Consider the following 57671-nt stretch of genomic DNA (forward strand, 5'->3'; position numbering starts at 1 on the left):
TCTTCTTGCTCGCCCCGCGCAGCTCGCCCAGATAGGTACGGCCCTCCAGCACCCGCTCGTAGCCGATGTACACCGGCACGAACACCACCGGCAGGCGGTGGCTCTGCAGGTAGCTGCGCAGGGTGATGGCGAGCATGCCGGTCTTCGGCCTGAGCATGCGCCCGGTGCGCGAGCGGCCGCCTTCGACGAAGTACTCCACCGGGTAGCCCTTGCGGATCAGGGTGTGCAGGTATTCGTTGAACACCGCGGTGTACAGCGGGTTGCCCTTGAAGCTGCGGCGCATGAAGAAGGCGCCGCCGCGGCGCAGCAGGCCGCCGATGATCGGCATGTTGAGGTTGATGCCGGCGGCGATGTGCGGCGGCGTCAGGCCGTTGCGGAACAGCAGGTAGGAGAGCAGCAGGTAGTCGATGTGGCTGCGGTGGCAGGGCACGTAGATCACCTCGTGGCCCTGGGCGATGTCCTGCACGCCTTCGATATGGTTGACCTTGATGCCGTCGTAGATCTTGTTCCAGAACCACGACAGGATCAGCTCGAGAAAGCGGATCGCCGTGTAGGTGTAGTCCGAGGCGATCTCGTTGCCGTAGCGCAGGGCCAGGGCCTCGGCCTTCTCGACGGCGATGTTGTCGCGGGCGGCTTCCTCGGCAATCGCCTGGCGCACCTGGGGGCCGTGCACCAGGCCCTTGACCAGGTTGCGACGGTGCGACACGTCCGGGCCGATGACCGCCGCCTTCTGGTTGCGAAAGTGCACCCGCAGGATGCGGTGCACCATGCGCAGGGTGCGTTCCTGGCCCTTGTTCTGCTCGATCAACTCGCGCAGCTGGATCGGCGTGGAGAACTGCACGCGGGTGGTGCGGCCCAGGATCAGGATGCTCACCAGTCGGCGCAGGCGGCCGGTGACCGCCCAGCTGTCGGCGAACAACAGCTTCCAGGGGCTGGTTTCCCGATTGGGCGACTGCCCCCAGAACACGCTGACCGGAATGATCTGCGCCTGCTCGGCGGCCTGTTCGCTGAGGGCGGCGACCATGCGCTGCAGGGTCGGCGAGATGCCGCGCTTGTCCTGGCGGCCGAGCCAGTCGGGCTCCGGCGTCAGGTAGAAGAACGCCGCCGGCTCGATCAGCTCGCCCACTGCCACGGGCAGCACCGGGCGCGGCAGGTTGGCCTTGGTGCATTCGTGGTCGAGCACCGCCAGGTCGCTCACCGACGGCTGCTGCAGCACGTAGAACACCGGCTTGCTGCGGTCGAGCTTGAGGGTGAAGGCCGACTGGTTGATGGTTTCCGAGCGCACCCACAGGTACAGCAGGCGGCGCAGGGTACCGAAGGCAAGGCGGCGAAGCGGGGAGCGGGTCATACGAAATCTGGCTGCGGCGACGAGCCGGAGCTCGGGGCCGCTAGTGTGCCGGATCGCCGCCCTGTCGGCAAAATCTTGTAAAAGTTGCCGTTTCGTTGCGAAAAGCGCGGTTGCGGGCGCATCCCGCCTTGCCGATGCGAGGCAAGTTTTCATCCTGTGCCTGTGTACCCATGCTTTACCGCATCGGTTGTGGCGAGCTTTCACGCAGAGGCGAACGCGACGGTAGAGCCCCGGCGTGTTCCAGCGCAGCGCCTCGGTTTGCTATCGGATCGAGCGTGCGGACAGCCTTTGGCAGCATCTCCATTGCTGCGCTGGTTCTGTTGCGATCATGGAAACCGCTCGCGTTTCCAAAACTGTGATTCGGTTCCGCTGCATAGGCTTTGATAGCCAAGTGCCATATGTTTTAATCACGGCTCAAATGACATTATTTCTCAGGGACGACCTATGTTCTTCCGCAATGGATCTGCGGTGGTATGCCTCTGCTTGTCCACCTGGTCGCTGGCCGTGTTGGCCCAGACGCCACCGCCCAACCTGCCCACCAATCTGCCTTCGCCCCTGACTCAAGACCTGATCCGCGACCGTCAGGAGCGCCTGCTCGATGAGCAGCAGCAGCGCCTGCAGGAACTGCAGCAGCTGCCGGGCAAGCGCGCCGAGCCGACGGCACCACCGGCTGCCGAGGACGAGCGCTGCTTCGCCATCGAACAGATCGAGATCAGCGGCGCCAGCCTGCTGTCCGCGGCCGATCGCAGTACCATTCTCGCGCCCTTCGCCGACAGCTGCCTGGGCGTCAGCCAGCTCAACGAGCTGCTCAAGGCGATCACCAACCACTACGTCGACCGTGGTTACGTGACCACCCGCGCCTACCTGCCGCAGCAGGATCTGTCGGCCCGTACCCTGAAGATCACCGTGGTCGAAGGGCGCCTGGAAGGCCTCGACAGCTCTGCCCTGGCCAGTGATCGAGAACTGGCCATGAGCTTTCCCGGCGAGAGCGGCGAGATCCTCAACCTGCGGGAACTGGAGCAACTGGTCGACAACCTCAACCGCCTGCCGTCGCGCCCGGCACAGCTGGAGCTGGTGCCGGGTCAGCAGGTGGGCGGCAGCCGCGTGGGCCTCAAGGGCGAGCGCAGCAAGCCCTGGCACGCCAATATCAACCGCCACAATGATGGCCAGCGCAGCACCGGCGAGCAGCAGTGGGGCCTGGGCCTGACCTGGGACAGCCCGCTGGGCCTGGCCGACCAGCTGAGCCTGCGCGCCAGCCGTGATGCGGTCAGCGACAGCTATCGCCACTCCCATGCCCAGAGCCTGTCCTACAGCATCCCCTATGGCTGGTGGCGCGTGGACTACAGCTACAGCCAGAGCTACTACCGCACCCTGGGCCAGAGCAACGGCTTTCCCTTCGAGACCGATGGCGACAGCCAGCAGCACGCCCTGCGCGCCGAGCGCGTGCTGCACCGCGACAGCGTCAGCAAGACCGCCTTCAACACCGGCGTCAGCCATGTGCGCACCAACAACTTCATATTCGGCAACCGCATCGATCCCTCCAGCAACCGCCTAAGCGAATGGCAACTGGGTTTCAACCATGGCCGGCGCATCGGCAGCGCCTTCGTCAACGCCGATATCGGCTGGCAGCGCGGCATCGGCGCCTTCGACGCCCAGGGCAATGGCAATCCTCGTGGTGACCAGCCGGTGGCGCGCTACAACAAATACAGCCTGACCCTGAGCTACCTGCAGCCGTTCAGCCTGTGGGGCGAGCGCTTCAGTTTCGACAGCCTGGCCACCGGCCAGAAGAGCGAAGACCCGTTGTTCAGCTCCCAGCGCATCAGCATCGGTGGGCTCAACTCGGTACGCGCCTTCAAGGACCAGAACCTGTCCGGTGACAGCGGCGGCTACTGGCGCAACCAGCTGCGCTGGACGCGGCCGGTCACCTGGGCACCGCTGCAACCCTTCGTGCAGCAATACGGCGCGGCCCTGGCCTATGACGTGGGTGTGATCAGCCACGACCAGCACAACCCTGGTGCCAGCGGCCGCCTGAGCGGCCATGCCCTGGAGCTCAGCGCCCGGGGCGAACACCTGGCCGCCAGCGTGACCTTCGCCCATTCCCTGGAACGCCCTGACCTGATCACCGAGCGCGAGCGCCCGGTGTATTTCCGTCTCGACCTGTTCTTCTGATTGCCGATTCGCTTACACCCTGGAGCACCCTGACATGGACGTTCGCAGCCCGTTTTTCCAGAACATCGCCCTGATCGTTGCCGGCGTCATGTTCCTCAACCCCATCGTCGCCACTGCGGCGCAACTGACGGTTGACGCCCAGGCCGGCGGCAATACCAGCCTCGACCAGGCCGGCAACGGCGTGCCCATCGTCAATATCGCCACGCCCAATGGCAGCGGCCTGTCGCACAACAAGTTCACCGACTACAACGTCGGCCAGCAGGGGCTGATCCTCAACAATGCCACCGAGCGGCTGCAGAGCACCCAGCAGGGCGGCATCATCATTGGCAACCCCAACCTGCAGGGGCGAGCCGCCGGCGTCATCCTCAACGAAGTGACCGGCAGCAACCGCAGCCAGCTCAAGGGCTACACGGAAGTGGCCGGGCAGGCAGCGCATGTCATCGTCGCCAACCCCCACGGCATCACCTGCGACGGCTGCGGCTTTATCAACACCCCGCGGGCGACGCTGAGCACCGGCGCGCCGGTGGTCAACAATGGCCGCCTGCAGGGCTTCGACGTCAACGGCGGCGACATCGCCATCGAAGGCGCTGGCCTCAATGCCAGCAACGTCGACCAGTTCGACCTGATCACCCGCAGCGCGCAGATCAACGCCGAGATTCATGCCAAGCGCCTGAACGTCATCGCCGGCCGTAACGAGGTCGATGTGGCCACCCTGCAGGCCACCGCCAAGGCCGACGACGGCTCCCAGCAACCGCAACTGGCCATCGACAGCTCGGCCCTGGGTGGCATGTATGCCGGCGCGATCCGTCTGGTCGGCACAGAGTCGGGCGTGGGCGTGAAACTGGCCGGTGATATGGCGGCCAGTGCCGGGGATATCCAGATCGATGCCAGCGGGCAACTGACGCTCAATGACGCGGCGGCCGTCGGGCAGATTGCGGCACGCGCCCAGGGTGTTGAAACCCAGGGCCAGGTATATGCCGGCAGCCGGCTCGATGTTCAAGCCACAGAGGGTCTGGTGAACAGTGGCAGCCTGGCTGCTCGTGACCGGATAGAGCTGACTGGCGGCGCTAGCTTGATCAACGAGGGCCATATCGAAGCCGGAGTGAATGCCGACAACAGCCGCAATAATGCGGGCAGCGTTGTGCTCGCGGGCAAGCAGATAGGTAACACGGGTAGCGTGGTTGCCAGGGGTGATCTGCAGGTAGATGCCAAAGGTTTGCTGGATAACCGTGACGGTCAGTTGCTGGCCGAGGGTAATGCCCGAGTCGACAGCACCCAGCTCGACAACCACAAGGGACGCATCGTCGCCGATGGCAACCTCGCGCTGCGTAGTGGTCAAGTCGACAATGTTCAGGGACGTATCAGTGCTGGTCAGGCGCTTGAGGTCAACGCGACCGGTTTGGCCCAGCAGGGCGGTGTGCTCAGCAGTGGGGGGGACCTGAGTATCCATCTTGCCGGTGGCAATCTGGATAACCGTGCTGGGCTGATCAACGCCGGGCAGGCGCTGCGTGTAGATAGCGCCGCCAAGGTCGACAATGCAGCGGGCGAAATCTCCAGTCGCCAAGGTGTGCAGGTGGCGGCGGCCTCTCTGGATAATCAGGGCGGTAAGCTGCTTGCCGAAACCACGCTCGAGTTGACAGGGGAGCGTCTGCAAAACCGTGCTGGCCGTATCGCAGCCAATGGTGATCTGCAACTGCTGCTCGACGATATCGATAACCGTGGTGGGACGGTTTCCGGCCGAGCCAGGGTAACGATAGACACGCAACGTCTGGACAACAGTGACCAGGGCAAGGTGATCGGTGCGCACCTGATGCTCACCACCCAGCGCCTGCTCAATCGCAATCAGGGCCTGATCCACGGGCAGGGCAATACGCAGGTGGCCGGCGCCTGGCTGGACAACAGCGGCGGCTCGCTCTCCGCGGGTGAAGACTTGCTTGTCCAGCTCGCGTCGCGAGGCGAGCTCGATGGCGGGTTGATCAATGCCGATGGTTTGCTGGGCAGCGAAGGTGCGCTAAGCATCAGCGCCGCGCGCCTGGACAATCGCCAGGGCGATGTTTCCAGCGTTCGGGACTTGAACCTGACCCTGTTGGGAGAGCTGAGCAATCAGGGTGGCCGGGTGCTCGGTGACGCGGCTTTACAACTGCGCAGCGCTGACATGAGCAACGATCAGGGACTGATCTCGGCTGGCTCCACGCTCGCTCTGCACGCTGCGCAAATCGCCAACCGCAAGGGCCGTATCGCTGCTAGCGGGCCGCTGATACTGACGGCCAACGGCCTGCAACAACAGGGTGGCGAGCTATTCAGCAAGACCAGCCTGGCCCTTGACCTGCAGGGTGGCGTTCTCGATAACGCGGCTGGTTTCATCAACGCACCTGGTGCGTTGCGGCTCGACGGCCTTGGTGCGGTGAACAACCGAGGGGGTGAAATCTCCAGTCGTCAGGCCTTCGACCTGATGGCCAGCAGCCTGGACAACGGCAGCGGCAAGCTCGTCAGCGAGCAGGACCTGCGTGTTAGCGTTTCTGGCAACCTCGACAATAGAGGGGGCAGCCTGGCCGGTCGCCAGGTCGAGGTGAGTGCCGGCTCGCTGGATAATGGTGCTGACGGCCTGGTACGTAGTCAAGGTCGACTCGATGTCGAAGTGAGCGGCAGGTTGGCCAACCGAGGTGGCGAACTGCTCAGCGGTACGGCACTGGCGCTGCACGCCGCCGAGCTGGACAACGGTGGCGGCCATATCGCCAGCCAGGGGAATCTGACCGCCGAGGTTGGGCAACTGACCCAGGTGGCGGGTGAGCTGCTGGCCGAGGGTGATCTGAATCTGGTGGCGCAACGGCTGGACAACCAGAAAAGCCGGGTCGCGGCCAATGGTTCCCTGAGCGTGACGGTTGGCGACATCGACAATCGCGGCGGCGAGATATCCAGCCGTGGCAGCGCAGGTGTCAACGCTTTGATGCTCGACAACGGTGACGGTGGTTGCCTGCTGGCGGCACATCTCAGCCTGGTGGCTGCGCGTCTGCTCAATCGCGACAAGGGGCTGATCTTCGGGCGTGATCAGCTTCACCTCAGCGGTGCTCACCTGAACAATGCCGGCGGTACCCTTGCCAGCGATAAGCGCGTGCTGATCGAACTCGCTGCCGGTACGGGTGACCCGACCCTCGATGGCCAACTGATTAACCGCGCAGGAAAAATCAGCAGCGAAGGCGCGCTTAGCGTCACTGCAGCCAAGCTCGACAACAGCGCAGGGAGCCTTTCCAGCGCTGGAACGTTGCAGGTCACCAGCCAGGGCGCAATGCTCAATCAGCAGGGGCGTCTGCTCACCGATGCCGGGTTGTTGCTGCGCAGCGCCGGTCTAGACAACCGCCATGGCCAGATATCCGCGGTGGAGCAACTGAGCGTCACCACAGAGCGTTTCGACAACCACAGTGGTCGCCTGACAGGTAACGCCAGTCTGAACCTGCAGACCGATCAGATCGGCAACGCCCAAGGGCGTATTGCCGCCAGGGGCCCGCTGTTCGTGCAGGCCAGCGGCCTGGCGCAGCAGGACGGTGAACTGTTCAGCCAGACCAGCCTCACCCTCGACCTCAAGGGCGGTGATCTGAACAATGACGCCGGCTTGCTGCATGCTCCCGGCCAACTGTTGCTCAACAACCTGGGGCAGTGAGTAACCGGGGCGGCGAAATCTCCAGCAGTCAGGGCTTCAGCCTGGTGGCGAATCGCCTGGACAACGCCAGTGGCCGACTGCTCTCCGAGCAGAGTCTGACGCTGCGGATTCAGGGCGTGCTGGCCAACTTGGCAGGGTTGATCAGTGCCCGGGGCATCGACCTGCGCGCCAAGGATCTGAGCAATGACGCGGGCACACTGTTTGCCCGTGGCGACCTCGGCATCGATCTTACGGGCGGCCTGAGCAACGCCGGCAAGGGTCTTATTCGAAGCGCAGGCGATCTGCGCCTGAACAGCGGCACGCTCATCAATACCGACGGCACCCTGCTGGCCGGCAAGAGCCTGGAACTGCGCAGCGTCGGAGCGGTGGACAACCGCGACGGCGGTCTGATCAACAGCCAGGGCGGCCTCATGCTCGATGCCGCTTCGCTGGACTCCAGCCAGGGTGGTGAACTCTCGGCCAAGGGCGACCTGCAACTGACGCTCGACCGTCTGACCCAGCAGCAGGGCGCCTTGATCGGCGAAAGCGCGCTGAGCCTCGACCTGCGCCAGGGTGACCTGGACAACCGCCAGGGCCTGATCAGCAGCAACGGGCCGCTAACGCTCAGCAACCTGCGGGCCCTCGATAACCTTGCCGGGGAAATCTCCAGCCTCGGCGTGCTGAGCCTGGCTGCCGCCAGTCTTGATAATCGCAATGGTCGCCTGATCAGCCGCGAGTGGCTGCGCCTGAGCCTGGGCCAGGTGGACAATCGGGGAGGGCTGCTCTCTGGCTGGCAGGGCCTGCAACTGACTGGGCGTTCGCTCGACAACCGTCAGCGCGGCACCTTGTCGAGCCGCGATGGGGGCCTCGACGTGCAGCTCGCCGGTGCGCTGCTCAACAGTGACGAAGGCGCTCTGGTGGCCGCAACCCGTCTCGATATTCAGGCCGACAGCCTGGACAATAGCGATCAGGGCATCCTTTCCAGTGGTGCTGGCCAGCGCCTGCAGATCACTCAGCAGCTGGACAATCGTGCCGGGCAGATCGATGCAGCGGAGAGCTTGGCCGTCGAAGCCAAGAGCGTTACCAACGCGGGTGGTTTGCTGCAGGCGCAGCAAGATCTGACCCTGGCCGGTGAAACCCTGGACAACAGCCGTGGCCGCATCGCCGCCAGCGGTGAAGCCACGCTCAGCGTCGACGGCACCCTGAGCAATGCTGCCGGGCAACTGGCCAGCGCCGGCCCCCTGAGCATCACTGCCGATATCCTGAACAACCAAGGCGGCACGCTGGCCAGCCGGAGCACCGCCAAGCTTGTCGTCGGCGCGCTGGATAACAGCGGCAGCGCTACCCTGGCTGCCAACGGTGCCCTGCAGGTCGACGCCACCCGGGCGCTGACCAACAGCGTCGATGGGCTGATCTACAGCCGCGACGCCCACGTGAATCTGAACGCCGCCAGCCTCGATAACACCAGCGGAGCCATTCAGGCACAAGGTGATCTGCTGTTGAATGTCGGCGGTGCCCTGAACAACCAGAGTGGCACCCTGCAGAGCCGTAGCGGTTCCGTCGATCTCATCGCCGCCAGCCTCGACAACCGCCAGGGCACCCTGGCCAGCCTCGAGGGCTGGGTACGCACACGCATTTCCGCGTGGCTGCGCAACGGGGCCAGCGGACAGGGTGGTCTGATTCAGGGTCAGCACATCGACCTGCAGGTCGCTGGCAACCTCGACAATACCGCTGGACGCGTTCATGCCCTGGGCGGTGCGGCTACCTTGCAGGCCTCTTCCTTCGACAACCAGAGCGGCACCCTGCATGCCAAGGGAGAACTGCTGCTGCGTGGTGGCAACCTGAACAACCAGGGTGGCACCCTCGGGGCGGCCACCATCACCCTGGAACAGGCTACCGACGCCTTACTCAATAATCAGCAGGGCATCATCGAAAGCCGCGGCACTCTGCACGTGCAGGGCGGCAGCTTGAACAACCAGGGCGGCCAGCTGCGCGCCCTGGGCACCACCGGCACCACCTTCTTCACCTTGGGCACGTTGCTGGACAACCGCGGCGGCACCCTGGAAACCGCCAACCGCGACCTGACCCTCAACCTCGGCAGCCTGCTCAACCAGAATGGCAAGCTGCTGCACGCTGGCAGTGGTGAGTTCGGTGTAGCCCTGGCGCAGGTCGCCGCCGCGGGCGGCAGCTTCGTCACGCACGGCGGTTTGACCCTCAAGGCCGACAGCTGGAGCAACGACAGCATCCTCCAGGCCAGGCATCTGACGCTGGACATCGGCACCTTCGAGCAGACGGTCAATGGACAACTGCTGGCCACCGGCTCGCTGACAGGCAAAGGCGGCAACTGGATCAACCACGGCCTGATCGCCAGCGATGGTCCCCTCAACCTGACCCTCAGCGGTGGCTACAGCGGCAACGGCCGGGTCACCAGTCAGGGAGCCCTGGAGCTTGCAGCCGCCAGTCTGAGCCTCAGCGAAACCGCCAGCATTACTGCCGCTGGTACCGCCAGCTTCGTGCTCGGTGGTGCACTGCTCAACAGGGGGCGCCTAACCGCCACCGACAACCTCAGCGTCAGCGCCGCCAGTATGAACAATGCCGGCACCCTGGGCAGCGCCCAGCGCCTGACCCTGAGTACACCGAGCCTTACCAACGAGAAGGGGCTGCTGTTCAGCGGCGACGACATGGCGCTGTATGTCGATACCTTCACAAACCGCTATGCGGATGTTTATAGCCTCGGAAATATCTTCCTCGCCGGGAATGCCTCAGGGGCCATGGCCAGTCGCCTGGACAATCTGTCCGCGACATTGGAGGCCGTCGGCGACACGACGTTGAGAGTCGGCATACTCGACAATACGCGTGAACGTCTACTTATCGAATCAGGTATTTACAGCGCTCGTATCGACGAACGCTTCTGTGTCCAGCCAGGCATCGACTGTAGTGGGAAACGAAGTTCCTGGTTCGAAATCACCCAGCGTGATCGGTTGCAGGTCACCGAGGCAAGTGCCATGTCGCAGATCGTGGCCGGCGGTGATCTGCGTATTTATGGTGATGTACTGAACAACAACAGCAGTCTGATCAGTGCAGGCGGCGATTTTTCGGCCGACCTCCGCCGTTTGGACAACAGTGGCGTAGAGGAAGGGGAAATCCAGACCAAGCGTATGTTCCGGCTGGCACGCATGGACGGCAAGTACATCGTTCGCCACCAGAACAATGCGCGGACTTTCACCCAGCAGTATTGGCATGAGAGCGCCGGATACGATCAGCAGCGCACGGGCGAAATCGCTGGCGCCATCAACCGCATCATCAGCGATGGTGATTTTGAACAGGAGCTTCATAGCTACGGTAGCCGCACCATCCTGAGTAGCGGTGATCAGCGTTATGCCGGGATCGTCCAGGCGGCTGGCAACCTTGCCATCAATGCGCAGCAAAACGTCGGCAACGGTGTGACGCGTCCCGGTTCGACACACGTAATCAGTGGGAACCGTAGTGGCTCGACCAGCGCAGGAGCGGCAGACTCGTTCATTCCGATCACCTTGAACGCCCAACTTCCCCCCGACCTCGCCCAGCAACAGGTCAATCCGCTGACCTTGCCAGGGTTCAGCCTGCCCAGCGGTGGTAACGGCCTTTTCCGCCTCAGCGGCCAGGCCGGTAGCGACAGTCAGGCGCGCGAGTCGGTCGGCGGCCAGCAATGGGTGCTGGCTGGCACGGCTCTCGAGCCAATCCAGCGTGACGGCGCCGATAGCGTGCAGATAACCGGTGTGCGTGTCGACCAACCGGGTCAGCCACAGATCACCGTCACGCAGCATCAGACGGTCGATAGAACCTCTGTCGATGTGCCGTCCGGCGGCCAGGTGACGGTCACGTCGGCCCCTGAGCGGGGCGATGCAGGCAGCCCTCAGGCTCAGATCATCGTCTTGACCCCGGTCGCCCAGCCCCACAGATACCTGATCGAAACCAACCCGGCGCTCACCGAGCTCAAGCAATTCGTCAACTCCGACTATCTGCTGGGCAAGCTGGGCTATAACCCTGATCAAGCGCAGAAGCGCCTGGGCGATGGCCTCTATGAACAACGCCTGGTGCGTGAAGCCATCGTGGCGCGCACGGGCCAGCGTTATCTCGCCGGCCTGACCAGCGACGAAGCGATGTACCGCTATCTGATGGACAACGCCGTCGCCAGCAAGGAACGACTGAACCTGAGCCTGGGTGTGACCTTGAGCGCCGAGCAGGTCGCGGCGCTGACTCACGATATCGTCTGGCTCGAAGAGCACGAGGTCGCGGGCGAAAAAGTCCTGGTGCCCGTGCTCTACCTGGCCCAGGCCAAAGGACGCCTGGCCCCCAACGGCGCGTTGATCCAAGGCCGCGACGTGGCGCTGATCAGCGGTGGCGACCTGAGCAACCAGGGCACCCTGCGTGCCAGCGGCGCACTCGACGTGCAGGCGGTTAATATCGCCAACAGTGGCCTGTTGCAGGCCAACGAGCGCCTGCAACTGCTGGCCGAAGACAGCATCCGCAACGCCCAGGGCGGCGTCATCGCCGGGCGCGATGTCAGCCTAGTAGCGGGCAACGACATCGTTAACGAGCGCACCACCAACCTGCAGCAGAGCAGCCTGGGCGACCGCGCCTGGGCCACCAGCTTCGTCGACAGCGCTGCCCGCATCGAAGCGAGCGACAGCCTGAGCCTGGCGGCCGGGCGCAATGTGAGCAATCTCGGCAGCGTGCTCGACAGCCGTGGCGACCTGAGCATCCAGGCCGGTCGCGACGTGACCATCGCCTCGGTACAGGACGTGCAGCATCAGTCCCGGGGCGACTGGTTCCTCAACGAACGGGTAAACCAACTGGGCGCCGATGTGAGTGCGGGGCGCGACCTGCAGGTCAGTGCCGGCCGCGATCTGGGGGTGGTCGCCAGCCAGGTCACGGCAGGCCGTGACCTCGAGCTGGGGGCCGGGCGCGACCTGGTGCTGTCCAGTGCAGCGGACGAGAGCCACAGCTACTTCAAGAGCAAGAAGGTCACCGCCAGCAACGACCGCATCACCCAGCAGTCCAGCGAGATCCAGGCCGGTCGTGACATCAGTCTTGGGGCGGGCAATGACCTCAGCGTGATCGCCAGCCGCGTGCAGGCTGGCAACGATGTCGACATCGACGCCAGCCAGGACATCAACATCCTGTCGGCCAAGGACGAAAGTGCCTCTTACTACTTCAAGAAGAAGAAAGGCTCCTTCGGGCGTAGCAGCAGCAAACAGCAGGAAAGCTACGACAGCACCAACATCGCCTCGGTTATCGAGGCGGGCAACGATCTCACCGTCAACACCAGCAAGGCTGCCAATGGCGCCCTGAATCTCGATGGTGGTCGCGACGTGACCGTCATCGGCAGCCAGCTCACAGCAGGTAACGACCTGCTGGTTGGTGGCGCAGGTGATGTGGCCGTGCTGTCCGGTGTCGAGGAGCATGGCTCCTACTCCAAGAAAACCAAATCCGGTTTCCTCGGCCTCTCGAAGAGCGGCAAGAGCCAGCTCAAGACCAGCGCCACCCAGGTCGCCAGCGAACTGGAAGCAGGCAACGACGTGGTTATCGCGGCAGGCAACGACATTCGTCTACGCGCCAGTACCACCGATGCCGGTAACGATGTCGAGCTGCGCGCCGGGTTGGTAAAGGACACTGCGGATATCAACCTGGTATCGGCAAATGACGAGGCATATAGCCGTAGCGAGTCGTACAAGAAGAAGTTCGGTCTGTCAGGCAGCGACGCAGTCGGCTTGGCCGTGGGTACGCCAAGCTGGGGTGGTGATATCTCCATCTCCAGTGCCAAGAAGAGCGGCCAGGAAATCATCCGCTCTACCAATGCAGGCAGCCAGGTCAATGCCGAACGTGATGCTTCGCTGATCGCCGAGCGCGATATCAATGTAGTAGGCAGCGGTGTGAGCGCTGGCCGCAATGTGCTGCTCGATGCCGGGCGTGATGTAAACGTCGTTGCAGGAAGCAGCAGCGAACAAGTCACCTCGTGGAAGAACACCAAGACCGTGGGCCTGCAGCAGAGCGCAGATGGCAACGGCTTTAGCACCTTCGTGGGCGCAGAGTCGCTCAAGGACAAGACTCGTACCAGCGAACAGACCGCGGCGGCCAGCCAGATCAATGCTGGACTTGATCTGGACGTACGTGCGGGTCGAGACATCCGGCAGCAAGGTTCTGACATGCAGGCCGGTTACGACCTGAACATGAAAGCCGGACGCGACATCCTCGTGGATGCCGCTCGTGAACAGTCGAGCATCGAGAGGGAGCAGAGCCAGAAGCGCACCGGCACCACCACTACGGTCAACCACAACTTCGAGCGCACCAAGGATGCGGTAAGCGGTGCCGGCAAAGGTGAGAACTCTGTCAGCCAGGCATCCAGCACGCTAAAGGCGGTGGACTCCATTAGCCAATTCATGGCCGGGCCAACGTTCGATGCGCACTTGGGCAGCACTAGCCAACGCCAGAGCGTCAGTCAGACTGTGGTTGGGACTCGCGCTTCGACGTTGGAAGCAGGTAATGACATCAACCTGGAAGCAGGCAACGACGTTCAGGTTCGCGGAGCCCAGTTTCAGTCAGGGCGTGACATCAATGTCAGCGGCCGAGACATCGTTCTCGATGTCGCCCGTGGCGAGCAAAGCTACGACAGCCAGCAGAGCCAGGGTAAAGGTGGGATTGTTGCCGGCACCAGTGGTGGTTTCAAGGTTGGTATCGGCGGCAGCCGTGGCATCGCTGGCGAAGAGGGCCGCCAGGAAACGGCCAGTGGCGCCGTGCTCGATGCCGGACGTGATGTCAATCTCAATGCCCGCAATGACCTCAACCTGATCGGTACGCAAGTTGAGGCGGGGCGCGATATCGATCTCAACGCCGGTAACGACCTCAAGATCAGTGCTGCCCAAAATGCCAGCGATAGCGAAAGCACTCGCCGCAGCGGCGGCGGCGAAGTTGGCTTTACCTTCGGCTCCGAGGGCGTTGGTGTGTATGTCAGCGTCAACGTCGGCAAGGGCGACCTTGAGCGCGAAGGTCAGCGCCAGCAGGAGGCCTATCTGTATGCCGGCGATCGCCTGAACTTCACCAGTGGCCGAGATACCGCCATCAGTGGTGCGCAACTGAGTGGCGACGAAGTCACCGGCCGTGTAGGGCGTGATCTGACTGTGACCTCGCTCCCTGATACGGGAGAAGTCAAAGGTCGAGAGTTCGATGTCAGCGCTACCGCGACGTTCGGCCCAGGAGCTGGCTTCAGTGCATCGGTCGGCTACGGGCAGACCACCGGCTCTACCGAGTGGGTGGAAAATCAAACCCGTATCGTCGCGCGTGATCGTTTGGACATCCGCACCGGAGAACACACGCAACTCGATGGTGCACTGATTGCCTCCAACACCGGCAACCTCAAACTGGATACCGGCACCCTGGGCTTCAGCGATATCGCCGGTCACGACAAGGAGCACAGTTATTACCTGAATGTCGGCGGTTCGTACGGCAAGAACGATGCAAAAGATACCCAGCAGGACAAAAGCCAGGAAGGCAAGGGCGAAAAGGGCAAGACGGGCTGGAGCGTCGAGGGTTACGAGTACGAGAAGGATCGCCAGCAGATTGTGAGGGCCACCGTCGGCGAGGGCGAGATTGTCGTACGTGACGATGCACAGACTGGGCAGGACTCCGCAGAGGGCCTCAACCGTGATGTGAGCAAGGCGTACGAGATCACTCGAGACGATGAGGAACGTACGGATCTGTATGTGACCAAGTCTTCTGTGGAGGCGGTGGCAAGTCCTATGCAAACGTTTGAGCGTTGGGCCAAAGCTGCTGAGAATTATGCTGATAGTAGTGAGGACGCCAAGACTTTTGCTATCCAGTTGGCGGCAGCTGCGTTAGCCGTTGCAGATGGCAAGAATGTTGATGATATTCAGCAGCAACAAGTGTTTATTCACCTGGTGCGCCAATATTTAATTGCTCATAAAAAGTTAGAGAAGGGTACTGAGGGGCAGCGTCGAGACTCTGCAAAGCAAATATTCCATTGGGTAAGTCAGGGTTCGAATACTGTGGAGGCCCACGCGCTGGGTGAAAAGATCGAGCGCCTTGCAGTAGAAAACCCACAGGCGGCGATTAGAGTTTTTGAACTGCTGGGGAAGCTAAGTGAAGCTAAGCCTAATGATGGTAGCCAGTCACTTCTCCCACTTTTTGGTTTCTTGGGGCTAAGTGGTGCTGAGGTTCTGGGTGGGGCACTAGTGGGGACGGCTGTTGTTACCGCCGTTCATCCCTCCACTCAAGAGAGTGTGAGAGAAATTTTCAACTCAATGTCGGATAAGGATAGTGCCTACGCACAGATGCAGCTTCGGTTATATGCCGAACTGTGGCCTTTGGTATTAGGAACTTCTTTCCCAATACACACACTTGGTCCGGGTTATGGGGTGCTAATTAATCCAGGTGCTAGTCCGGTTAACACTGAGAACGCGTCAAGTGGGGGTTACAATGCTGGAGGATCGATAGTAACTGTACCGCATACAGGTGGGCAGCAGCTAGATACACCGCAAGGTGGCACCAGCTATAAGAACCCTGAGCACCAGTTGAGCCCGGGTGCGATGTACAGTGAGAAGATAGGTCTTAAGGGTTTGGCGCAAAATAGGCCCTTGCAAGATCTTACTCATCAGGAAATATTAGGTGTGTTTCAAGGTACGGGGTTTGTCCTATCTAATCATGCTGTGGGGCGTCTAAAGGACTCCCGTACAAAAAATATCGGCTTTTTTACCCCTAACGATATTGCTAAGATATTTAATGATGGAACTCGCTTTGATGCGGGTAATGGAGAGATTGGTTTCGGATACAAAGGTTTGGAGGCTATAGTAGACCCGAAGACAAATAGAGTAATCACGTTTAGGCCTGAGAAAAATAGGGGGAATTGATGCTTGAACTTTCGAGTGGGGAGAGAAGAATCTCCATTAGTGTACTTGGGTATGAGTTTCCAGGGGCGAAAGAGCCAGATGATGCCAGTTGGGTAAAGATTAAAGTAGATGCTGTTGACGGAGATTTGTGTTGGAGCGCAAAGGGGCCTTTTTTGCGCACTCATGAGATATTGGCTCTTTATGAATGGTTGAGTGCTATTGAGAGCGGCGCTACCTTAGATTCTGAACTCTCTTTCACCGAAGGGGAGTTGGCATTTAGATTTGCTCGGGATAATTGCATGGTCGTCTATCTGAATTATGCACTTCACCCGAAAGGATCAGCGTATAGCTATAGTGATGATGCTGCCTTCCAGGTACATTTTCAGCTGTCTGGCACGGATATTTCTTCACTAATCGAATCCGTAGCAATATGCGTAGGAGATTTTCCTGTTCGATGAATTACAAGTGTGGAAAAGAGGCGAAAAGGGGACAGATTCTGAGGAATCCCACAAAATATCCATGCAGATCAACCGGATAGCTTGAAGATGCCTGCATGAGTCGCGGAGGAAAGGGGACCAAGGAAAGCAAGGAAAGGGGACAGATTTATTTTCTACCTGATCGGCTAAGCTGAAGGTCTCAACGGACGGAGGTCATTTGGTGCAGCGAGGCCATAACCGGCAGGTGGTGTTTGCCGCTGAGCAGGACTATCAGCGCTACATAGCTGACCTACGCGAGTTGAAAGATGTTTCGGGATCAAGGTTTACGCTTATTGCCTGATGACCAATCATGTTCACCTGCTATTGGCGCCTGGTGAAGCCATTGCCGGTTTGGGGCAGTTGATGAAAGCGCTGGCGGCACGCGCCACCCGCTATCGGAACCGCTTAGAAAGGCGAACCGGTACTCCCTGGGAAAGTCGCTACAAGTCCAGCGTGGTTGAGTCAGACGCCTACTTGCTTGCCTGCTGCCGCTATATCGAACTGAATCCGGTTCGAGCCCGTATCGTTGCTGAGGCGGGTGATTATCCCTGGTCTAGCTATCGGATGCGGGTAACGGATCAGGCTGACAGTGATTGGCTGGACATGGATCCTTGCTTCGTCGCACTTGGCGATACGCCTGAAAAGCGTCGCATCCGTTACTCAGGGTTCATTCGCCAAGCCGTTCCATCAAGCGAAATTGATTTGATTCGTGCAGCACTGCAGAGGGGACAGCTAACCGGCAGTGCTCGTTTCGTGGATGAAATAGAAAAAATCCAAGGGCTGCGGGTTGAACTACGAGGTCGGGGCAGACCGAGGCGTAATCCCGGAAAATAAATCTGTCCCCTTTTCTGGTCCCCTTTTCTGCACGGTCCCAAGGTCCAAAAGCGGTGATTCGGCTTGCGGCTGAACAAGCATTAGGGGCAACAGATCTCGGGCAGCAGTTGAATGCGTATGTGGCAGAGTTGCAATATGTATTTGGTAAAAAAGTTGCAGAGAAAATTGAGAGTAGAGATCTCTTTGAAGAAGTGCCCAAAGATAGTCTTCTGATTGGTGGCGGTAACCTGATGGTTAGTATAATCACAGGTGCCCTGCCAACTGGTGGGAGGCGAGGCGGGACGGAAATATACGTTGCTCCGAAGCGAGGAGGCGGACTAGATGAAATTGCTCCGCCACCTGGAAAGCCCAGCTCAGGTTTCAATAATGAGACAGCTCCAGCTGCTGGGAAAACTGAAAGTCCTTCAGTGAACACCGATGGCCTAGCCATTGAGCGCGTTCAGGCTGGTAGTAAAGGGAATTGGGATCGTGCGGTGAATGGCGAGTTGAAACCTCGTACTGCTTATGAGCTAAGCAATGGTCATGTCTACGTCACTGATTCAGCAGGCAGGGTTTCGTCTGTTAGTGGAAAGCTTGACCTAAATAAAATGGATAGAAATAAATATCAACAGTGCCAAGTAGGACGCTGTGGAAACCCTGGTGATGATGGTGGCCATTTAATTGCTTCCAGCTTGGGGGGCAGGAGATAAGATTAATATTGTTCCTCAGGCGTCAACGTTGAACCGCGGTGATTGGAAAGCTATGGAGAACTCTCTACGCAAAGAGCTTGAGGCCGGAAAGAGTGTTAGTCTGAAAGTTGATGTAGACTATCCGGGTGGTAGTGTTAGGCCGAGTAGTTTTAAAGTCTATGCGATGATAGATAAAGAACTGAAGGTCTTTGACTTTGTTCAGTGAGGTTTTGATGTGAATACTGTTGAGGATGCATACGAAGAGTTGGCTCGAGGTATTGTCGACTTTGCCGCTGGCCGTTCATGGGAGCGGGCGTGCTGCAAGTGTGAGATATATGACAGGATGGCGAGCGCTACGTACTGGCTTGAAGGCTTTGGTAATATTGATAGGGACGCGTTTGGTTGGCCTGATTCCTCGATTAATATTGGTAAGGCTGCACTTTTTATTAGGGATGATATTCTTGCTGCAGGGGGGCAACGTATCTGGGGGCTAACCTTCTCACTGTTTCCAGATGGTAAATTTGACATTGAATATGATTATTCTAGGCCGAAAGAATAGATATGGTGTTACCGAAATGACTATTGTGTATGATCTCTATGGTGCGGAAAAATCATGCCTTATGTTGGCGAGAGACGATGTGGAAAGAGCGCTGGGAGAGACCTTTGAGGAAAGGGATAGCTCTTATCAAGGTGGTACTTACTATATGTGGGGCAGGAATGATTCAGAGAATTTTGTTTTAAAATTGAATATTGATCCTTTTGACGGCGATCCAGTGGAACAGAGCTATGCGAGCTATAAAGTTTTGCTCTATATAAACGCTACAAATCGTTCGGCTGATATAGAGAAACTGATTGGCCAAGGTGGTGGCTTTAAGTTGCTAAGGCATGAGGTTTTTTAAAGAGAACCAAGGCTAGTTGCTCCAAAAGATAGGCAATAGCGAGGAAAGGGGACAAATTTATTTTCTACCTGATTGGCTAAGCTGAAGGTCTCAACGGACGGAGGTCGTTATGCCGAGGATGGGGCGGATTGTGTTGCCGAACTACCCACATCATGTGGTGCAGCGAGGGCATAACCGGCAGGTGGTGTTTGCCGCTGAGCAGGACTATCAGCGCTACATAGCTGACCTACGCGAGTTGAAAGATGCGTTCGGGGTCAAGGTCTACGCTTATTGCCTGATGACCAATCATGTTCACCTGCTATTGGCGCCTGGTGAAGCCATTGCCGGTTTGGGGCAGTTGATGAAAGCGCTGGCGGCGCGCGCCACCCGCTATGGAAAAGGGGACTATGGAAAAGGGGACAGATTTATTTTTAGTCTATGGCGACGGCTGAATAAATAAATCTGTCCCCTTTTTCGAACCCGGTTCGAGCCCGCATGGTTGCTGAGGCGGGTGATTATCCCTGGTCGAGCCATCGGATGCGGGTAACGGATCAGGCTGACAGTGATTGGCTGGACATGGATCCTTGCTTCGTCGCACTTGGCGATACGCCTGAAAAGTGTCGCATCCGTTACTCAGAGTTCATTCGCCAAGCCGTTCCATCAAGCGAAATTGATTTGATTCGTGCAGCACTGCAGAGGGGACAGCTAACCGGCAGTGCTCGTTTCGTGGATGAAATAGAAAGAATCCAAGGACTGCGGGTTGAACTACGAGGTCGGGGCAGACCGAGGCGTAATCCCGGAAAATAAATCTGTCCCCTTTTTCGGTCCCCTTTTTCTGACACGCAGCTAAATCAGTGAACCTGACCCATTAATCCGTCAGCGGCGACGCAGCAAACTGACCAGACCGATTAGCGCTAACAGCAATATCAACGCGGCCACCGCGCCCACCCCATACAAGCCGGCAGTACTCAGCAGCGGCTGCTCGACGCGCAGATAGCTCGGCTGCTTGAGCAACAGATTCAGCGCCGCATCGAGCTGGGCGGTGTGGATCTTGCGCAGCTCGGATGCCGGGTCGGCGAAGCGGCCCTCTTCGTAGCTGCCCAGGGAGCTCCAGTAGGTGTCGGCCAGGGCGCTGTTGCCCTGGGCGGTCCAGTTCTGGCGGGCGAGGGCGACGCTGCGCAGGCGCTCGACGGTGGCGTCGTCCAGGCCGTCCCTGGCCAGGCGCTGGAGCAGGTCGTGCAGGCGTTGCCCGGTCTGCTCCACATCATCGCGCGCCACTTCGGCGCTGATGCTGAAGAAGCTGCTGCTGCCGTAGGCACTGCGCAGTACGGTGGGGCTGTAGGCCAGGCCGTGTTCCAGGCGCAGATCGCGGTACACCGCCCATTGCAGGTAGTCGCGCAGCATCTGCCAGGTGCCCTGGTCGAGTTCGCCGACCCAGGGCTCGGTGAAGATCAGGTTGACCTGGGCGGTGTCGCCGACCAGACCGGTGGTCAGTGTGCGCTCGGGCTCGGCGTGGCCGGTGCTTTCCGGCAGTTCGCGCAGTTCGGGCATCGGGCCGGGCGGCAGTTCGCCGAAGCGCCGTTCCAGGTAGGCGGGCAGGCGGCGATCCAGGTCGCCGACCATGATCAGAGTCATGTTGTTGGCCACGTACCACTGTTCGTGCAGGCGCTCCAGGGCCGCGACGTCCAGCCGGGCGAGGGAATCCTGCTCGGCGCAGGCCTGGCCCAGCTCGGCGGCCACCTGTTCGGTGGCGTCGTTACGTTTGCTCGAAGCGCCCAGCAGGCGCTGCCAGGCAGCGGGGTGTTCGCCATTCTCGTGAGCGATCACCCGCTTGGCTGCGTCGATGCGTTCGGCGGTAAATTCGGTGTTGAACAGCGCGGCGAGCAGCAGATCGAGCGCCGCGCGCTGGTTGGCGGCCGGCACTTCGATGACGAAGGTGGTATCGCTGTCGCGGGTAAAGGCATTCCAGTCGCCGCCCAGAGCCTGCATGCGTTCTTCCAGGCCGGCTTCACCACTGTCGTCGATGCCGCTGAACAGCAGGTGTTCGAGCAGGTGCGGCAGCTCCTTGTGGTCGCAGTCGAACTGGTCAAAGCCGACCCCGACCACCAGGCGGATCGACACGTGGCCGCGCTCGGCGGTGGGCTTGAGGATCAGCTGCAGACCGTTGTCCAGCGGGTAGCCTTCGACCTTCAGGCGGTCGGCTGCCCACAATTGGCTGCACAGCAACAGACCCAGCAGCAGCGCCAGTGAGCGGGCCAAGGCCGGCACTACTCGCCACCTTCTTCGGCGAGCAGGGCACCGGTTTCGTGGCTGCCGAGTACGGCGTAGGCGCTTGCGCAGAACAGCGAGTTGAGGCGTTTCATGTCGTCGATCAGTTCCAGGTGCAGAGAGCTGGTTTCCAGACTCTTGACCACCTGCCTATGCAGACGTTCGACATGTAAATGCGTGAGCCGGCGCTCCTGGATGCGGAAGCGGCGCTTCTCGCGCAGCAGTTGGCGGGCGGCATCAGCGTCGGCGGAGAAGAACACCGACAGGCCCAGGCGCAGGTTGCCGAGCAGGCGTTCGTGCAGCGCGGTGAGTTCTTCCAGGCCGCTTTCGGAGAAGGCATGGCGCTGGGCGGTCTTCTCGTCCTGGATCTTGCCGAGCATGCGTTCGATCAGGTCGCCGGCCCGTTCCAGGTTGGAGGAAAACTCGATGATCTCGGCCCAGCGGCGGCTGTCCGTTTCGCTCAGGTCTTCCTGGGGGACCTGGGCCAGATAGAGCTTCACGGCGGTGTACAGGGCGTCGATATCGTCGTCGATACGGCGCAGGTCCTTGGCGAGAATCGGCTGGCTGCCGCGCAGGGCATCCTGCAGATGGCCGAGCATGGTGTCGACCAGATCACCGATGCGCAGGGTTTCGCGCACCGCATTGGACAGTGCCAGGCTTGGCGTGGACAGCGCCGTGGGATCGAGGTGGCGGGCCTTGGCGACGGCGTTCAGGTCCGGGCGATCAGGCAGCAGCCAGTTGCAGAAGCGCGCCATCAGGCCCAGGGTCGGCAGCATCAGCAGGCAACGCAGGGTGTTGTAGAGCACGTGGAAGCCGATCACCAGTTCGGCCGGGTGCCAGTTCAGGCCGTCCAGCCAGTGCGCTAGCGGGTCGAGCACCGGAATCACCAGCAGCAGGCCGATCAGCTTGTAGAGCAGGCTGCCCAGGGCCACGCGGCGGCCGGCCTGGCTCTGCATGCTGGCGTTGAGAAAGGCCAGCACGCCGCTGCCGATGTTGGCGCCGATCACCAGACCGATGGCCACCGGCAGGCCGATCACCCCGGAGCCGGTCAGCGTGGCGGTGAGCAGCACGGCAGCCAGGCTCGAATAGGACACCAGGGCGAACAGCGCGCCGACCACCGCGTCGAGCAGCAGGTCGCCGGTCAGCGAGGCGAACAGCACGTGGATGCCCTTGGCCTCGGTGATCGGTGTGGCGGCGGCAACGATCAGCTGCAGGGCGAGGATCATCAGCCCCAGGCCGATGGCCACGCGGCCAAGCTGGCCGGCGCGGGTCTGCTTGCGCGAGAGGAAGAACACCACACCGAGGAAGATCAGCAGCGGCGACAGCCAGCTGAGATCGAAGGTCAGCACCCTGGCCATCAGCGCAGTGCCCACATCGGCACCGAGCATGATCGCCAGCGCCGGGGTCAGCGCCATCAGGCCCTGGCCGACGAACGAGGTGACCAGCAGCGCCGTGGCGTTGCTGCTCTGCACCAGGGCGGTGACGGCGATACCGGCCACGAAAGCCATCGGCCGCTTGCCGACGTTGTGGCTGAGCACCCGGCGCAGTTGCGAGCCATATACCCGCAGGATGCCGGTGCGCACGATATGGGTGCCCCAGATGAGCAGGGCAATGGCGGACAGCAGATTGAGCAGCGTCAACATCACGCATCTCCCTGATACGCAGAATCGATCCCGGAGCCGGGATATGCCGATGACGGCGTTCGCTGAGGTGTGGTCACCAACACCGCCGCCTCTTAGAGCTTGTTCATAATCTTTCAGCACAGGTTCGCCTTGAGGGGCGGGAGCGGCCGTTTGTTCCTACAAGATGGATTGGTAATTATCTGTGGGAGCGGGCCATGCCCGCGATTTTTCGCGCGCATGGCGCGCTCCCACAGTGGATTGGCGAATGGCTGCTATTGCCTTGTAGATGCCGCTACATACAGATCGCGAACAGGTTCTTACAAGCTGTAGTTGGATAAGCGCAGGTTGCCAAGCCAGGAATGGACCGCCGCCTGGCCGGCAGGCTGTGCGGTACGCCACGTAATCACCTCACCGTGTTGCAAGCCGCCGCCAATGCGCCTAGCATTCGCGCCTTCTCTCAACCGACAGCAAAGGAGGCACATCATGCAGCAGCTGATCACCCTTTGCAGGTCGCGCCTGGCTTGATCGCATTCGCCGCTTCTCGTTAGCGGCGCCGCAACGCCCGGCCTCTGGCCTGCCAATCCGAACATCTTTGTGTTTCAACCCATCAGGATTGGACTATGGGCACTTGCATTCGCAATTTGTCCGACGGCGCCGTATTGGTCGCCGCGGACGACACCTGGATCGAAGGAAAAGCGATCCAGCAACTCGAAACCACCGCTCGCTTACCGGGCATGCATCGGGTGGCCGGCATGCCGGATCTGCACCCGGGGCGTGGCTACCCGGTCGGCGCGGCATTCTTTTCCGTGGGGCGCTTCTACCCGGCGCTGGTCGGTAACGATATCGGCTGCGGCATGGCGCTATGGCGCACGGATATACCAAGCGCCAGGCTGCATCTGGACAAGCTGGAGAAGCGCCTCGGCAACCTCGACCTGCCGCTCGACGAGAGCTGGCAGGAGGCAGTCGCCGGCTTCGAACTGCCGACCACGGGCCACGAGCGTTCCCTTGGCACCATCGGCGGCGGTAACCATTTCGCCGAGCTGCAGCAGCTCAACGAAAGCTACGACGACGAAGCCCTGGCGGTACTGGGCATCGAGCGCAAACACCTGCTGTTGCTGGTGCACAGCGGCTCGCGCGGCCTGGGCGAGGCGATCCTGCGCGAGCAGGTCGACCTGTTCGGTCACCAAGGATTAGAGGCGGGCAGCGAGGCCAGCAGCCATTACCTGAGCCGGCACGATGGGGCCCTGCAGTTCGCCGAAGCCAACCGCCAGCTGATCGCCCGGCGCATGCTCGAACGCTTGCGTGCCGATGGCGGAGTGCTGCTCGATATCAACCACAATCTGGTTTCGCCAGCACGTGTCGACGGCCTCGATGGCTGGCTGCACCGCAAGGGCGCCACGCCGTCGGACCAGGGCGTAGTAGTGATTCCCGGTTCGCGTGGCGATTACAGCTACCTGGTGCAGCCGATCGCCGATGAGCGCAGCCTGCTGTCCCTGGCCCATGGCGCCGGGCGCAAATGGATGCGCAGCGAGTGCAAGGATCGCCTCGCCGCACGCTACAGCGTCGAGCAACTGAGCCGCACCGCGCTCGGCAGCCGGGTGATCTGCGCCGACCGCGCGCTGATCTACGAGGAGGCGCCGGAGGCCTACAAGGCCATTGATTCGGTGGTAGGCGCCTTGCGCGAGGCTGGTCTGGTGCGTGTACTGGCGCGGCTGAAACCGGTGCTGACCTACAAGACGCGCGGAGGGTGCTGCTGATGATTCTTCTGCAACTCTCCGCGGCCCAGGGGCCGGAGGAATGTGCGCTGGCAGTGGCCAAAGGGCTGCTCAGGCTGCAGGCCGAAGCGGACGGCCTTGGCGTGACGGTGCGGGTACTCGAAGAGGAACCGGGGCCGCGGCGCGGCACCTTGCGTTCGGTATTGCTGGCGCTGGATGGCGAGCAGGCCGAGCGGCTGGCGGGTGACTGGACGGGCTCGCTGCAATGGACCTGCCCCAGCCCGTACCGGCCGGGCCATGCCCGCAAGAACTGGTTCTTCGGTGGTGCGCGGTTCGCCGCGCCGGCACCGGAGCTGGCCGGTGAAATCCGCTTCGAAACCCTGCGCTCGTCCGGGCCGGGTGGCCAGCACGTCAACACCACCGATTCGGCGGTGCGTGCCACCCATGTGGCCAGCGGCATCAGCGTCAAGGTGCAGAGCGAGCGCAGCCAGCACGCCAACAAGCGCATGGCGCTGCTGCTGATCGCCCAGCGCCTCGCCGTGCATGCCCAGGCGCAGGCCGATGCGGCGCGGGCGCAACGTCGCGATGCGCACTTGCAGGTGGAGCGGGGTAACCCGCGGCGGGTGTTTCGTGGTGAGCGCTTCGAGCCCATTGCCGATCGAACGTAGGCGCATAAAAAAACGGGGCCCTCAGGGCCCCGTTTGTTTTCACGCATCAAGTCGATCCGATCACTGCCCCGGAACGTCCTTGCGCAGTTTGACCGGCTCCGGGTCGGCCTTGCCTTCGGCGCGGCGGCGGGCGGTGCGCATGCGGATGTTCAGCGCTTCCACGGCCAGGGAGAAGGCCATGGCGAAGTAGACGTAGCCCTTCGGCACGTGGACTTCGAAGCTCTCGGCGATCAGTACGGTACCGACCACGATGAGGAACGACAGGGCCAGGATCTTCAGGCTAGGGTGCTTCTCGATGAAGTCGCTGATGGTGCCGGCGCAGATCATCATGACGATGACCGCAACGATGATGGCCGCGACCATGACCGGTACGTGGGAGACCATGCCCACTGCGGTGATCACCGAATCCAGCGAGAATACGATGTCGATGATGGCGATCTGGATGATGGTGCCGAGGAACTGCTTGCCGGCGCCCGAGGGCTGCTCGGGGCTTTCTTCCTCGCCTTCCATGCCGTGGTAGATCTCGGTGCTGCTCTTCCACAGCAGGAACAGGCCACCGAAGAACAGGATCAGGTCACGGCCGGAAATGCCCTGGCCGAACAGGTGGAACAGGTCGGTGGTCAGGCGCATGATCCAGGTGATGGAGAGCAGCAGCAGGATGCGCGTGACCATGGCCAGGGCCAGGCCGAAGAAGCGGGTGCGCGCCTGCAGGTGCGGCGGCATGCGCGACACCAGAATGGCGATCATGATGATGTTGTCGATGCCCAGAACGATTTCCAGGGCAGTCAAAGTCAGGAAAGCAACCCAGATCTCCGGGTTGGTGAGCCATTCCATTAGAGGTTCCTTGTGGGTGAATAGAACACTGGCGCGAGGCATCGGCCGGGATGCCGAAGTCTAGCGCCAGTGATGTGAAAATTTCGTCAAAATGTTTGCAGGTCAGCTACCGAACAGCGGAAACACGCCCAGCACCAGGGCGGCAGCCAGGATCGCCATGCACACCAGCACCGCCCACTTGAGGGTGAAGCGCTGCAGGTCGCCGAATTCGATCTTGGCCAGGCCGATCAGCAGGTAGGTCGAGGGCACCAGTGGGCTGAGCAGGTGCACCGGCTGGCCGACGATCGAGGCACGGGCCATTTCCACGGCGCTGATGCCGTAGCCGGAAGCGGCCTGGTTCAGCACCGGCAGGATGCCGTAGTAGAACGCATCGTTGGACATGAAGAAGGTGAACGGCAGGCTCACCAATGCGGTGATCACCGCCAGGTGCGGGCCGAGGGCGTCCGGGATCACTGCCAGCAGGCTCTTGGACATGGCGTCGACCATGCCGGTGCCGCTGAGGATGCCGGTGAAGATACCGGCCGCGAAGATCAGGCCGACCACCGCCAGCACGTTACCGGCATGGGCGGCGATGCGATCCTTCTGCTGCTGCAGGCAGGGGTAGTTGATGATCATGGCGATGCTGAAGGCGATCATGAACAGTACCGGCATCGGCAGCAGGCCGGCGATCAGGGTGGTCATCAGCACGATGGTCAGCAGGGCGTTGATCAGGATCAGCTTCGGGCGACGGGCCTCGGGGAACTGGGACACGCTGATCTCGTCCTGGGTGATCTTGCCTTCCGGCAGTTGCAGCACGCCCAGGCGCTTGCGCTCACGCAGGCCATAGAGGTACGCCACGCCGAACAGCACGATGGCGCCGACGATCATGCCCGGAATCATCGGCACGAAGACGTCCGACGGGTCCACGTGCAGGGCGCTGGCCGCACGAGCGGTGGGGCCGCCCCAGGGGGTCATGTTCATGATGCCGCCGGCCATGATGATCAGGCCGGCCATGATGGTCGGGCTCATCTTCAGGCGGCTGTACAGCGGCAGCATGGCGCCGACGCAGATCATGTAGGTGGTCGAGCCGTCGCCATCGAGGGACACGATCAGCGCCAGGGCCACGGTACCGACGGCGACCTTCAGCGGGTCGCCCTTGACCATCCTGAGGATCAGGCGCACGGGTGGGTCGAACAGGCCCGAGTCGATCATGATGGCGAAGTAGAGGATGGCGAACATCAGCATCACGCCGGTGGGCGCGAGCTTGCTGATGCCTTCGAGCATCATCGGGCCGATCTGCGCGGCGAAGCCGCCGATCAGGGCGAAGATGATCGGGATGATGATCAGGGCGATCAGCGCCGACAGGCGCTTGCTCATGATCAGGTACATGAAGGTCGAGACCATGGCGAAGCCAAGGAAGGTAAGCATGGAGATTCTCCGGACGTGATTCGGCTAGGGGCGGGTAAGGCGCGAGTGGCTAGCGTTGAGGCGAGCGGAGTGGATCAGGCAGGCGTGAGGAACTGAGGCGGAACATGGTTAATCACCTGTTTTGTTCTTGTTGACGGTAGCTGCGGGCCTCACTGGCGGCAGCTCATCGACCGATCTGTGTCGGTCAGCGGGGCGATGCTAGACCACGAAGCTTTCAGCCAGCTTTCGCCGATTCGCGGTCGGCGAGGGGCGGCCAATGGTTATTCGCGCCGCCCACGCGTGCCCCGAGGCCCGCGTCGCGGGCGGGCTAGAGCAGATGTTCGAGGAGCGACAGCACCGCCACCAGCGAAGCGGCGGCCAGCAGGTGCTGAAAGGTGATGATGCCGGCCATCAGGTTGGCATCGCCGCCCAGCTGGCGGGTCAGCACGTAGGCGGTCGGCGCGGTAGGCAGGGCGAAGAACAGCACCAGCACGGTGCTTTCCATGGTCGGCAGTTGCAGGCCGTAGGCCACCGCCAGGGCCAGCAGCGGCATCAGCAGCAGGCGCAGCAGGCTGTTCCAGGCCAGGGCCGGCACCTCGCCGCCCAGCTGTTCGGGCTTCAGCGCGGCGCCCACGCACAGCAGGCCCAGCGGCAGGCTGGCGGCGGCGAGCAGGCTGAGCAGCCGGCCGCTGCCGCCGGGCAAGCCCAGGCCGCTCAGGTTGACCAGCGCACCGGCCAGGCAGGCCAGGATCAGCGGGTTGCGGAGGATCGGCAGCAGCAGGCCGCGTGCGCTGACCCCGCGCTCGGCGGTCAGCGACCAGACCGACAGCACGTTGACGGCCGGCACCATCAGCGCCAGCATCAAGGCGGCCAGGGTCAGGCCCGGCTGGCCGAACAGGCTGCCCACGGCGGCCAGGCCCAGGTAGGTGTTGAAGCGCAGGATGCCCTGGCTGAAGGCGCCGAAGCGTGCCGCCGGCCAGCCGCGCAGGCGGCGTACGATCAGCAGGGCCAGCCAGGCGATGCCCAGGCCGAGCAGCACGGCCAGGGCCATGCGCGGCAGCTGCGGGTTGTCCAGCGGCGCGGTGGCCAGGCTGTTGAACAGCAGCGCGGGGAACAGGATGAAGTAGTTGAGGCGTTCGGCGCCCGGCCAGAAGGCTTCGTTGGGGAAGCCGCGACGGCTGAGCACGTAGCCGCCGACGATCAGCGCGAAGAGTGGCCAGAGGGCCAAGAGCAGGTCGGTCACGGGAGCCCCCGGTGGTGGTGAGGGTGCATCTTCGCCAGTACCGATCGATCAGGCAAGCCGGGACATCACGGCGTTTCAAGGAGAGTGAAAATGAGCGATCTGCATCAGGGCGGCTGCCAGTGCGGGGCCTTGCGTTACCAGTTCCGGGCACCGTTGCGCGATATCGCCCACTGTCACTGTTCGATCTGCCGGCGCAGCACCGGCGGCATCCTGGTGACCTGGATCACCGTGCCGCTGGCCGCCTTTACCTGGCTGCATGGCGAGCCGGCGCGCTTCGCCTCCTCGCCGAGCTGCGAGCGCTATTTCTGCCCGACCTGCGGCGCTCACCTGGCGCTGTTCACCAGCTTGAGCCCGCACAGCCTGGACGTGACCGTCGCCACCCTGGATCACCCCGAACACGCCGCCGCCGACCGGCATATCTGGACCCAGAGCCGCCTGCCCTGGCTGGCGGTCGACCCCCGGCTGCCGCAGGAACAGCAGGAGCACATCGACTAGCGCGGCAGGTCAAGTAAGCCGCGACGGTAAGCGGTCGGCCGGCATTAGCTGGCGCGCCGGCCCTGATTAAAGAATGAATGTCGCGCGCCGATTACCCCTTTGTACTCGTCTATTGCCTACCGTGCCGCATGCCACATGCGTCCCCCTGTTCAACGTGCCGCGCAGACGGCGTGACAACAGGCAACTCTTTCGCTTCGCTATCGAACTGCCGAAGTATCTTGAATAGGTGACACACCGTGCTCAGAAACATCCCGTTGAGCCTCAAGCTCCTGCTGATCCTCGCCTGCCCGCTGCTGGGCTTTCTCTGGCTCGCCGCCCTGGAGGTCAACGACAGCTACCAGACGCTTCAGGAGATGGACCACACCCAGGAGGCCAGCGTCGTCGCGCAGAAGGTCAGCCAGCTGATTACCGTGTTGCAGCGCGAGCGTGGCGCCAGTGGCGTGTTCCTGGGCAGCCAGGGCAAGACCATGCAGGACGTGCTGCTGCACATGCGCGGCCAGACCGACACCGCCCTGGCCGATGCGCGCACCCTGGCCGGCAGCGCCGATGCCGGGCTGGATGAAGCGCTGGCCACCCTGGGCGGGCTGGATGCCATGCGTGGGCAGATCGACAAGCTGGCGATCAACAACCGCGAATCCGGTGCCCGCTTCACCGATATCATCCGCAAGCTGATCGGCTATACCCATGCCGTCGAGCGTTCGGTCACCGACCCGACGTTGTCGCGCGCCCTGTCGTCGCTCAACCAGTTCATCGAAATGAAGGAGCGTGCCGGCCGCGAGCGCGCCATGCTCGGCGTGGTATTCAACCAGGATCGTTTCGACGCCGAGCTGCTCTCCACCTTCAGCCGCAACCTGGGCGAGTTCACCGCCTATTCGGAGGGCTTTCGCCGCAATGCCTCGGCCGAATTCGTGGGCAAGCTCGATGAGAAAATGCAGCAGCCCAGTGGCCTCGAAGTGGCACGCCTGCAGAAACTGGCCTTCGAAACCCCGCTCGGCCAGCCGCTGGGCGTCAAGGCCACCGACTGGTTCCAGACTTCCACCAACCGCATCGACCTGATGGGCGAAGTGGAAAGCGAGCTGGGGCAGAGCGTCGGCGACCTGGCCGCCCAGGCGCGGGCCAAGGCCTCGACCATGCTGTGGATGACGGCCATCGGCGTGCTGGTCGCCATGGTCGTGGTGGCCGTGCTGTCCTACCTGATCATCCACAACATCAAGCTGGCCGTGGGCGAGGCCAACCGTGCCCTGCTGTCGCTGTCCCAGCGCGACCTGACCGCCCGTTCGGCCTACGTCGGCAAGGACGAGTTCGGCGAGATCACCCGCAACCTCAACATCATGGCCGAGGAACTGACGCAGATCGTCCAGCAAATCGGCTCGGCCACCGCCCAGGTCGCTACCGCCGCCGAGGAGTGCTCGGCCGTGACCCTGCAGACCAGCAACAGCCTGGAGCGCCAGCGCCAGGGCACCGAGCTGGTGGTCACCGCCATCAACGAGATGAGCGCCACGGTGCGCGAGGTGGCGCAGAGCACCAACGATGCCGCGGAAATGTCGCGCCAGGTCAACGTCAACACCACCCAGGGCCGCCAGGAAATCGAGCGCACCGTCGAGGTGATCCGTGAACTGTCGACCCAGGCCGACGATACCGCGCGCATCATCGGCGACCTCAAGCAGGAGAGCGACTCGATCTCCTCGGTGCTCGACGTGATTCGCGGCATCGCCGACCAGACCAACCTGCTGGCCCTCAACGCGGCCATCGAAGCGGCGCGCGCCGGTGATCACGGCCGCGGCTTCGCGGTGGTGGCCTCCGAGGTGCGTACCCTGGCGCAGAAGACCCAGGAGTCCACCGGCAACATCCAGGAGATGATCGCCAACCTGCAGCGCGGCTCCGACCTGGCCACCCAGTCCATGCAGGAAACCCTCGGCAAGGCCCGTGCCGGCGCCAGCAACATCGAGCGCGCCGGCGACCTGCTGGCCGAGATCGCCTCGGGGGTGTCCAGCATCAGCGACCGCAACATGCAGATCGCCGCCGCCGCCGAAGAGCAGAGCGCGGTGGCCGAGGACATCAACCGCAACGTGGTGGAGATCAACGACGTGGCCATCCAGGTCAGCTCCGGTGCCGAGCAGACCGCCGTGACCAGCCAGGAGCTGGCGCGCCTGGCCGATCACCAGCAGAAACTGGTGAGCCGCTTCCGCCTGGCCTGATCGGGCCCTGGCGACCCGTTGCCCGCCGATCTGGCGGGCCACGACCCAGCCTGGCGAATGCCGCCAGTCGACGCCATGAAAAATTAATGAAATCTTGCCCGGCGGCGCCGGTCAGAGCCTGACCCTTACTGCTGGATCCCTGCAATGCCATTGATAGTCATAGCCGAAGACGAACGCTCGATCAGAGAGCTGCTTGTGGAAATCTTCGAAGATGAAGGCCATGAGGTCAAAGCCTTCCCCTGTGCTGACGACGCCTGGGATTACCTCTCCAGCAGCGACGGCCAGGTGGACATGGTGCTCACCGATTTCAGCATGCCCGGCGACATCGACGGGATCTTTCTCGCCCACCTGATACGTGACCGTTTCCCGGACCTGCCGATCATCATCTCCTCGGGCTTCCTGGAAGGCACCAGCGATTTCGACGGCCTCAACGTGGCCGTGATCCCCAAGCCCTGGAGCGTCAGCCAGTTGCTCGCCATGTGCGCGACGATGACCCCAGGCAAGGCGCAACGGCCCGGTATCCCCCGCAGCTGACCCAGTCGTCGCACCCCTGGCGTGCAGCACGACAGCCGAGGGCGCAGAAAACGCAGCGGATATGTAAAATCGCCGCCCCGTTTGACTGCTGGAGATGTCACCTTGGCCATTCACTTCTCGCCCTCCTCGAACACCATCGCCTGTGGGCGCAGCGGCGCAAGCCTGAGCACCACCGAGGATCAGGCGCAGGTTTCCTGCAAGCTGTGCCTGCGGTCGCTGGACAAGGCGGCTGCGCCGGTCGCGACCAACCGCACCCCGACCCTGGCCGAACTGCGCGCCGCCGCCCGTGCCGCCAAGGCCTCGACACCAGCCAAGCCTGCCGAGCAGTCGGCCCTGAGCGTCAAGGCCGCCTGGCAGCAGAAACTCGAGCAGCTGCCGGGTCGTAACCGCCTGCCCCGTGGCGCGGCGCGCCAGAACTTCGTATAAGCCCCGATGCGGCAGGGCCCTGCTGCTCGGCAGCTGCGCCCCCAGCTACCCAAAAACACTGAACCGAAGCGCCCGTCTGGCTACCAACTTGCATGCCTGTCAGCGCGTCGATTCCGACGCGACGGCGGAGCGCGACGGTTGAGGTGGTATCGATGAAGCAACTTGACCTGCAGGTGGTCCAGCAGGCTCGCAACTGGCTGCAGCAGGGCCATGGCGTGTGGCTGTGCACGGTGTTGTCCACCTTCGGCTCGGCACCGCGGGCGCCGGGGGCGATGCTGGTGGCGTTGCCGTCCGGCGCCTCCTGCGGCTCGCTGTCCGGTGGCTGCGTCGAGGAGGATTTTCTCGAGCGTGTGCAGAACGCCGCATTCGCCCCCTGCAACCAGATCGTGCGCTATGGCGAGGGCGGCCTGACGCCCACCCGTGCGCTGCCCTGCGGCGGCGTGCTGGACGTGCTGGTCGAGTACCTGCAGCCCGGCGAGGCTGCGCTGCGGATGCTTGGCCAGGCCGAACAGGCGCTCGGCGGTGGCGAGTTGCTGGTGCGCGAGGTGCCGCTGGGTGAGGGCGCCAGCCGCTGCCGACCGGCCAGCATGAGCGACGCGAAGATCCAGCGTAGCGCCGAGCAGGTGGCGATTCGCGTCGGCGCCGTGCTGCGCGTGGTGCTGGCCGGCTGGTCGCCGGTGGCCGAATTCTGCGCCGGCTTCGCCGTGGCCCTGGGTTATGAGGTGATCGTCTGCGACCCGCGTGCCGAGGTCATCGCCGAGGTGAAGATGGCGGGCGTACAGGCCATCGAGATACTGCCGGCGCGGTTCATCGCCGAGCAGGGCGCCCATGGGGCCACGGCGATCCTGGCCCTGACCCATGACCCGCGCCTGGACGACCCGACCCTGATCGAGGCGGTGCGTACCGAGGCCTTCTATATCGGCGCCATGGGCTCCCAGCGCACCAGCGACAAACGCCTGGAGCGGCTGGCGCGCCTCGGTGGTCTGAAGCCCGAGGACATGGCGCGCATCCACGCGCCCATCGGCCTGCAACTGGGCAGCAAATCCCCGGCGGAAATCGCCCTGGCGACCCTGGCCGACGTGCTGCGCGTCGCCAACGGCATCGACCGCGGCGCGCTATAGCCATGACGAAGAACGGTCCCGTGGTCATCGTCCTTGCTGCAGGACGTGGTGCGCGCTTTCGTGCTTCCGGCGGTGACGGCAGCAAGCTGCAGGCCGACCTGCACGGCAAGCCGGTGCTCGACCACGTGCTGGCGGCGGTCGAGCGTAGCGGCCTGGCTCACCATGTGGTGCACCGCGCCGCTGGCGACGGCATGGCCGACTCGATCGCCGCAGGGGTGCGGGCCACGGCAACGGCTTCGGGCTGGCTGATCCTGCCGGGCGATCTGCCGTTGATCAGCGCGCCAAGCCTGTGCCGCGTGGCCCAGGCGTTGGCGCAGCAGCCAGTGGTAGTGCCGACCTTCGAGGGCCGCAGGGGCCATCCGGTGGGGTTCGCCGGTGAGTGTTACGCGGCGCTGGCCAGCCTGAGCGGCGAAGCCGGAGGCGCTGCGGTGGTGGAGCATTACCGCTGCGAGGGCCGCGCCCTGCTGGTACCGCTGGATGATCCGGGCATCCTCACCGACATCGATACGCTCGCCGATCTGCAGCGGGTCCACGCCCTGCTGGCTGCCGCGACGTAGCGTGCTCAGCGGGCCGCAGCGAAAAAAGGCAGCCCTCGATTATCACTATCGACGCAAATGATGCGGTGCTCGCGGGCTTTACCGATACCCTGTAACTCGATGAACACAACACCATGGGCGTTCGCAAGAAGCCGGTGGTCTCTCCGGTTCATCATCCTTTGGTTACCGCCTCTAGTTGGGGCGGTTTTTTTTGCCCGGCGAAAATGTCATGCATGTGAAGTGCACCCGTGGATGGTCGAGGTGTCACACTGGGCGGCTTGCGATCCATCCTAAAGGGGCGAGATAACGGTGTTTCATCTGATCACGGCCGTCCTGGCCCTGTATGTGTTCTGGCGAATGGTCTGGCTGCAGCCCTGGCCGCAGGCGATCAAGGCGCTGCTCGGGGTGTTGATCCTGGCGGTCGCCGAGCATCATCTGGTGACCCGCCAGTTCTTCGGCAGCATGGCCTCGCCGGAGATTCCGGGCGCGTTGCTGATGGTGCTGGGCTGCGCCTTCGGCGCGTTGATCATCAGCGCCATGTTGCTGCTGGTGCTGGATATCGCCGCGCTGTTGCCGCGCTTGCGGGCAGCCCTTGGCGCTCCGCGGTTGCGTGCCACCGTCGGGGTGGTGGCAATCCTGCTGTCGGCCCTGGGCGTCTGGCAGGCGGTGCGGGTGCCGGATGTACGCGAGGTGGACATCACCCTGGCGCAGCTGCCTGCCGAGCTGGACGGCCTGCAACTGGTGCAGCTCACCGACCTGCACGCCAGCCGACTGCTGCAGCGCCCATGGCTGGAAGCGGTGGTGGCCAGGAGCAACGCCCTGCAGCCGGACCTGCTGGTGATCACCGGGGACCTGGTGGACGGCACGGTGGCCGCGCGCACTGCCGACGTGGAGCCCCTGCGCGATCTGCGTGCTCGCCTGGGCGTCTACGCCATTGCCGGCAACCACGAGTACTACGCCGAGTACCAGCAGTGGCTGGATCACTTTGCCCAGCTGGGCCTGCCGATGCTGCTCAACGGGCATGTGACCATCGAGGATGCCGGCGCCAGTCTGGTCCTGGCCGGCATCACCGATCCCGCTGCTGCACGCTTCGGCCAGCCGCTGCCGGATATCGAGGCGGCCCTGGCCGGGGTGCCGGAAGACGCCGCGGTGATCCTGCTCAGCCACCGGCCCCTGGCCGCCGCGGGCAACGCCCTGGCCGGCGTCGACCTGCAGCTGTCCGGGCATACCCATGGTGGCCAGGTGCTGGGCATGCACTGGGTCACCCAGTCCTTCAACGAGGGCTACGTGTCCGGCGAGTACGCGGTGGGCGATATGCGCCTGTACGTGAGCAACGGCACCGGCCTGTGGAACGGGTTCCCCCTACGCCTGGGCAAGCCCTCGGAGATTACCCGCATCACCCTGCGCTCGGCCAAGGGCTAGGCCGAGGCGGCGGTACTGGCGCGCACCACCAGCTGGAACGGCAGCACCTGATGCCGCTCGCTGATCCCCCGGCCGTCCAGCTGCGCCAGCAGCATGGCCACCGCGTGCTGCCCGAAGGCTTCCGCCGGCTGGGCAATGGTGGTCAGCGGCGGATTGCAGAAGGCGGCGAAGGAGATGTCGTCGAAGCCGGCCACCGCAACGTCCTCGGGAATCCGCAATCCGGCCTGGCGGATGCACTGGATGGCACCCATGGCCATCTCGTCGTTCTCGCAGAAGATCGCCGTCGGCCGTGGTTCGGTTTGCAGCAAGCGCGCCGCCGCGGCGTGGCCTGACGGGCAGCCGTAATTGCCGTATTGCAGCAGGGCGGGGTCGACTGCGATGCCCGCCGCCTCGAGGGCCTGCCGGTAGCCGGCGAAGCGCTCGCGGGTCAGCGGGCTGGCCGCCGGGCCCTTGATCAGCCCGATCCGCCGATGCCCGAGGGCCAGCAGGTGCTCGGTCATGGCCCGCGCGGCGCCGCGGTTGTCGAGGCTGACGGTCGGCCACGGCGCGTCGTCGACGATTTCGCAGATATTCACCAGGGGCGGGTGATCCTGGCGGGCGAACGGGTCGAAGGCGCGCAGCTGGATGACGCCATCGGCCTGGCGGGCATCCACCAGCCCGGCGAACTGCCGCTCGGTCTCGGGGTTGCCCAGGGTGTTGCACAGCAGCACCCGGTAGTCGACCGCAGTGGCCGCTTCCTGGATGCCGCGAATCACCCGGGCGAAGAAGGTATTGGCGATATCGGGCACCAGCACCACCAGGTTATGGGTGCGCTGGGAGCGAAACTGGATGGCCATCAGGTTGGGCGTGTAGCCCGCCTGGTCGACGGCTTCGAGCACCTTCTGGCGGGTATCGGGCGACACCTGTTGCGGGCGCTTGAGCGTGCGCGAAACCGTGGCGACCGATACGCCAGCCAGTGCGGCAACCTTGCGAATGTTCGTCATGCACCCTCTGCGTGCTGGCCGGCTCTGCGCCTGTTTTCGGCGGCTAGGTTACCCCAAGCCGGCGGTCATGGCGCGCTTGACCTGCGCTGTCGCGATGTCTATATATCTTCCTATGTAACCGGTTACATTCAACAAGAATAACTGAATCGGAGTGACGGGATGGCGGCTCTACGGGTCAGGCTGGGCATGGTCGGCGGCGGCGCTGGCGCCTTTATCGGCAAGGTGCATCGCCAGGCGGCAGCGCTGGCAGGCGGGATCGACCTGGTGGCGGGGGCATTCAGTCGCGACCCCGCCGCCAATGCCGCAACGGGCCGTGAATGCGGCTTGCCCACCGGGCGTGTATACGCCAGCTGGCAGGCGCTGCTCGATGGTGAAGCACGGCTCGACCCTGGCGAGCGGATCAATCTGCTGGCCATCGTCACCCCCAATCATCTGCATGCCCCCATCGCCAGCGCCGCCATTCGCGCGGGCATTCATGTGTTCTGCGAAAAGCCGGCCGCGTTGCGCAGTGCCGAAACCGCCGACCTGGCCCATCTGCTGGTGCAGGGCGAGGCCCTGTATGGCCTGGCCCATACCTACCAGGGCTACCCGATGATCTGGCAGGCGCGGCACATGGTGCAGGCCGGCGAAATCGGTCGGCTGCGCAAACTCCACGTCGAGTACCCCCAGGGTTGGCTCAGCGACGACCTCGCCGCTCAGGGCAACAAGCAGGCGACCTGGCGCGGCGATCCGCAACTGGCCGGGCAGGGCGGTTGCATCGGCGATATCGGCACCCATGCCTTCAGCCTGGCGGAGTTCGTCAGTGGCCAGCGTATCGAGCGTATCTGCGCGCACCTGGCGACCCATGTGCCGGGCCGTACGCTGGACGATGATTGCGCCATGCTGTTCACCACCGAGCAGGGCGCCAGCGGCGTGCTGCTCGCCAGCCAGGTGTGCGCCGGCGAGGAGAACGCCTTGAAGATCCGCCTCTACGGCGACAAGGGTGGCCTGGAGTGGCGCCAGGAAGAGCCCAACAGCCTGATCCATCGGCCCCTCGATCAACCCATGCGCGTACTGCGCGCTGGCGCCAATCACCCTTGGTTGTGCGCCGAAGCGCTGCAGCGCATTCGCCTGCCTGCCGGTCACCCCGAAGGTTATCTGGAAGCCATGGCCAATCTGTATGCCGACTTCGCTCGGGCTATTGGCGGTTCGCGCAGCGCCGCTGCCGCCTTGCCCGGTATCGAGACCGGTGCGCGGGGCATGGCCTTTATCGAAACGGTGCTGGCCAGCCACGCCAGCGAGGCGAAATGGACGCCGCTGGCGCCGCCCATGGGAGTGTATGCATGACAGCCAAGACAGCGGGCATCCGCGGCCCCGGTATTTTCCTCGCCCAGTTCCTGGCGGCCGAGGCGCCGTTCGACACCCTGGCCAACCAGGCTCGCTGGGCGGCCTCGCTCGGCTACCGGGGCATCCAATTACCGACCCTGGGGCCGCAGTGCATCGACCTGCAGCGCGCCGCCGAGAGCCAGACCTACTGCGACGAGCTCAAGGGCATCTGCGCCGAGGCCGGGGTCGAAATCAGCGAACTGTCCACCCACCTGCAAGGCCAGCTGGTGGCCGTGCACCCGGCCTTCGACAAGCTGTTCGACGACTTCGCCCCGGCGCAACTGCGGGGCCGCCCCCAGGCGCGCACCGAGTGGGCCGTCAGCCAGTTGAAGCTCGCCGCCCAAGCCAGCCGGCGCCTGGGCCTGGCGGCCCACGCGACCTTCTCCGGTGCGCTGCTGTGGCCCTATCTCTACCCCTGGCCGCAGCGCCCGGCGGGCCTGGTGGAGGAGGGCTTCGCCGAGCTGGCACGACGCTGGCTGCCGATCCTCGAAGCCTTCGACGAGGCGGGTGTCGACCTCTGCTACGAGCTGCACCCCAGTGAAGACCTGCACGACGGCGTTACCTTCGAGCGCTTTCTGGCCGCCGTTGACGATCACCCGCGCGCCAACATTCTCTACGACCCCAGCCACATGCTGCTGCAGCAGATGGATTACCTGGGCTTCATCGACCGTTACCACCCGCGCATCCGCATGTTCCACGTGAAGGACGCCGAGTTCCGGCCCGATGCCCGCGCCGGGGTGTATGGCGGTTATCAGGCCTGGGTCGATCGCCCGGGGCGTTTTCGTTCCCTGGGCGATGGGCAGATCGACTTCAAGGCGATTTTCAGCAAGCTCACCCAGTACGGCTACGCCGGCTGGGCGGTGCTGGAATGGGAATGCTGCCTCAAGGATTCCGCCCAAGGCGCCGCCGAGGGCGCGGCGTTCATCGAGCGCCAGCTGATCACCCGCGCCGAACGCGCCTTCGATGATTTCGCCGGGGTCGCCAGCAGTACCTCGGGCAACCGGGAGCTGCTTGGTTTGAAGTAGATCGTTTAACGCTGTCTCGTGAACAACAACAAGGATAAGAACATGAGCACTTTGACTGTCAGGCTGGGCGTGATGATGTTTCTGCAGTTCTTCATCTGGGGCGGCTGGTTCGTCACCCTCGGCACCTTTCTAGGGCGTACCCTGGAGGCCAGCGGCGGGCAGATCGGTATGGCCTACGCGACCCAGTCCTGGGGGGCGATCCTGGCGCCCTTCGTGGTCGGGTTGATCGCCGACCGCTTCGTCAACGCCGAACGGTTGCTGGCGGTGTTGCACCTGGGCGGCGCCGTGTTGCTCTACCAGCTCTACCGCGCCGAGGACTTCGCCACCTTCTACCCGCTGGTGCTCTGCTACATGGTGGTGTACATGCCCACGCTCGGGCTGGTCAACGCCGTGGCGTTCCGCCAGTTGAGCGACCCGGCGGCGCAGTTTTCCCGGGTGCGGGTATGGGGCACGCTGGGCTGGATAGTCGCCGGCCTGGTGATCAGCTTCGTGTTCGCCTGGGACGCCCAACAGGCCATCGCCGAAGGGGCGCTGCGCAACACCTTCCTGCTCTGCGCCGGTGCTTCGCTGCTGCTCGGCCTGTACAGCTTCAGCCTGCCGGCCACTCCGCCGGTGCCCGGCCAGCACACCGGCCTCAAGCGCCTGCTCGGTCTGGACGCCCTGCAGATGCTCAAGGACCGCGGCTTCGCGACCTTCTTTCTGGCCTCGATCCTGATCTGTATTCCGCTGGCCTTCTACTACCAGAACGCCAACCTGTTCCTGACCGAAATCGGCGTTGCCAACCCCACCGGCATGATGACCCTCGGCCAGGTTTCCGAGGTGCTGTTCATGCTGCTGTTGCCGCTGTTCATCAAGCGCTTCGGGATCAAGGCGACACTGCTGGTGGGCATGGCGGCCTGGGCGCTGCGCTATGTGCTGTTCGCCTACGGCAACAGCGGCGAGTTGGTGGCCTTTGTGGTGGCGGGGATCGTGCTGCACGGTGTGTGCTACGACTTCTTCTTCGTTTCCGGGCAGATCTATACCGACGGCAAGGCCGGCGAGAGCATCAAGAGTTCGGCCCAGGGCCTGATCACCCTGGCCACCTATGGCGTCGGCATGCTGATCGGCTTCTGGGTCGCCGGCGCGGTGTCCGATCACTACGCCACTGCGGGCCTGCACGACTGGCGCAGCATCTGGCTGTTCCCCGCGGTGTTCTCGGCCGGCGTGCTGCTGGCCTTCCTGCTGACCTTCCGCGAGCGCGCCGCAGGTAAACCGGCCGTGGCCCACCGGGTGGGCTGAGGCGCCTTGCCGCCCGCGGCCAGGTTCAACCCTCGCAACGCGCCTCGGGCTGCTTGAGCAGCATGCTCAGCAGCTGGGGCGGCTGATGCACCAGGCCGGCGGGCGTTTCGCAGACGCGCTGGATGAAGTTGTCGGTGAACAGCAGCTTGCCGTGCACGAAGTGCTCGTTGGGGCGCAGGTTGGGGTTGTGGATGCGCGTGCCGAGGCGCGCGGCCAGCCACTTGCCGGCTTCGTAGTGGCTGATCCAGCGCTCGGCCGACAGGCCCGCCATGGTCTCGGCCTTGGCCTCGCGGCCGATGACGATCACCGGTACATCGCTGACTTCCGGCACCAGGTCGTTATGGCCCCAGTGGCCGCCCTCACCGAGGCGCTGGCCGTGGTCGCCGGTGATGATCAGGTAACGCTCGCCCTCCAGGCGGTCGAAGTCGGCGATCACTTCGGCCAGCAGGCCGTCCAGGTAATGCACCGAGTTGTCGTAGGCGTTGCTCTGGCCGTTCGGGCCTTGGTCCACCCAGGGGGCCGGGGTCTTTTCATGGCGGTAGTTCTGCGCATAGGGCAGGTGGGCGGTGCGCAGGTTGAGCACCACGAAGTTGCGTTCGGCCCAGCGCTGGGCGTCGAGCACGTCGAGCAGGGCGCGATCCTGCTGTTTGAGAAAACGCACCGGATGGTCTTCGCGGGTGATCGACACGTCCAGGTAACGGCTGCCGAGGTTGGCCAGCAGCTTGGATTCCTGGGAGGAAATCCAGTAGGTGCGAAAGCCCGCCTGCCTGGCGAAGCGGAACAGGTTGATGTCGCCGGTGCGCAGCAGCGCATCCTTGCCGGGCTCGCGAATCGGGTTGATCAGGTAGGGCAGGCTGACATCGGTGGCCACCCCGGCGGCGATGCCGGGGCGTACGAAGGCGCTGGGATGGTCGCGCAGGTAGGCGGCCAGTTTCGGCGTGGTATCCCGGCCGTAGCCGAACACGCCAAGGCGATCGCTGCGCAGCGAGTCGGCGACCACCAGCCAGACGTGTTTCGCCTGGCTCATGCTCGGACTCAGCGCATAGGGCGCGAAGGGGGTGGGCGGCAGCTCGACTTCCGGCTTGAACGCCAGGTGCACCGCCCAGGCGGAGAACACGTTGAGGTTGTTGTGCAGGGCGCTGCGGCTGGGGCTGGCGGCAAAAGAGTCGAGGTTGCGGTAGGTGGCGCGGTAGGGTTTGGAGAGCAGCACCACGGCGATCAGCACCAGCGCCCAGCTGCTCTGCGGCAGGCTGATCCGGCCGGGCAGGCACCCATGCAGGGCCAGCAGCAGGCCGTACGGAATGCCCACGCAGAGCAGCACCGGCCAATGCCCGGCCAGGCTGTGGGCGGCGGTCTCGCGCACCTCGCCGGGATCATTGAGCAGCGACTGGATGTCGATGGCGGTCAGCGGTTCGCCAAAGAAGCTGATGTTGGCCAGCTGCATCAGTTGCATCACCGCGAACAGCGCCAGGATGCCCATGCTGAGCGGGCGCAGGTTGCACAGCCACAGCCCCACGCTGAACAGCCACAGCACGGCTACGTATCCCGCCTCCAGCTCGGCGTGGTTGCTTGGCGTGAACAGTTGCTGCAGAAAATCATCGGCGAGCAGCAGTGCGCAGCTCAGGGTGGCCAGGGCAAGCAGCGACAGCCAGGCGCGGGGAGCGCTGGCACGGCGAGGCGCAAGCGGGGTCAGCATGGGGTTCGGGTCTCAGCGATGGTCGGAGGGGGCGCGGCGTTCGCCGGTAATCATCGACAACGGCAGGTTTTCGCCCAGGTGCAGGCTTTCGATCAGCGCCGCGGCCATGTGGATGACCACCAGCGTCGCCAGGCCGTTGGCCGCCCAGGCATGCAGGGTGAGCGGCCAGTCGGCGCCCCACAGGGCATCGACTTCCTGCATCAGGAAGCCGCTGATGCCGAGGGCGGCGATGGCGGTCATCATCAGCAGCATCACCAGGGCGCCAAGCGGCGAGTGGCCGAGGCGGCGATGGGGTTCGCCCTCCAACAATTGAGCAAGGTGACTGGCCAGGCGCGCGCGGGTCGGCCAGAAATCCGTCCAGCGCGCGCTGCGTGGGCCGACGAAGCCCCACACCAGGCGCACCGCCAGCCAGGCGCAGGCGTAATAACCGAGCCAGGTGTGCCAGTCGTCACCTTCCTCGGTAAAGAAATAGTTGGCGACGAAGACCCCGGCCACCGACACATGGAACAGGCGGATCAGCGGATCCCAGAGTCGTATCGTCGCCGCGTGCATCAGTCTTCGATCTCGGTCTTGATGGCTTTGCCGCTAACCGGATCGTGGTAGATCTCGACCTTGCGCTTGTCCTTGTCGAAACCGTAGATCTCGTAGCAGTTGCCCGCCGTGACCTTGAACTTGCTGATCTGGTAACCCTGCTCTTTCAGCTTCTTCTGAAACTGCTCGGGGTTCTGCCAGGTGGAGCGTTCGGCGGTGGTGCATTCGGTGCTGGCCATGGCCAGCGGGCTGCCCAGCAGCAGGGCGAAAAGCGCGATGTAACGCATGGTGAGACTCCTCATGATGGTGGTCAGGAGCACCTTGCGACGCGAAGCTTAGGAAAGCCTTAACGGGCAAAGGTCGGTAACATCTACCCCTGCCAAATACTCCGTGCGAAGCGCATCATGGCGCCGTTTTATCGATGACGAGGTGCGTGCCGTGCGTGTCCTGCTGGTTGAAGATGATCGTGCCCTGGCGCGCGGGATCCGCGTGGCCCTGCGCGGCGAAGGCTATGCCCTGGACTGGCTGGAGGACGGCCTCGAAGCCGCCCACGCGCTGCGCAGCGAACGGTTCGACCTGGTGCTGCTCGATCTGGGCCTGCCGCGCCTGGATGGCATGACCCTGCTGCGCCAGCTGCGTGCCCGCAGCGAGAACGCCGTGCCGGTGCTGGTGCTCACCGCCCGCGACGCCATGGATGATCGAATCGGCGGCCTGGATGCAGGTGCCGACGATTACCTGGTCAAACCCTTCGATCCCGAAGAGCTGAAAGCGCGCATCCGCGCCTTGCTGCGCCGTAGCCAGGGTCGCGCCCAGCCGGTGCTGGAGTTCGCCGGCGTGACCCTGGATCCCTCCACCCAGGAGGTTCGCTACCAGGGGCGCAGCGTGCCGATGACGCCCATGGAGTACCAGCTGCTGCACCAGTTGCTGATTCGCCCCGGCGTGGTGGTGACCCGCGAGCGCCTCGCCAATGCGCTGTATGGCTGGCAGGAAAGCGGCCCGGGCAACACCCTGGAAGTGCTGATCCACAACCTGCGCCGCAAGCTGTGCAGCGAGCTGATTCGCACCGTGCGCGGGGTCGGTTACCTGGTGGAGCAAAAGCCATGATTTCCATCCGCACGCGCATCCTGGCGCCGACCATCGCCCTGGTGCTGGCCGGCAGCCTGGCCCTGGTGCTGCTCGCCCTGCGCGACAGCCACCGGCAGACCGAGGCGGTCTATGACGCTCAGCTGGTGCAGGCCGCGCGGGTGCTGCAGGGCATGCTGCAGCAGCCCGATGGTCGACCGGTCGATTGGCAGTTCGTCCGTCAGGCCCTGGATGGCGCCCTGGATCGCTCGGCCGAGGGCGTGTTCTCCCACCCCTACGAAATCAACCTGGCCTTTCAGGTGTGGGATCAGGACGGCAACCTGCTGGTGCGTTCCGAGCAGGCGCCGCTCCTGGAAAAGCTGCCATCGCCGGGTATTCACGACTTCTTCGTCAACGACCAGGAGTGGTGCGGCGTGCTGCTCGACGACAGCGCGGGTGGCCTGCGCATCTGGGTCGGCGAGCGTGAAGACCTGCGCCAGGACCTGATCCAGCAGATTCTCCAGCACACCCTGATGCCGACGTTGATCTGCCTGCCGCTGCTGGCTGCGTTCATCTGGCTGCTGCTCGGCTGGGGCCTGCGCCCGCTGCAGCGCCTGGCCCGGCAACTGCGCGAGCGCCCGGAGCACAGCCTGGATCCGCTGCCGGCCGGGCCGCTGCCGCCGGAACTGGAGCCCATGCGCCTGGCCCTGGATGATGTGTTGAGCCAGCTGCGCGCACTGCTCGAACGGGAGCGGCGCTTTATCGCCGATGCCGCCCACGAGCTGCGTACACCCCTGGCGATTCTGGAGATTCACCTGCGCAACGCGGCCCAGGCCGAGAGCGTGCAGGAACGCGAAGAGGCACTGGCGTTCCTCAAGCAGGGCGTGCACCGCGCCACCCGCATCGCCAGCCAGCTGCTGACCATGGCGCGCCTGGAAGCGCCCTCGCAGAACCTGCAGCCCCTGGATTTGACCGCGGTGGTGCGTGAGGAGCTGGCCGACCTGGCGCCGCTGGCGATCAACCGGCGCATCGACCTGGCCCTGGATGCCGAGGAAACGGCGCTGATCCAGGGCGACCGCGGCCTGATCGTCATCCTGTTGCAGAATCTGGTCAGCAATGCGCTGACCTTCTCGTCACCGGGCAGCGAGGTGAGCGTGCGCGTGTGCCGGGAGGGCGAGGGCGTGCAGCTGCAGGTCGTCGATCAGGGCCCTGGCGTTGAAGAAGCCCGTCTGCCGCGCCTTGGCGAGCGCTTCCACAGTGCCGGCAACCCCCAGGGCGCGGGCTTGGGATTGGCCATCGTCGGCATGATCGCCCGCCATCTGGGCGGCTCCATCGGCTTCAGCAATGCCAGCCCCCGTGGTTTCAGTGCGGTGGTCAGCTTTCCCGATACCGCGCGATAGGCGAAGTGACGGCCCACCAGCGTGCAGGCCGCGGGGCCCCGTTCAGAAACGCATGCCGAACAGGGTGAAGTGCTCGTTCGGGAAACGCACCCGCACCGGCAGCGAGTCGACGCGCCATTCGTTGGCCAGCGGCTCGGTGAAGCGCGCCGGCACCATCAACCCTCGGGTGGGGCTGCGAAATGGCTGGCGAAGATCACTGGGCAGCGGGTTGGCGCTTTCCGCCGGGTTGATCACTTCGGCCCTGGTCCAGCTGCCGTCGGGAAGGCGTACGTCGAGGGGGAGCCCGGGGTCGCGTGCTCGACGTCCTTGGGATCCAGGTACACCCACAGCTGCGCCGGGCCGCTGCGCTCCAGGCGCATCAGCAGGGTGCCCGGGCCGACGTTCTCACCGGCCGCGGTGACCACCTCGGCCACCCGGCCGCGCTCGCTGGCGGCGACCTTCATCTGGTTCAGCTGCCCGCTCAGCCACTGGCGCTCCAGCTGCTGCTGGCGCTCGTAGCGCTCGCCTTCGCTGCTGCCGACGCCGCTCAGGCTGCGCTCGAAGGCCAGCAGCTCGGCCAGGCGGCTGTCCAGGGCGTTCTGCGCCTCGACCAGCTCGCCGCGGGTGGCCGCGCCTTGCCGCAGCAGGCGTCGGGTGTCATTGACCCGCTGCGCCGCGCGGTCGACCAGGCTCTGCAGCACTGCACGGTTGCGCGCGCCCAGGTCGCCGACCGGTGCCGCAGCCGGTGTCGCGCCGCCTTGCAGCAGGTTCAGGCGCAGGCGCCACTCGGGGTTATCGAGCTCCACCAGCGGCGTGCCGGCATCCACGTGATCGCCGGCCTGCACCGGGATGCTTTTCACCTGGCCGGGCTGCATGGCGCGCACTTCCATGCTCGGCAGGCGCACCAGTGCCGGCGCCTCGACCCTGATCAGTTCGAGCCCGTAGCGCCCGGCCAGCCACAGGGCGGGCAGCAGGATCAGGAACAGGATCAGGTACCAGCGCAGGCGGAAGGCCAGGCGCTTGCCGGGGGCGTAGAGCACCTGCATGCCGTGATCCTGGGTCGGGTGTCGTTCTTTGGGGCTATTGAAACGTATCTTCATCGGCTTCTCGGGTAATCGGTCCAGGATTGCCAGTCGATACCGCCCACTCCAGCCGGGCGCAGAGCGTTCTGCCAGTTCACTACCTGTTGTTGCAATTGCGAGTGGGAGGCGTCGGCCCAGCTCAGGTCAGCGGGTTGATCGGCCTCCACGCTCTGGGCCAGGCGCAGCTTCAGGGCCGGCCATTGCTTGGCAATGGCCAGGGCCCGATTGGTGCTGCTTTGCGGGTTGCGGGTGTAGATCATCAGGCTGATCTCGCCGACCCCGATGCGCTGCAGCTCGCAGGGCACGCAGGGTTGGCGGTTGGCCTGCTCGTCGAACCAGCGCGGGTGGCTGGACAGGTTGAGCGGCCAGGGCGCGGCGGCCTTGGCCTCGCGCACGGTGGCGAGCCAGTCGCGCAGGCGCCCGTCGGGCACCGGCCAGCCCAGCTGCTCGACCTCCAGGTCCAGGTGCAGGGCCGCGAAGGGCAGGTCCCGGAGCTGGCCGATCAGCTCGATCAGCCCCTGGCGCCGGCGCGGCTTCATCCAGTCCGGATCGCCGAGCAGCAGGCTGACCTGCATGCCCCGGGCGTGGGCGGCCTGGATCAGCTCGCGCAGTGCCTGATGGGTGCGCCCGATGTCGGCGACCTGCAGGCTGGTCAGCCCGACGTGCAACTGGCTGATGCCGGCCTGTTGCAGGGCGTTCAGTTGGCCAGGGCGCTGGCCTGGGTCGAGCAGGGCAGCACTGTCCCAGATATACACGCCCTGGTTCCATTGCCTCTGCCTGGCCACCTGGGCCGGCATGAAGGTGTTGTCGCCCTGCCAGTGCAGTACGCGGTTGCCGAGCAGGCGCTCGAAACCCGGGCTGTCATCACCGAACAGGCGCAGCGCCGAGTCCTGCAGCCAGGCGCCGTGCCAGGCGGAGATCTGCGCGAAACCGGCGTTGTAGCGATCGACCTCGGCCTGCAGCAGCCGCAGGCTGGCTTCGCCGGCATCCAGGCTGCCGCGTTGGCGGCGTTCGGCGATGATGGTGTCCAGCGCGGCGCGGCGTTCGCTGCGCCAGCGGTATTCGTTGAGTTGGCGGCGTTGCTGCTCCAGCACCTTGCCCAGTTCGCGCAGCACATCGCCACGCTCGCGCTCCAGTGCCTGCACGGCCGCCTGGTAACGCGCCTCGCCTTCACGGCCGCGGGCCGAGCCGTAGTCGAGCAGGTCGAAGGGCGCGGAGAAGGTGACACCGGCACTGAGGCCGCTGCCATCATCGCGGACGCCGCTGCGCTGCTCCAGGGTCTGGGCGACGTTGACGTAGGACTCGATGGCGCTGTACCAGGGCTGCTTGCGGCCCAGCTCGGCGTTGGCCAGCTCGGCGTTGCGCCCGGCCACCCGCGGGTTGTTTTCCAGCTGCTGCTGCCAGGCCTGCAAGGGTTGCGGCTCGCTGGCCAGGGCCGAGGCGAGCGGCGTGTCGCCGGCGCCGATTTGTACGCCAAGGCTTTGCAGGCTGGCGCGGATGTCCTGGAGCAGGCCGTCCTGCATGGCGCAACGCTGGGTGACCGCGGTCCATTCGCTGCGCATCAGCTGGGCGTCGGAAGGCAGGATCCACTTGCCGGCCAGGCGTGCCTGCACCTGCTGCTCGGCCTCACCGGCGGCGTGCTCGACATCCCTGCACAGGCGCTGCTCCTCGCTGGCCCGCCACCAGTCGGCGTAGCTGCTGCGGATGGCCAGGCGCTGCTGGGCGCGGCGATAGCCCTGTTCGATTTCGCCGAGGCGGATGTCGCGCTCGCTGTCGCGCACGGCGTCCATGCGCCGGCGCAGGCTGCCGAGCAGCGGGTAGCGCACGCCGACCGCGAAGCTGCGCCCGTAATAGTCGTCGCGAACGTCGTCGGTCACCAGTTCGCGGTAGCGGCCGACGTTGGCATTGCCGAACATCTCCCAGCCGGATTCGCTCTGGCGCTGGTCGCGGGCGGCGTAGCGCGCTTGCAACTCGGCATTGGCCGCCGGGCTGCCGTCGCCGGCCTGTTGCAGGGCCTGCTCGAGCGTCAGGGGGGCGGCGCCCGCCAGCAGCGGCGCGCAGCACAGCAGCGGCAGCAGCAGACGTGTAGGTCGTGGTGCAGTCATCGAGTAGTAATGCCTCAGAATCGATTGGCCCGTTTGAGCACCCACCAGGGCGCCATGCTCGATTCCTCGTGCCCGCGCCGCAGGGTTTCATTGAGAATGGCGACCACGCTCCAGCAGCGCAGGGCGTACATCGCCAGGGGGTAGAAGGGCAGTACCCAGATCAGCCGCAGGTCCTGCCGGGGCCGCTCGCTGACCATCAGCATCAGGCCCAGGTACAGCAGCGTGCTCATCGCCAGGTACAGCGCGTAGATCAGCAGCGAATAGAACACCAAGGCGGTGAACGGCAGGATGACCACCGCCGCCAGGCTGTAGCCGAGGATGATGAACGGCAGCACCAGCTGGAAGAACAGGCCGCTGACCAGCAGCATCAGGAAGTTCGGCCAGCCCAGCAGGCGCGGGGTGAACACATGGCGGTGCTTGCGCACGTAGACGAAGAACAGGTCGCCGTCCCAGCGCAGGCGCTGGTCGAGAAAGCTGCCCAGGGTTGCCGGTGCGTCGGTATGGCCGATGGCCTGGGGCTCGAACGGAATGCGCAGGCCGTAACGCCGAAAGTACGCCTTGATGCGCAGGGTCAGATCCAGATCCTCGGCGGTGTGGGTGTCCCAGCCGCCGATCTGCTGCAGGAAGCTGCGGCGAAAGGCGCCGAATGCCCCGGACACGTTATTGACCAGGTTCCACTCGGCCAGGCCGATCTTGCACATGTGGATCGACAGCAGGTATTCCAGCGCCTGGATGCGCGCCACCCAGGATTGCCTGGCATTGCGCACCCGCAGGCTGCCGGCCACGGCGGGCACCTTGGGATCGCGGAAGTGGCTGACCATGCGCACCACCATGTCGTTGTCGAACGAGGTGTCGCCATCGACGTTGATGAGAATCTCGCCGCTGCTGTACGCCAGCCCGCTATTGAGCGACGACACCCGGCCGCCGCGCTGCCATTTGGCGATGGGCCGGATCACCCGGTTACGCGGCAGGCGCTGCTCGGCCTTGAAGCGCCTCACCACCTCGGTGGTCGCCGTGTTCGCGGCCGCGCCATCGACGATCGGGATGATCTCGATCATCCCGGGGTAGGTCTGCTCGGCCAGGCTGCGCAGGGTCAGCTCGACATCCCGGCCCTCGCTGTAGCAGGTGATGATGCACGACACCCGCGGATGCCAGGTGTTGTGCAGCGGCAGCGCACTGCGCTTGCGCACGAACCAGCGCAGGGTGCCGAGCAGCACCATCAGGTTGAGCGGCACCTCCAGCAGCAGGAAGTACGGGAACACCATGAGAAACAGCCGCCAATGACCATTGGCGCCGTAGACCTCGCCCAGCCAGGCGTGCAGGTGCTCGACCAGCGCGTTCATCAGAGTTCTCCGGCAAGGCGGGCCATCAGCAGTTCGGCATCTTCCTGGTCGATCAGGCCGCTGGGCGCCACGCAGCCGCTGGTGGTCAGGCGGATGTCCTGCAGGTCCTCGCCGACGAACAGCGCGCTGATTTCATTGATGCGTTCGGTGACCCGGCGCAGGCCGGCCGAGTCGGTGTACATCAACAGCAGCCAGAGCTGTTCCTCGCTGGAGCGGGTACAGCGGTCGGTGTCGCGGATGGCCACCTGGATGCGCTCGATCAGCGTGTCGAGCAGCGCGTGGCCGCGTTGCGGGCCCAGGCGTTCGAGTACCCGGCCGAGGTTGCGAAAGCGCATGCCGAGCAGCGCGAAGGTCGGCGCCTTGTGCCGTTCGATCAGTTCCAGCTGCCAGTCCAGCAGGGTCTTGAAGGTGCTGACACCGACCACCGACAGGCCGTTGAAGTAATTGGCGGTGTTGCGCTCCAGGCCCTGGCGCGAGGTCAGCAGGCCGCCTTCGGAAAGCTGGTAGTCGCGGATCTCGCGCACCTGCAGCTCGTCCGGGACGTGGTGCTCGCCGCAGTCCAGGCAGCGCGCCTGCACGTCGGCATCGACGAAGAAGGCATCGCAGCTGTTGCAGTTGTAGTTCTCCAGCGGCCGGTCGTAGTCGGTGCCGATATGGCGCAGACGGGTCAGGCAGTTGGGGCAGACCAGCGCGCCGTCCTTGAGGTACTCGGTCTGGGCGCCGATATGCCCGCAGGTGAAGCAGTGCAGCGATGGCTGGCGGGCGATGTCCAGGGAGTTGCACTCCACGCACACGTCGACATAGTTCAGGTGCCCGCTGCCGCAGCTGCGGCACAGGCGGATGCGATCGACCAGCGCGGTGCTGTCGAGCAGGTTGCGCTGGGCCAGGTTCTGTACCAGCGCCAGGCCGTTGACCTGGTCGTCGCCCAGCGCCTCGACCAGCTGGTAGACGTAGTGCCTGGCCGACGAGGGCGTGCGTACCGCCTTGAGGGTGCCAGGCGCACGCAGCCACAGGTAGGCGAGCAGCTGGGCTTCGAGGCCCTCGGGGCACGGCCGTTGTTGAACAGGTTGAGACGCTCGCGCCATTGCTGCCAGGCCTGCTGCAGCCTGCCCGGCTGGGTGGGCGCCGGGCCGTCGCCCAGGGCCATGGCCAGCGGCGTCTGGCTGGCGCAATAGATCAGGCTCAGGCGATAGGCCGGCTGGCGCCGCAGGGCCTGCAGCATCGCCAGGTTCTCGGCTTCGCTGGCGCTCAGCACCACGACATCGAAGGCCGGTTGCTGCAGCAGGGACGTGAGTTCGCTGAAACGACTGGCGGCAGGAAACCGCGCGTCGTGGCCTGTGGCTACTTCAGCGATGCGAAGGGTAAGTTCGGACATCGGCTCTTCCAGTCAGGGGGCGAAAGTCCGACTGGGGGCGGCTCTGAAAAGTTCTACAAAGAAATGCCGTGTGTACAACTTGGTGGGGCAAACCTGGGAACCGTGCCTCGTTTTATCGAAGCGGCCCCGAATCACCGACGGCGACCTTACAGCTGTAGCCCGCCGTTTTGTTTGTGCAACTTGCGCAGGTGCTCGCCAAGCAGTTTCAGGTTGGTCTCGTTGGCCTCCAGCTCGGCCAGGCGCTGGGGGTCGAGGAGGCGGCGCACTTCACCGTCGAGGTCCGCGCTGAGCAGGCTCAGTTGCTGCTGGCGGGTGCGGGTTTCGCTTTCCAGGCGTTGCCATTCCTCCTGTTGCGGCAGGCCGTAGCCGCCTTCGAGCAGCTCGGCCGGGCGGCTCAGGAAACCGGTATTGGCGAGGATCTGTTCCAGGGCGTCACCGGCCTTGTTGAGGCTCGGGTCCTTGGCGGCGCGGCCGGTCAGGTAGCGCTGCTTGAGTTCGTCCTGGGAAAGCAGCAGCTGACGGCGCATGGCCGCCTGTTCGAGCAGCAGCATGGCGGCACTGGCGCGCAGGTCCGCCTGCTCGAACCACTGGCGACGCAGTTCGGACGGCTGTTCGAGCCAGTCTTCGACGCGCCCCTGGGAAATTGGCAGGCGCTGCTGCAGCACCTTGAACATGGCCTGGTAGCGGTCGCGGAACGAGTCGAAGCGGTAGCCCAGGCGCAGCGCCTCGCGGGAATCGTCCAGCACGCTGGCATCGGCCAGGTCACGGGCTTCGAGCACCTCCAGCAGGCCGATGGGGGTGATGCTGTCGAGGGTCTGCAGGCGTGGATGGGCGGTGCCGCTGCGCAGCAGCTTGAGGGTTTCCACCGCACAGTTGTTGGAGATGAAGAAGTAGTCGCCGTCGTAGCTCCAGTGCTGCTCGACGGCGCGGGCGACCAGTTGTTCGAGGCGCGCGCGCGGCAGCTTCAGGGGCACCGAGGCCAGGCTGCGCAGCTCGACCTTGGTGTATTCCTCGATCACCTGGGCCAGGGGCAGCACGAACAGCCGCGACGGGTAGGCGCCGGTGAGGCCGTCCCAGCTCGACAGCTGCACGTCGTTGACGAAGGCCCGGTAGGACAGCACCAGGTGCTGGTCCAGGTCCAGCCGGCAATCCGGCCCGCGCGGGCGGCCCGGTGCGCAGATCACCAGGCGCAGCATGCTGTGGCCCCAGCGGCTGGCCATGTTCTGGTTGGCCTCGGCGAGCAGGTAATCCACTTGGTAGACGCGCTCGGGGTCGAGGTTGGCCAGCGCCTGCTTGTCGAAATCCCGCCCGGCGTTCAGGTAGGCATAGCCGCTGCCGCAGGGCGCCTGATTGGCCGGTGACCAGCCGAAATGGGCGCTGAAAAAGCGCGCCAGGGAGGGGCGGCGGCAGGCGTATTCGGGGTCGAGGAGAAAGTATTCCATGTTCACCGCGACGAATTCCCGCGGGTTGCTCAGCTCGTAGCTGTCCGGGCTGCGGGCGACCTGACCGTTGTGCGTGTCGCGCTCACCGCGTTTGCCGACGCGTTGCGGCCAGCCGGCCAGGTCGAGCAGGCGTGGCTCGTCGCTAAGGGTGAAGCGCCGCGCGGTCTGGCCGCGGCACTCGGCGCGCAGGCCGACCGGCCCCAGGTCGGTGTTCTGGCGCTGGCAGCGGCGCAGCAGGGTGCGCTGTTCGTCGCTCCAGTAGGCGCCGCGGTCGTAAAGGTGGGTCACTTCATGGAGCACGGTGGCCAACAGTTCCTGGCGCACCGTGCCGTGGGGACGACCGTTGGGTGTGCTCGCCGCGCTGCCGTCGGTGAGGCCCGGCAGCAGCCTGGCGTTGAGCTCGATGCCGCTGAGGCGCCCGGCGCGACCGTAGATGTTCTCCGGCAATGGAATCCAGCGCACCACCATATCGCGATCCACCGCGTCACGCAGGCGTGGCGGCAAGGCGTTGTAGGCTTCGTCGAGCAGGGTCTGGCTGGCCTGGCGTTGGTCGGCGGCGAGCCCCGAGTCGTCCAGGGCGAACTGCAACTGGGCGTGGCTGGCCGTGCTGACCAGCAGGGTCAGCACCAGAAGCCAGCCGCGGGCGGCCATCACAGGGCGAGAATGGCTTCTGCGAGTACCTGATCGGAGGCGTTCTGAGCCTCGGGAACCTGGCTGCGCAGCGCACCGAAGGCGGCTTCCAGCTGGGCACCGCGAATATCGCCCTGGCTGGCGACGAAGCTGGCGGCGTCGTCACGGGCTTCGATCACCACTTTCATGTCGCGGATCGAGGTGGTGGTGTCCGAGGTAAAGTCGATGGTGCGATCCAGCGCGCGGACGATGATGTTGCTGGTGGCCACCAGGGTCTGGGCCTGCACGGCGCCGGCGAACAGGGCCAGCGAGGCGGTGGCGGCTAACAACGGACGCTTCATGAACGGTCTCCGAATGGGATTTGATTGGCTGCTTGGACGAGGAACCTGTGCCGCAGTTCCGGTAACGACATGCGCTTAATTGGCGAGGATGGCCTGGGCCAGCTGCGCATCATCGGCCTGCAGGCTGGGCATGCGTTCGCGGATGTGGCGCAGGGCGGTTTCCAGGTGCGCGCCGCGCACGGCGCCTTGGCTGGCGACGAAGCTGGCAGCGTCATCCCTGGCAGCCAGCACCACCTTGTTGTCGACCACCGAGGAGGTCGCATTGGAGGTGGTGTCGATGGTGGCGGCGAGTGCATCGACCAGGGTGTCGGTGGTCACCACGAAGCTGCTGGCGCTGGCAGAGGCGGCGAGGCCGAACAGGCTGCAAAGGGCGAGGGTGCGGACGATGGGCATGGGCTTGGTCTCTACGGCTCACGGAAAGCCCCATTCTAACCGCTCCGCGGGCCGCTGTAGAAAACACCTGCACAGTTTGTGTAGCTTTGGTTACAAGGCACTCACGCTTCGATCAATCCCGCCCCATGACGACAAAACCCCGCAGGCGCTGCATGCCGGCGGGGTTTTGCGGGAGAAGCTCAGGTGTCGCGATTAACGCCAGAACGGTTTGCTCAGTTCGGCGTAACGCTGACTTTCGCTGATACCGGCATCGGCCAGCAGGCGAGGGTCCAGACGCGCCAGCTGGCGGCGGCTGACGATCCGGCGCTGCCACAGGAGCAGGGTGGCCAGGATATTCAGCGGCAGGCTGGTGGCAGGTTTGGACGAGTTGTCGACAAGCAGATCGGAACTGAGGGTACGTTCCATGGCGTGCATCCTTCCGCTTTTGGCGGGATTGGTTAGGTTCTGGAGCCCATTTTCGTCCTCGCGCGGTGTTTGCAGTAGCCACAGCTGCCGTAAATTAGCTGAGCACTAGATAGCTTGCTTTGTAACTGTGTCCATTATTTAGGTCGTAACTGTACCGGTGTTTGTGAATTTGCCGTGACTTGACGTGTTTTGCAGTTTTTTGCGCTGAAAATACTAAAATTTTCAGTGGGTTCATTGCGGTACAGTTACGATTGTTCGGCATAGTTGCTTGGCTATTTATTTTCATGAGCAGCAATTCTCGTTACCAATCAGCGCTGCTGTGCTTTTCTCTTGACGTCCAATTGCCCCTGAAAGGTGCGCGGCCGCTCTAGTGTGCGCCTTTGCGGGTCATTCGACAGCCTTGAGCATATCCTCGATGACCTTCTTGGCGTCGCCGAACACCATCATGGTCTTGTCCAGGTAGAACAGTTCGTTGTCCAGACCAGCGTAACCGCTGGCCATCGAGCGCTTGTTGACGATGATGGTCCTGGCCTTGAAGGCTTCTAGGATCGGCATGCCGGCGATCGGCGACTTGGGGTCGTTCTTCGCCGCCGGGTTGACCACGTCGTTGGCGCCAAGTACCAGCACCACATCGGCCTGGCCGAATTCGGCGTTGATGTCCTCCATCTCGAACACCTGGTCGTAGGGGACCTCAGCCTCGGCCAACAGCACGTTCATATGGCCGGGCATGCGGCCTGCCACCGGGTGGATCGCGTATTTCACGGTCACGCCCTTGTGGGCCAGCTTCTCGGTCAGCTCCTTCAGGGCGTGCTGGGCGCGGGCCACGGCCAGTCCGTAGCCGGGCACGATGATCACGCTGTCGGCATTGCCGAGCAGGAAGGCGGCGTCGTCGGCGGAACCGGATTTCACCGGGCGCTGCTCGCCGCTGCCTGCCGCCGGGCCGGCATCGGTCGCGCCGCCGAAGCCGCCGAGGATGACGTTGAAGAACGAGCGGTTCATCGCCTTGCACATGATGTAGGAGAGGATCGCGCCGCTGGAACCGACCAGGGAGCCGGCAATGATCAGCATCGAGTTGTTCAGCGAGAAACCGATGCCGGCCGCCGCCCAGCCCGAGTAGCTGTTGAGCATCGACACCACCACCGGCATATCGGCGCCGCCGATGGGGATGATGATCAGCACGCCGATCACGAAGGCCAGGGCCACCAGCACGGCGAAGGCGGTCAGGTCGCCGGTGAAGGTGAAGTACAGGCCCAGGCCGGCGATGGCCAGGCCGATCAGCAGGTTGATCAGGTGCTGGCCGGCGAACTGTACCGGCGCGCCCTGGAACAGGCGGAACTTGTACTTTCCAGACAGCTTGCCAAAGGCGATCACCGAGCCGGAGAAGGTGATGGCGCCGATGGCCGCGCCGAGGAACAGCTCCAGGCGGTTACCGGCGGGAATCGGGTCGGCGATGCTGGCGACGATGCCCAGTGATTGCGGCTCGACCACCGCGGCAATGGCGATGAATACCGCGGCCAGGCCGATCATGCTGTGCATGAAAGCGACCAGCTCGGGCATCTTGGTCATTTCGACGCGCTTGGCCATGATCGAGCCGGCGGTGCCGCCGACCAGCAGGCCGACGATCACGTAGCCGATGCCCTGCACCGCCAGCCCGCTGCCCAGCTTGTAGATAAGGCCCAAGGTGGTGAGCACGGCGACGGTCATGCCGATCATGCCGAAGGCGTTGCCGCGCCGCGAGGTGGTCGGGTGGGACAGACCCTTGAGCGCCTGGATGAAACACACCGAGGCGACCAGGTAGAGAAGGGTGATCAGGTTCATGCTCATCGCTTACTTCTCCACCGCCGCTTTGGCGGCCTTCTTCTTGAACATTTCCAGCATGCGCCGGGTGACCAGGAAGCCACCGAACACGTTGACCGCCGCCAGGGCCACGGCCAGGGTGCCCATGGCCTTGCCCAGCGGGGTGACGGTCAGCGCGGCAGCGAGCATGGCGCCGACGATGACGATAGCGGAGATGGCGTTGGTCACCGCCATCAGCGGCGTGTGCAGGGCGGGGGTGACGTTCCAGACCACGTGGTAGCCGACGTAGATGGCCAGCACGAAGATGATCAGGTTGTAGATGCCGTCGGAAATCAGATCCATCGCAGTGATCCTTTTTATGGTGATTGGCCCTCTCCCTAAGGAGAGGGCGGCCATCATGGGTTGACCCGTCTGATCTCGCCGCCTTCGCACATCAGGCAGGCGGCGACGATGTCGTCTTGCAGGTCGAGGTGGAAGGCGCCGTCCTTGATCACCAGCTTGAGAAAGTCGAGCAGGTTGCGCGCGTACAGGGCCGAGGCATCGGCAGCGACCAGGGCCGGCAGGTTGCCGTGGCCGACCAGGGTCACGCCGTGCTTGACCACCACCTTGTCCAGTTCGGTGAGCGGGCAATTGCCGCCCTGGATGGCGGCCAGGTCGACGACCACCGAGCCGGGCTTCATCTCGACGACCGTGGCTTCGTGCAGCAGCGTGGGCGCCTTGCGGCCCGGAATCAGCGCGGTGGTGATGACCATGTCGGCCTGCTTGGCACGTTCATGCACGGCCCTGGCCTGGCGTTCCATCCACGACGCCGGCATCGGCCGGGCATAACCGCCGACGCCTTCGGCGCACTCGCGCTCCTCGTCGGTCTCGAAGGGGACGTCGACGAATTTGGCGCCGAGGGATTCGATCTGCTCCTTGACGGCCGGGCGCACGTCGGAGGCCTCGATCACCGCCCCCAGGCGTTTGGCCGTGGCGATGGCCTGCAGGCCGGCAACGCCAGCGCCGAGGATCAGCACGCGGGCAGCTTTCACCGTGCCAGCGGCGGTCATCAGCATGGGCATGAAGCGTGGGTAGTGGTTGGCCGCCAGCATCACTGCCTTGTAGCCGGCGATATTGGCCTGGGAACTCAGCACGTCCAGGCTCTGGGCGCGGGAGGTGCGCGGTGCCGCTTCCAGGGCGAAGGCGGTGAGGCCGGCTGCGTTGAGGCGGGCGATGGTTTCGTTGCTGAACGGGTTGAGCATGCCGACCAGCACGGCGCCGCTCTTCATCAGCGTCAGCTCGGCATCGCTGGGGGCGACCACCTTGAGAATCAGCTCGGCGCCGAACGCCGCGCCGGGATCGCCGATGCTGGCGCCAGCGGCGGCATAGGCCGCGTCGGTAATGCTGGCGGCAATGCCGGCACCGCTCTGGACGGTGACCTGATGGCCCTGGCCGATCAGCTTCTTGATGGTTTCCGGCGTCGCGGCCACCCGCGTTTCGCCTGCCTGGGTTTCGAGTGGAACACCAATGTGCACGCTTGCATCTCCTGCGATCGTTGCAGATTCACCCAGAGGGCGGCAGAGGGACGGTGTCGACCAAAGTCGTACCGCGGCATTCTGCAAACAGAGCGAGCCGGTAAGCAATATTCATGGAGTAATTATTTGTCATGACTACAAGTTATCGGAGATATTGTTATTTTTCATGCTGAATTACCCCGATAAAATATGGGTTAATGCAGTTAATTTACGAGTTAAAGCAGCTATCGTGAATAAATGTCTGTGAAGATGAGTGAATCCAATAAGATTTGGTGCGGCGCGATGCCGCACCGTTCAAAATCATTTACAGGGGTGGAAAGCGGCGTTTTTGAGATTTATGTAGTCGTTTTTAATGGTCGCTACTGGTTGCCAGAGGTCAGCCTGATTCATCTGGTAATAAGCCGGGCATAGAACCTGTCACGTTTTTGGCCACATAAAGAGGCGGCTACAAGGCAAGAGCAGCTACTCAGCGATTCATTGTGGGAACGGGCGGGGACGCCTGGTCCATGCCCGTGATTTTTTCGCGGGCATGCCCCGCTTCCACAGACAATCACCAGCCATC

The 57671-nt window shown here is 64.0% G+C and carries 41 protein-coding genes and 5 pseudogenes (1 of these 46 running past the window's edge); 24 read left to right on the forward strand and 22 right to left on the reverse strand.

Annotated features, from left to right (window positions below):
- Positions 1-1348: the 5' portion of a glycerol-3-phosphate 1-O-acyltransferase PlsB gene (gene plsB / locus SA190iCDA_RS07450; protein WP_070884187.1), read on the reverse strand. The gene continues 1136 nt to the left of window position 1, outside the view; only the first 1348 of its 2484 coding nucleotides appear in the window; it begins with the start codon at positions 1346-1348; its stop codon lies beyond the left edge, outside the window.
- A 444-nt stretch (positions 1349-1792) separates the two neighbouring features.
- Between plsB and SA190iCDA_RS07455 the strand changes: the two genes are divergently transcribed.
- The 10 genes and pseudogenes from SA190iCDA_RS07455 to SA190iCDA_RS23360 all read left to right on the forward strand — a co-directional run bounded on the left by SA190iCDA_RS07455 (position 1793) and on the right by SA190iCDA_RS23360 (position 19702).
- Positions 1793-3517 carry a ShlB/FhaC/HecB family hemolysin secretion/activation protein gene (locus SA190iCDA_RS07455; protein ID WP_083329701.1) on the forward strand — a complete coding sequence of 575 codons (1725 nt, stop codon included), beginning with the start codon at positions 1793-1795 and terminating at the stop codon, positions 3515-3517.
- 34 nt (positions 3518-3551) lie between these two features.
- Positions 3552-7175 (forward strand): filamentous hemagglutinin N-terminal domain-containing protein, encoded by a 3624-nt coding sequence (locus tag SA190iCDA_RS07460; RefSeq protein ID WP_236101080.1) that lies wholly within the window; start codon positions 3552-3554, stop codon positions 7173-7175.
- Between the two features lie 44 nt (positions 7176-7219).
- Positions 7220-9814, forward strand: a pseudogene (locus SA190iCDA_RS23350) (hypothetical protein); the annotation flags it as partial.
- A 1275-nt stretch (positions 9815-11089) separates the two neighbouring features.
- Positions 11090-16060: pseudogene (locus SA190iCDA_RS23355) on the forward strand (hemagglutinin repeat-containing protein); the annotation flags it as partial.
- Positions 16060-16497 (forward strand): hypothetical protein, encoded by a 438-nt coding sequence (locus SA190iCDA_RS07470; RefSeq protein WP_139159435.1) that lies wholly within the window; start codon positions 16060-16062, stop codon positions 16495-16497. The pseudogene SA190iCDA_RS23355 and the gene SA190iCDA_RS07470, both read left to right, overlap by 1 nt.
- 169 nt (positions 16498-16666) lie before the next feature.
- A pseudogene (locus SA190iCDA_RS07475) lies at positions 16667-17349 on the forward strand (transposase).
- A 230-nt stretch (positions 17350-17579) separates the two neighbouring features.
- Positions 17580-18243: pseudogene (locus SA190iCDA_RS07480) on the forward strand (DNA/RNA non-specific endonuclease).
- A 9-nt stretch (positions 18244-18252) separates the two neighbouring features.
- A complete protein-coding gene (locus SA190iCDA_RS07485) occupies positions 18253-18576 on the forward strand; it encodes a hypothetical protein (RefSeq protein WP_139159434.1) in 324 nt (107 codons plus the stop codon).
- A gap of 16 nt (positions 18577-18592) precedes the next feature.
- On the forward strand, positions 18593-18916 hold the full coding sequence (locus SA190iCDA_RS07490; RefSeq protein WP_083329700.1) for a hypothetical protein: 324 nt from the start codon (positions 18593-18595) through the stop codon (positions 18914-18916).
- Between the two features lie 109 nt (positions 18917-19025).
- Positions 19026-19702, forward strand: a pseudogene (locus SA190iCDA_RS23360) (transposase).
- Between the two features lie 69 nt (positions 19703-19771).
- Here the strand turns inward: SA190iCDA_RS23360 and SA190iCDA_RS07500 are convergent.
- Complete coding sequence (locus SA190iCDA_RS07500; protein WP_070884185.1) at positions 19772-21163, reverse strand: M16 family metallopeptidase; 1392 nt, start codon at positions 21161-21163, stop codon at positions 19772-19774.
- Positions 21163-22806: a Na/Pi cotransporter family protein gene (locus tag SA190iCDA_RS07505; RefSeq protein WP_070884184.1), complete on the reverse strand. Its 1644-nt coding sequence runs from the start codon at positions 22804-22806 to the stop codon at positions 21163-21165. Before SA190iCDA_RS07505 ends, SA190iCDA_RS07500 begins: the two co-directional genes overlap by 1 nt.
- A 599-nt stretch (positions 22807-23405) precedes the next feature.
- Between SA190iCDA_RS07505 and SA190iCDA_RS07510 the strand changes: the two genes are divergently transcribed.
- Both SA190iCDA_RS07510 and prfH read left to right on the forward strand, forming a co-directional pair.
- On the forward strand, positions 23406-24542 hold the full coding sequence (locus SA190iCDA_RS07510; RefSeq protein WP_070884183.1) for an RNA ligase RtcB family protein: 1137 nt from the start codon (positions 23406-23408) through the stop codon (positions 24540-24542).
- Positions 24542-25168 carry a peptide chain release factor H gene (prfH, locus tag SA190iCDA_RS07515; RefSeq protein WP_070884664.1) on the forward strand — a complete coding sequence of 209 codons (627 nt, stop codon included), beginning with the start codon at positions 24542-24544 and terminating at the stop codon, positions 25166-25168. The genes SA190iCDA_RS07510 and prfH overlap by 1 nt, the downstream gene beginning before the upstream one ends.
- A 60-nt stretch (positions 25169-25228) precedes the next feature.
- Here the strand turns inward: prfH and SA190iCDA_RS07520 are convergent, their stop codons facing one another.
- The 3 genes from SA190iCDA_RS07520 to SA190iCDA_RS07530 all read right to left on the reverse strand — a co-directional run bounded on the left by SA190iCDA_RS07520 (position 25229) and on the right by SA190iCDA_RS07530 (position 28676).
- Positions 25229-26002 carry a TerC family protein gene (locus SA190iCDA_RS07520; RefSeq protein WP_070884182.1) on the reverse strand — a complete coding sequence of 258 codons (774 nt, stop codon included), beginning with the start codon at positions 26000-26002 and terminating at the stop codon, positions 25229-25231.
- Positions 26003-26104: 102 nt separating this feature from the next.
- The gene (locus SA190iCDA_RS07525) at positions 26105-27409 is read right to left on the reverse strand and encodes a CitMHS family transporter (RefSeq protein WP_070884181.1); all 1305 of its coding nucleotides are present in this window, start codon (positions 27407-27409) and stop codon (positions 26105-26107) included.
- Positions 27410-27716: 307 nt separating this feature from the next.
- A complete protein-coding gene (locus SA190iCDA_RS07530) occupies positions 27717-28676 on the reverse strand; it encodes an AEC family transporter (protein ID WP_170833912.1) in 960 nt (319 codons plus the stop codon).
- 45 nt (positions 28677-28721) lie between these two features.
- Here SA190iCDA_RS07530 and SA190iCDA_RS07535 point away from each other — a divergent pair, with 45 nt between their 5' ends.
- The 7 genes from SA190iCDA_RS07535 (at position 28722) to SA190iCDA_RS07565 (ending at position 35363) form a co-directional block, all read left to right on the forward strand.
- Positions 28722-29126, forward strand: coding sequence for a GFA family protein (locus SA190iCDA_RS07535; protein WP_070884179.1), 405 nt, complete (start codon positions 28722-28724; stop codon positions 29124-29126).
- 290 nt (positions 29127-29416) lie between these two features.
- A complete protein-coding gene (locus tag SA190iCDA_RS07540; protein ID WP_419203903.1) occupies positions 29417-31324 on the forward strand; it encodes a methyl-accepting chemotaxis protein in 1908 nt (635 codons plus the stop codon).
- A 144-nt stretch (positions 31325-31468) separates the two neighbouring features.
- Complete coding sequence (locus tag SA190iCDA_RS07545) at positions 31469-31858, forward strand: response regulator (protein WP_070884177.1); 390 nt, start codon at positions 31469-31471, stop codon at positions 31856-31858.
- Between the two features lie 102 nt (positions 31859-31960).
- Positions 31961-32284: a hypothetical protein gene (locus SA190iCDA_RS07550; protein ID WP_070884176.1), complete on the forward strand. Its 324-nt coding sequence runs from the start codon at positions 31961-31963 to the stop codon at positions 32282-32284.
- Positions 32285-32436: 152 nt separating this feature from the next.
- The gene (locus SA190iCDA_RS07555) at positions 32437-33405 is read left to right on the forward strand and encodes an XdhC family protein (protein ID WP_070884175.1); all 969 of its coding nucleotides are present in this window, start codon (positions 32437-32439) and stop codon (positions 33403-33405) included.
- 2 nt (positions 33406-33407) lie between these two features.
- A complete protein-coding gene (locus tag SA190iCDA_RS07560) occupies positions 33408-33962 on the forward strand; it encodes a nucleotidyltransferase family protein (RefSeq protein WP_070884174.1) in 555 nt (184 codons plus the stop codon).
- Between the two features lie 288 nt (positions 33963-34250).
- Positions 34251-35363, forward strand: coding sequence for a metallophosphoesterase (locus SA190iCDA_RS07565; RefSeq protein WP_070884173.1), 1113 nt, complete (start codon positions 34251-34253; stop codon positions 35361-35363).
- Here the strand turns inward: SA190iCDA_RS07565 and SA190iCDA_RS07570 are convergent.
- A complete protein-coding gene (locus SA190iCDA_RS07570) occupies positions 35360-36346 on the reverse strand; it encodes a LacI family DNA-binding transcriptional regulator (protein WP_070884172.1) in 987 nt (328 codons plus the stop codon). The genes SA190iCDA_RS07565 and SA190iCDA_RS07570 overlap by 4 nt on opposite strands.
- 159 nt (positions 36347-36505) lie before the next feature.
- Between SA190iCDA_RS07570 and SA190iCDA_RS07575 the strand changes: the two genes are divergently transcribed.
- From SA190iCDA_RS07575 to SA190iCDA_RS07585, 3 genes are read left to right on the forward strand one after another with little or no spacing between them, the layout of a single operon-like run.
- Complete coding sequence (locus SA190iCDA_RS07575) at positions 36506-37672, forward strand: Gfo/Idh/MocA family protein (protein ID WP_070884171.1); 1167 nt, start codon at positions 36506-36508, stop codon at positions 37670-37672.
- The gene (locus SA190iCDA_RS07580) at positions 37669-38736 is read left to right on the forward strand and encodes a sugar phosphate isomerase/epimerase family protein (RefSeq protein ID WP_070884170.1); all 1068 of its coding nucleotides are present in this window, start codon (positions 37669-37671) and stop codon (positions 38734-38736) included. Before SA190iCDA_RS07575 ends, SA190iCDA_RS07580 begins: the two co-directional genes overlap by 4 nt.
- 42 nt (positions 38737-38778) lie before the next feature.
- The gene (locus tag SA190iCDA_RS07585; protein ID WP_070884169.1) at positions 38779-40014 is read left to right on the forward strand and encodes a nucleoside permease; all 1236 of its coding nucleotides are present in this window, start codon (positions 38779-38781) and stop codon (positions 40012-40014) included.
- A 25-nt stretch (positions 40015-40039) separates the two neighbouring features.
- Here the strand turns inward: SA190iCDA_RS07585 and SA190iCDA_RS07590 are convergent, their stop codons facing one another.
- Genes SA190iCDA_RS07590 through SA190iCDA_RS07600 form a run of 3 tightly spaced genes read right to left on the reverse strand, consistent with a single transcriptional unit; the run spans position 40040 to position 42528 of the window.
- Positions 40040-41710, reverse strand: a complete 1671-nt coding sequence (locus SA190iCDA_RS07590; protein WP_070884168.1) for a phosphoethanolamine transferase — start codon at positions 41708-41710, stop codon at positions 40040-40042.
- Between the two features lie 12 nt (positions 41711-41722).
- On the reverse strand, positions 41723-42262 hold the full coding sequence (locus tag SA190iCDA_RS07595) for a cytochrome b/b6 domain-containing protein (protein ID WP_070884167.1): 540 nt from the start codon (positions 42260-42262) through the stop codon (positions 41723-41725).
- Positions 42262-42528 (reverse strand): PepSY domain-containing protein, encoded by a 267-nt coding sequence (locus SA190iCDA_RS07600; protein ID WP_070884166.1) that lies wholly within the window; start codon positions 42526-42528, stop codon positions 42262-42264. The genes SA190iCDA_RS07595 and SA190iCDA_RS07600 overlap by 1 nt, the downstream gene beginning before the upstream one ends.
- A 151-nt stretch (positions 42529-42679) precedes the next feature.
- On the opposite strand from SA190iCDA_RS07600, the gene SA190iCDA_RS07605 reads away from it, so the two are divergent.
- Positions 42680-43345 carry a response regulator gene (locus SA190iCDA_RS07605; RefSeq protein ID WP_070884663.1) on the forward strand — a complete coding sequence of 222 codons (666 nt, stop codon included), beginning with the start codon at positions 42680-42682 and terminating at the stop codon, positions 43343-43345.
- On the forward strand, positions 43342-44703 hold the full coding sequence (locus SA190iCDA_RS07610) for an ATP-binding protein (protein ID WP_070884165.1): 1362 nt from the start codon (positions 43342-43344) through the stop codon (positions 44701-44703). The genes SA190iCDA_RS07605 and SA190iCDA_RS07610 overlap by 4 nt, the downstream gene beginning before the upstream one ends.
- A 42-nt stretch (positions 44704-44745) precedes the next feature.
- On the opposite strand, the gene SA190iCDA_RS07615 is transcribed toward SA190iCDA_RS07610, so the two are convergent.
- From SA190iCDA_RS07615 to SA190iCDA_RS07670, 12 genes are all read right to left on the reverse strand, one after another.
- Entirely contained in the window at positions 44746-44937 is a 192-nt protein-coding gene (locus SA190iCDA_RS07615; protein ID WP_236101102.1) for a hypothetical protein, read from the reverse strand.
- Positions 44934-45782, reverse strand: a complete 849-nt coding sequence (locus SA190iCDA_RS07620) for an HlyD family secretion protein (RefSeq protein ID WP_236101104.1) — start codon at positions 45780-45782, stop codon at positions 44934-44936. The genes SA190iCDA_RS07615 and SA190iCDA_RS07620 overlap by 4 nt, the downstream gene beginning before the upstream one ends.
- Complete coding sequence (locus SA190iCDA_RS07625; protein ID WP_070884163.1) at positions 45779-47869, reverse strand: TolC family protein; 2091 nt, start codon at positions 47867-47869, stop codon at positions 45779-45781. The genes SA190iCDA_RS07620 and SA190iCDA_RS07625 overlap by 4 nt, the downstream gene beginning before the upstream one ends.
- A gap of 14 nt (positions 47870-47883) precedes the next feature.
- Positions 47884-49212: a glycosyltransferase family 2 protein gene (locus SA190iCDA_RS07630; RefSeq protein ID WP_070884162.1), complete on the reverse strand. Its 1329-nt coding sequence runs from the start codon at positions 49210-49212 to the stop codon at positions 47884-47886.
- On the reverse strand, positions 49212-50297 hold the full coding sequence (locus SA190iCDA_RS07635; RefSeq protein WP_236101114.1) for a diguanylate cyclase domain-containing protein: 1086 nt from the start codon (positions 50295-50297) through the stop codon (positions 49212-49214). Before SA190iCDA_RS07635 ends, SA190iCDA_RS07630 begins: the two co-directional genes overlap by 1 nt.
- Before the next feature lie 436 nt (positions 50298-50733).
- A complete protein-coding gene (locus SA190iCDA_RS07640) occupies positions 50734-52683 on the reverse strand; it encodes a DUF4105 domain-containing protein (protein ID WP_419203830.1) in 1950 nt (649 codons plus the stop codon).
- Complete coding sequence (locus tag SA190iCDA_RS07645; RefSeq protein ID WP_070884159.1) at positions 52680-53000, reverse strand: DUF2388 domain-containing protein; 321 nt, start codon at positions 52998-53000, stop codon at positions 52680-52682. The genes SA190iCDA_RS07640 and SA190iCDA_RS07645 overlap by 4 nt, the downstream gene beginning before the upstream one ends.
- 75 nt (positions 53001-53075) lie before the next feature.
- Entirely contained in the window at positions 53076-53393 is a 318-nt protein-coding gene (locus SA190iCDA_RS07650; protein ID WP_070884158.1) for a DUF2388 domain-containing protein, read from the reverse strand.
- A 192-nt stretch (positions 53394-53585) separates the two neighbouring features.
- Positions 53586-53798, reverse strand: coding sequence for a DUF1127 domain-containing protein (locus tag SA190iCDA_RS07655; protein WP_070884157.1), 213 nt, complete (start codon positions 53796-53798; stop codon positions 53586-53588).
- Positions 53799-54185: 387 nt separating this feature from the next.
- Entirely contained in the window at positions 54186-55622 is a 1437-nt protein-coding gene (locus SA190iCDA_RS07660) for an NAD(P)(+) transhydrogenase (Re/Si-specific) subunit beta (RefSeq protein WP_070884156.1), read from the reverse strand.
- Positions 55623-55625: 3 nt separating this feature from the next.
- Positions 55626-55937, reverse strand: coding sequence for an NAD(P) transhydrogenase subunit alpha (locus tag SA190iCDA_RS07665; RefSeq protein WP_070884155.1), 312 nt, complete (start codon positions 55935-55937; stop codon positions 55626-55628).
- A 53-nt stretch (positions 55938-55990) separates the two neighbouring features.
- Positions 55991-57109, reverse strand: coding sequence for a Re/Si-specific NAD(P)(+) transhydrogenase subunit alpha (locus SA190iCDA_RS07670; protein ID WP_070884154.1), 1119 nt, complete (start codon positions 57107-57109; stop codon positions 55991-55993).
- Between the last annotated feature and the right edge of the window lie 562 nt (positions 57110-57671).

Origin of the sequence: Pseudomonas argentinensis (genome assembly GCF_001839655.2) — a bacterium.
GTDB lineage: Bacteria > Pseudomonadota > Gammaproteobacteria > Pseudomonadales > Pseudomonadaceae > Aquipseudomonas > Aquipseudomonas argentinensis_B.

Bases quoted from the DNA above. Each gene is read 5' to 3' on its own strand.
- SA190iCDA_RS07575 (WP_070884171.1), top strand. From the start codon at position 36,506: ATGGCGGCTCTACGGGTCAGGCTGGGCATGGTCGGCGGCGGCGCTGGC.
- SA190iCDA_RS07660 (WP_070884156.1), bottom strand. From the start codon at position 55,622: ATGAGCATGAACCTGATCACCCTTCTCTACCTGGTCGCCTCGGTGTGT.
- SA190iCDA_RS07625 (WP_070884163.1), bottom strand. From the start codon at position 47,869: ATGACTGCACCACGACCTACACGTCTGCTGCTGCCGCTGCTGTGCTGC.
- SA190iCDA_RS07665 (WP_070884155.1), bottom strand. From the start codon at position 55,937: ATGGATCTGATTTCCGACGGCATCTACAACCTGATCATCTTCGTGCTG.
- SA190iCDA_RS07630 (WP_070884162.1), bottom strand. From the start codon at position 49,212: ATGAACGCGCTGGTCGAGCACCTGCACGCCTGGCTGGGCGAGGTCTAC.
- SA190iCDA_RS07635 (WP_236101114.1), bottom strand. From the start codon at position 50,297: ATGGCGCGAGCGTCTCAACCTGTTCAACAACGGCCGTGCCCCGAGGGC.
- SA190iCDA_RS07505 (WP_070884184.1), bottom strand. From the start codon at position 22,806: ATGTTGACGCTGCTCAATCTGCTGTCCGCCATTGCCCTGCTCATCTGG.
- SA190iCDA_RS07490 (WP_083329700.1), top strand. From the start codon at position 18,593: ATGACTATTGTGTATGATCTCTATGGTGCGGAAAAATCATGCCTTATG.
- SA190iCDA_RS07585 (WP_070884169.1), top strand. From the start codon at position 38,779: ATGAGCACTTTGACTGTCAGGCTGGGCGTGATGATGTTTCTGCAGTTC.
- SA190iCDA_RS07610 (WP_070884165.1), top strand. From the start codon at position 43,342: ATGATTTCCATCCGCACGCGCATCCTGGCGCCGACCATCGCCCTGGTG.
- SA190iCDA_RS07580 (WP_070884170.1), top strand. From the start codon at position 37,669: ATGACAGCCAAGACAGCGGGCATCCGCGGCCCCGGTATTTTCCTCGCC.
- SA190iCDA_RS07510 (WP_070884183.1), top strand. From the start codon at position 23,406: ATGGGCACTTGCATTCGCAATTTGTCCGACGGCGCCGTATTGGTCGCC.
- SA190iCDA_RS07600 (WP_070884166.1), bottom strand. From the start codon at position 42,528: ATGCGTTACATCGCGCTTTTCGCCCTGCTGCTGGGCAGCCCGCTGGCC.
- SA190iCDA_RS07520 (WP_070884182.1), bottom strand. From the start codon at position 26,002: ATGGAATGGCTCACCAACCCGGAGATCTGGGTTGCTTTCCTGACTTTG.
- SA190iCDA_RS07650 (WP_070884158.1), bottom strand. From the start codon at position 53,393: ATGCCCATCGTCCGCACCCTCGCCCTTTGCAGCCTGTTCGGCCTCGCC.
- SA190iCDA_RS07545 (WP_070884177.1), top strand. From the start codon at position 31,469: ATGCCATTGATAGTCATAGCCGAAGACGAACGCTCGATCAGAGAGCTG.
- SA190iCDA_RS07460 (WP_236101080.1), top strand. From the start codon at position 3,552: ATGGACGTTCGCAGCCCGTTTTTCCAGAACATCGCCCTGATCGTTGCC.
- SA190iCDA_RS07645 (WP_070884159.1), bottom strand. From the start codon at position 53,000: ATGAAGCGTCCGTTGTTAGCCGCCACCGCCTCGCTGGCCCTGTTCGCC.
- SA190iCDA_RS07525 (WP_070884181.1), bottom strand. From the start codon at position 27,409: ATGCTTACCTTCCTTGGCTTCGCCATGGTCTCGACCTTCATGTACCTG.
- SA190iCDA_RS07655 (WP_070884157.1), bottom strand. From the start codon at position 53,798: ATGGAACGTACCCTCAGTTCCGATCTGCTTGTCGACAACTCGTCCAAA.
- SA190iCDA_RS07560 (WP_070884174.1), top strand. From the start codon at position 33,408: ATGACGAAGAACGGTCCCGTGGTCATCGTCCTTGCTGCAGGACGTGGT.
- SA190iCDA_RS07620 (WP_236101104.1), bottom strand. From the start codon at position 45,782: ATGAAGATACGTTTCAATAGCCCCAAAGAACGACACCCGACCCAGGAT.
- prfH (WP_070884664.1), top strand. From the start codon at position 24,542: ATGATTCTTCTGCAACTCTCCGCGGCCCAGGGGCCGGAGGAATGTGCG.
- SA190iCDA_RS07535 (WP_070884179.1), top strand. From the start codon at position 28,722: ATGAGCGATCTGCATCAGGGCGGCTGCCAGTGCGGGGCCTTGCGTTAC.
- SA190iCDA_RS07590 (WP_070884168.1), bottom strand. From the start codon at position 41,710: ATGCTGACCCCGCTTGCGCCTCGCCGTGCCAGCGCTCCCCGCGCCTGG.
- SA190iCDA_RS07555 (WP_070884175.1), top strand. From the start codon at position 32,437: ATGAAGCAACTTGACCTGCAGGTGGTCCAGCAGGCTCGCAACTGGCTG.
- SA190iCDA_RS07595 (WP_070884167.1), bottom strand. From the start codon at position 42,262: ATGCACGCGGCGACGATACGACTCTGGGATCCGCTGATCCGCCTGTTC.
- SA190iCDA_RS07455 (WP_083329701.1), top strand. From the start codon at position 1,793: ATGTTCTTCCGCAATGGATCTGCGGTGGTATGCCTCTGCTTGTCCACC.
- SA190iCDA_RS07570 (WP_070884172.1), bottom strand. From the start codon at position 36,346: ATGACGAACATTCGCAAGGTTGCCGCACTGGCTGGCGTATCGGTCGCC.
- SA190iCDA_RS07470 (WP_139159435.1), top strand. From the start codon at position 16,060: ATGCTTGAACTTTCGAGTGGGGAGAGAAGAATCTCCATTAGTGTACTT.